Raw genomic sequence first — 57,671 nt, 5'->3', positions numbered from 1 at the left:
GGCCTCAAAGGCCTTACAACTGTGCTTATGATGCGGCGGTCATGCAGGTGCGGGCGTCTCATGATTATCCTGACAGGAAAGGATCATATTTTTCAGAGTTCAGATTTTCAGCCCCTGGGGGAGCACCATGTCTTTTGATAAGAAGAGCATAGCCGCAGCAGGCGCTGCCGCAGCAGCACTTGTAGTTATTGCCGGCGGTCCGGCCGTAAGTATTGCCAGTTATTCCACCGTTCTTGAGAAAGCCCGTGTAGGCATTGAGCAGTACATTGTTCACAGCGGCGGTCTGGAGCCAGGCAGCATTTCTGTTGCCTTCCATGAGCCTGGCTGGGGGCTGTTCAGCCACGATGTCACCATGGTTATTACCGATGGTGAAGACAGCGTTGCTGTTCCAATGAAGATTAATGCGGGCTACGCCAGATACAATATCGAGTTCGATCTCATCAACGCCCGCATTAACAGAGAGAATGCTCTTAAGTTTTACGAGCTCGATGACATGACTGCTCTTGAGGCTTACGGTACTGTAAACCTCCTCAATGACAAGCTGACCTTTACCTCCAACGGCAGCTTTCTCAACGATGACAAGGCTTTAAGAGCTCTGGCTGACAGCCGTGCTTTTGACCGTTTCCAGAAGTTACAGGCCCAAAAGGCTCTGGAGAAGTCCAAAGCTGAGGCTCAGGCCCGCGCTGCAGCAGCCAGGGCTGCCGGTATTGTAGAGCCTGCTCCTGCCCAGGCAGCTGCTCCAGTTGCTGTTGCCCGTCCATCCACTCCAGCCGCTCCAGGCCCGGCTCCAAAAGTTTCTCCATATGCTCAGGCTCAGGCCAATGCTCAGAAGCTCAGCCAGGACGCCGCAGCTGCTGAGGCTGCAGCTACAGCTGCCCAGACTCCAGCTGATCAGAGCTCCGAGGGTACTGTAAGCATTGCTCTTGGCGGTAATGATAATGTTAAGGCTACTGTAACTGTTGACGGCCAGACCCGTGAACTGATGACCAGGACTAATGTCAAGGGCGACGTAATCGAAGTCATCATTTCTGATGACAAGAACGCCAAGGCTCAGGCTGATGCCCAGAATACCGCTGGTGCTCAGGCCGAAAGTGCTCAGACCGCTCAGGCTCAGCAGGCAGTATCTGCACCTGAAGGTGCCACTCAGAATGCTCCAGTAGCTGAGGCTGCTCAGGCCACCGATGCCACCGCTGACAATGCCCAGACTGCCCAGACCACCGATGCCGCCGCTGACAATGCCCAGACTGCCCAGACCACCGATGCCACCGCTGACAATGCTCAGACTGCACAGGCTGCTCCTGCCGCTGCTGCTGAGGCGCTTCCAGTTCACACCGGTCCTGTTATTGACTTCCAGATGGATCCTTCCTTAAGCATTGAGGAAAATGCTGCAGCCTTTGTAAGCCTGCAGAACAAGGCTCTGATGGATGAGGACAAGAAGAACCACGAACTGTTAAATGCCATGGCTGCTGAAGAGTATGCCAAGCTGGTCAAGGAAACTGGTTTTAAGAACTCCGGTTCTTTCACCTTAAGCCTCAATGCTGATACTGCAGAGAATATTCACACCAATATTTCCGTAGACAGCTTCCACCGTGACGGCTCCGGCTTTACCAACCTCAATCTTATTGGTGAGAACACCGGTATCGTCAGCGTAAGATCTCTTGGTCGTGGCGAAGCCGCCATTGGTCAGATCTACCAGGTAGAGTTCGACAAGATTTCCCGTGCCTCTGATGTAGTACTCAAGGCCAGCGGCAACCGTCCAGATGCCAAGGGCATGTTCGACCTGAACTACCTGTTCAAGACCGGCACTTACAATGAGTTCCGTGACATCAATGTCAGCGGCAAGGTAAAGGGTCTGAACCTTGATCTGTTCAACAACAAGGAAGGCAGCATCTATGCTCTGGGTGATCTCATTGAGCGCAGCGGTATGGGCATTACCTTTGACAAGGGCTCAAGCTATGTTCAGCAGATTCATTCCCGTGCCAGCAAGTGGACTCCAGTTGAGGTTCGTGATGTAACCGTTAACTTCGACGGTGAGCTCAACCTGCCAAAGGACAGCTCCAGCTTCCTCATGCCAGCACCATCCGGCAAGATCAACATCGATATGGACGTTGATGTAACCACTGTTGCTGATCCGGCCTTTATCTCTGATCCTGATGTTATCAAGAGCTACAACGTAGAGAACGGCCGTTCAACCGGTGTGCTCGAGTTCACCAAGGACGAAGAAGGCATGCTGTGGATCAAGCTCAACGGTAATCCTGTTTTCTAAAGCAAGGCAATATAAGGCAAAGCACCATGGCCCAGGGCTGACCTGAAATCAGGGGCAGCCTGTGACCAGGCGTTGCAGCCAGCTGCGCTGCAAAACAGGCGCAGCTGCCATGAAGACTGCGTAATTGCCATTACTGTCGCATCTGCCTGGCCTGCATCAAAGCATGACTAAAGTCATTGCAGGCAGGCTGGCAGTCCCTGTGAGAGCAAGAAGCAACAGCAAGGGAGTAAAGCCCGAGAGGGCCTGACTCTGACGGCCGCTGAACTCATGTTCAGCGGCTGTTTAGCAATATGAAAGTGCATTTTCTGCTGCATTGATGCAAATGATTTTCGTCACTGGCTGCAGCAATTGAGAATGCCCCGGCCTGGGCATACAATGGTGCCCGGACTGGCCCCTGAAATTTCCTGAACTGACTGCCAACGGCTTAAAAGCAACAAAAATGCACAGCCGCCAGGCACAACTGCACCGGTGCCCCATGTCGCCACAGCGCGCGATGCCGCGCAGCAATGCTACGCATCCCCTCATCGCCAGGTACTGACGCGAAAGACGCCACAGCGCACGATGCCGCGCAGCAATGCTACGCATCCCCTCATCGCCAGGCACTGACGCGAACGACGCCACAGTGCACGCTGCCGCGCAACAATGCAACGTATAACCTCATCGCCAGGCACTGACGCGAACAACGCAACAGTGCACGCTGCCGCGCAGCAATGATACCTGTAGCCTGGAGCGATGCCTGGCATCGCACAAAGCTTTCAGTCAGCGTAGAGCGCTGCATGGCCTCATTCTGCTGAACAGGCATACAGTCCATTGAGCAAGCGAACAGTACCCTGAGCAGGCGTAGCGTTCACTGACATTAAGTCAGGCCATTGTCTGGCACAGTTGCACAGTGCATTGAGAGATTTCAGGAAGTGTAGTTAAAAATTTTTTAAAGGAGCTGCCCCGTCCGTCTAATCAGCGGACAGGTTACTGTCGTTCCCAGTGCGGGAGCGGCAGCGACCGGGTCAGCTCCTTTTGACTGTATGGCCCTTATCAGCACAGTGCGCTCTGGTTCAAGCCCTGGCGCCGCCGGCAGCGCCGCAGCTGCAGTCTTACCCGGCTACATTTGCAAGGCTCAGGGCAGCCACAGTCATGCCATGGCAAATGCCAGAGCAGATTATGCCTGTCAACAGCCGGTGCTGCGGCTCAGGGCTTCAGCCTGCAGGTTTAGTAGAATGAGCCTGAAACTCAGGCCAGATAATGTTGTTCATTCCAGGAGTAAACATGTCCGAATATCAGCAGTTAGCTAATGCGATCCGTGCTCTGAGCATGGACGGTGTTCAAAAGGCCAAATCTGGCCACCCAGGTGCTCCACTTGGCATGGCTGATATGGCAGAAGCCTTATGGCGTGGTTTCTTACACCACAATCCAAAGAACCCTCATTGGGCTAACCGTGACCGTTTTGTGTTATCCAACGGCCACGCCTCAATGCTTATCTACTCTTTATTACACCTCACCGGTTATGACTTAAGCATTGACGATATCAAGAACTTCCGTCAGCTCGACTCCAAGACCCCTGGTCACCCTGAATATGGTGATGTTCCAGGTGTTGAGACCACCACCGGTCCTTTAGGTCAGGGTCTTGCCAATGCCGTCGGCTTTGCCATGGCTGAGCAGATGCTGGCCGCCGAGTTCAACCGCGACGGCATGAACATCGTTGATCACTACACCTATGTGTTCATGGGCGACGGTTGCTTAATGGAGGGCATCTCCCATGAGGCCTGCTCCTTTGCCGGTACTCTGGGTCTGGGCAAATTAATCGCCCTGTATGACTCCAATGGTATTTCCATTGATGGTGAGGTTAAGAACTGGTTTGCTGACGACACTGCAAAGCGCTTTGAGTCCTACCACTGGCATGTTCAGGAAGTAGACGGCCACGATGGTGAGGCTATCCGCAAGGCTATTGAGGCTGCCAAGGCCGAGACTGCCCGTCCATCACTGATTATCTGCAATACCACCATTGGTAAGGGTTCACCTAACAAGCAGGGCAAGGAGTCTTCCCACGGTGCACCACTGGGTGATGATGAAATCGCTCTGACCCGTAAGGCTATTGGCTGGGATCACCCACCATTTGTTATTCCTGAGGACATCTACGCCAAGTGGTCTGCCGTTGAGAGCGGTGCCCGCCTCGAGCAGGAGTGGAATGACCTCTTTGCCCGTTACAAGGCTGCCTATCCTGAGATGGCCAGTGAGTTTGAGCGCCGCATGAGCGGTGAGCTGCCTTGCGATCTCAAGGAGAAGGCCATGGCATGGGCTAAGGATCTTCAGGCTAACCCGGCCTCTATCGCTACCCGTAAGGCCGGTCAGAATGCCCTCGATTTCTTCGGTGCCCTTCTTCCTGAGCTGGCTGGCGGCTCTGCTGACCTGGCTCCATCCAACCTGACCATGAATAAGGCTTCCAGGTCCTTATTACCTCACGCTATTCAGGGCAACTATGTTCACTGGGGTGTGCGTGAGTTCCTCATGTGCGCAGCCATGAACGGCATGATGCTCCACGGCGGCTTCCGTCCATATGGCGGTACCTTCCTTATCTTCTCCGAGTATGCCCGCAATGCTATCCGCATGTCCGCTCTGATGAAGATCCCAACACTGTTCGTATTCACCCACGACTCTATCGGTGTTGGTGAGGACGGCCCAACCCACGAGCCTATCGAGCAGACCGCTACCTTACGTCTGGTTCCAAATCTCGACACCTGGCGCCCATGTGACCAGGTTGAGACCGCTGTTGCCTGGACTGTTATGGTTGAGCGCCGCTGCGGTCCATCCAATGTTATCCTGTCACGTCAGAACCTCGAGCAGCTGCCACGTACTGACGCTCAGATTGCTGACATTGCAAAGGGTGGTTACATTCTTAAGGACTGCGATGGCACTCCAGACCTTATCTACATTGCTACCGGTTCTGAAGTTTCTCTGGCTTTCCACGCTGCTGAGGAACTGGCCAGGGAAGGCAAGAAGGTACGCGTAGTCTCCATGCCTTGCTGCGAGGTCTTTGACCGTCAGTCCCCTGAGTACCGTGAGCAGGTTCTGCCATCTGCCGTACGCAACCGTGTTGCTGTCGAAGCCGGCTCTACCACCACCTGGTACAAGTACGTTGGTATGGACGGCAAGGTACTGGGTATTGACCACTACGGCGCCTCCGCTCCAGCTGCTGAGCTCTTCAAGCGCTACGGCTTTACCGTTGAGAACACTGTTGCCTTCGGCAAGAGCCTCCTGAACAAGTAAAATCTCGCAGAGACCGGCCATACAGTGGCCGCCTCTGCACGCGCAGCGCTTGCGCTGCATGCCCCAAAGGCCCCGGACCTGCTGACGCTGGACTGGGGCCTTTGTCATTATGCCCCGAAAAAGATCAGCAAAATTCAAACACCAGAATAATACCAGAACCGCTCCTGCCACCCTGTTCACAAAAACAACCGCCGCTCAAGCAGCCGCAGGCAGCCTGCACAAACAGTTGCGCAAAATAAGAAAAATAAAACTAAAAGGCAATGACAACACACAACCATGCCATAGTAAAAAATGACAGTTTTCAGGCTGTTCGGAGTGATTTAAGACCGTTGTAGGGAGGATTTGAAAGGATTATCAGCAAAAATGGCAATTCAAAGGAAAATTGAAAGCCATCATGAAAGAATGAAATCGCGGATTTTAGAAAGCATTAATATAAATCCAATAAAAAAGGCGGGTTGCAGCCCGCCTTAAATTAAAGAAAGAGAGAATAATGGAAATCTAATTAGCCCTGACCTAAGAGGTTAATGGCAATAGTAGGGCGCTGGTTGGCCTGTGCCAGAACGGTCTGGGAAGCCTGCTGAATAATGTTATTCTGGGTCAGCGCTGCAGTCTCAGCTGCGAAGTCTGTGTCACGAATTCTTGAGCGGGCATCAGCCTCATTTTCAGAAATGGAAGCCTGGTTACGAATAGTGCTCTCCATTCTATTTTGTAAAGCGCCAAGTCCGGCGCGCTTTGAATCAACGGCCTGAATTACCTTATCAATATTAGCCAGAGTGTTGGTGGCTAAAGAGGCTGTGGAAATGGTCCAGCGAACTTCAGATTTAGCAGTTCCATCGATAACAATACCAGCTCCACCTGCGTTTTGAGTTCCAGCTGCTTTTGCTTCACCAAGTCCAGCCATTTTTGCCAATCCAGACATAGTAAATGGATCTTTCCAGTCAAGTTGCAGAGTGTCATAGGCATTAGCTCCTACCTGGAAAGTAATGGTACCGCCTTTGTTTGCAGCGACACTTGGAATAAGGCTGTTAGAGTTTTTAAGCCAGGCATTAGCATTTGTAGTGTCTTTTGGGCCATTGAGAACAGTGGCACCTGCAAAGGTGGTCTGACGGGCAATACGGTTAATTTCCTGAGAGAGCTGAGTAACTTCTTCCTGGAGAGCTTTGCGGTCAGCAGTAGAGTTGGTGCCGTTTGCGGCCTGAACTGCCAGCACGCGGATGCGCTGCAGCATGTTAGTGGTTTCGTCCAGGGCACCTTCGATGGTCTGGGCCAGAGCGATACCGTCATTGGTGTTGCGGTTACCCTGGTTAAGGCCATTAATCTGGGAAGTCAGTCGATCGGAGATTTGCAGACCGGCAGCATCGTCTTTGGCAGAATTGATTCTAAGACCTGAGCTCAGTCTCTGGTATGAGGTATTTAAGGCGAGAGTGCTGTTTGCCAGTTTGCGCTGCGCATTGATCGAACTGACATTGGTATTTACGTAAAGTGCCATAGTGATTCTCTCTTCGTTTTATAACGCAGGTTCTGGTGAACCTGCGGAAGACAGTTTAGTTTCAGTCTTAATAAGGTGATACCTGCAATAGAGCATGGGACGTGCCAGGTAGAGCCGGGAATCAGCTAAAAGGGCTTATAAATAAGCCCTGTGCAGATAAATAAAGCATTATGCCGGGAAGGACTCCATTACATTTTGTGATTTAGCTAACTAAAACACCCTGGGAAGTGTCAAATTTACTTGAACCAGGGGAAGGCAAAAATGGAGAAACTGCCAAAAGTTAAACAAAAATGACAGAAAACAGCTGAAAACCATCAGAAAATGCAAAATTGAGCCATATTTCTCCAGATTTTGGGCACTCACATAGCTGATTACCTGGACATAAAAATACTCGCTAAGAGGACAGATCTGCCATTAACCAAGTAAAGGCAATATACAAAACAAAAAAAGGCGGGTTGCAGCCCGCCTTGAATGAAAGAAAGAGAGAATAAAGGAAATCTAATTAGCCCTGACCTAAGAGGTTAATGGCAATAGTAGGGCGCTGGTTGGCCTGTGCCAGAACGGTCTGGGAAGCCTGCTGAATGATGTTATTCTGGGTCAGCGCTGCAGTCTCTGCTGCGAAATCTGTGTCACGAATTCTTGAGCGGGCATCAGCCTCATTTTCAGAAATGGAAGCCTGGTTACGAATAGTGCTCTCCATTCTATTTTGTAAAGCGCCAAGTCCGGCACGCTTTGAATCAACGGCCTGAATTACCTTATCAATATTAGCCAGAGTGTTGGTGGCTAAAGAGGCTGTGGAAATGGTCCAGCGAACCATGGATTTCGCAGTTGCGGCAGAAATAACAAGGCCATTAGCTCCAGCGCCTTGTTGTCCTATTTGTTCAGCTTTACCGATGCCTGCCATTTTAGCCAATCCTGACATTGTGAAAGGATCTTTCCAGTCGAGCTGTAAGGTATCATAGGCATTAGCGCCTACCTGGAACGTAATAGTGCCGCCTTTATTATTTGCTACGCTTGGGATAAGGCTGTTAGAGTTCTTAAGCCAGGCATCGTTACCTGTAGTAAGTTTAGGACCATTGAGTACTGTAGCACCTGCAAAGGTGGTCTGACGGGCGATACGGTTAATTTCCTGAGAGAGCTGGGTAACTTCTTCCTGGAGAGCTTTGCGGTCGGATTCAGAGTTGGTGCCGTTTGCGGCCTGAACTGCGAGCACACGGATGCGCTGCAGCATGTTGGTAGTTTCGTCCAGGGCACCTTCGATGGTCTGGGCCAGGGCAATACCGTCATTGGTGTTGCGGTTACCCTGGTTGAGGCCGTTAATCTGGGAAGTCAGTCGATCGGAGATCTGGAGACCGGCTGCGTCGTCTTTTGCAGAATTGATTCTAAGACCTGAGCTCAGTCTCTGGTATGAGGTATTTAAGGCGAGAGTGCTGTTTGCCAGTTTGCGCTGCGCATTGATCGAACTGACATTGGTATTTACGTAAAGTGCCATAGTGATTCTCTCTTCGTTTTATAACGCAGGTTCTGGTGAACCTGCGGAAGACAGTTTAGTTTCAGTCTTAATAAGGTGATACCTGTAATAGAGCATGGGACGTGCCAGGTGGCGCCGGGGATTAGCTAAAATGGCTTATAAATAGGCCCTGTGCAGATAATTAAAGCATTATGCCATGAAGCACAGCATTACATTTTGTGATTTAGCTAACTAAAACCACCAGGGAAGTGTCAAATTTACTTGTACCTGGGGATGGCAAAAATGGATAAACTGTCCAAAAATAAACGAAAACGACAGAAAACAGCCGAAAATCATCAGAAAACGCAAAAATGAGCCGAATTTCTCCAGATTTTGGGAACTCACATAGCTGATCAGCTGGCCATAGAAAATACTCGCTAAGAGGACAGATCTGCCATTAACCCAGGTAAAGGCAATGTACAAAACAAAAAAGGCGGGTTGCAGCCCGCCTTGAATTAAAGAAAGAGAGAATAAAGGAAATCGATATTAGCCTTGACCTAAGAGGTTAATGGCAATAGTAGGGCGCTGGTTGGCCTGTGCCAGAACGGTCTGGGAAGCCTGCTGAATGATGTTATTCTGGGTCAGCGCTGCAGTCTCAGCTGCGAAATCTGTGTCACGAATTCTTGAGCGGGCATCAGCCTCATTTTCAGAAATGGAGGCCTGATTACGGATAGTACTCTCCATTCTGTTCTGTAAAGCGCCAAGTGCAGCACGTTTGGAATCGACGGCCTGAATGACCTTATCAATGTTAGCCAGAGTATTGGTGGCTAACGATGCTGTTGAAATGGTCCAGCGAATCTGTGACTTGTTGGTGTTGTCATAAACAATGCCTTGTTTGCCTGCATTCTGAGTTCCGGTTTTGTCTGCAGCATTAAGTCCAGCCATCTTGGCAAGGCCTGACAGGGTAAAAGGATCTTTCCAGTCAAGTTTCAGAGTGTCGTAAGCATTAGCGCCTACCTGGAATGTGATAGTTCCACCAACATTATTTGCTACGCTTGGGATAAGGCTGTTTGTGTTCTTAAGCCATGGACTGTTGTTTGTTGTGTCTTTTGGACCGTTAAGAACAGTAGCGCCGGCGAAAGTAGTCTGACGGGCAATACGGTTAATTTCTTCGGAGAGCTGAGTTACCTCTTCCTGGAGAGCCTTGCGGTCTGCAGTGGAGTTGGTGCCGTTTGCTGCCTGGACTGCCAGCACACGGATGCGCTGCAGCATGTTAGTGGTTTCGTCCAGGGCACCTTCGATGGTCTGGGCAAGAGCAATACCGTCGTTGGTGTTACGGTTACCCTGGTTAAGACCGTTAATCTGAGAGGTCAGACGGTCGGAGATCTGAAGACCGGCTGCGTCATCTTTGGCAGAGTTAATTCTAAGACCAGAGCTCAGGCGCTGATAGGAAGTATTCAGGGCAAGAGTGCTGTTGGCCAGTTTGCGTTGCGCATTAATCGAACTGACATTTGTATTTACATAAAGTGCCATGACGATTCTCTCTTTGTTTTATAACGCAGGTCCTTTCGAGCCTGCGAAAACATTTAGTTTCAGTTTAATAATGTTATAGCGGATATAGAGCATGTGGTGTGCCAGGTCGTGCCAGGAACAATATAAAACGTCTTGTAAATAGGCTGCACTAAGATAAATATCAGAGGACTACCAAACCATGACTCGTAACTGGTCGTGATTTGTCTAACTAAAACAATCAGTGAAGTGTCAAATTTCCATGAGGAAATAAAAACAGCCTGGAAAGAAATTCCCCAAAATGGCAGAAATTTGCAGAAAAATCCCAAATATGGCTGAATATTTCAAATTTTTGGCATTTACGGACAGTTTTTGCCTGACAGGTGCAAAGTAACAGACAATAGCTTCATAAATGTTTAGAAAGCGTAATTAATTTGCAGGGGAGCTCTACTGTTATGAGCAGGGGACAGCCGGGCATCATGGCGCGGTAGCATGGCAGAAAGGGACAAAATCCGTAAGGAGTCCACATGGCAGGGGTGAATGCTGGGCACAAACAAAAAAGGCGGGTAAAGCCCGCCAGATAATAATTAAGAGAGAAGAATATGTAGCTGGTAAGTCTATTACTGTCCTAAAAGGCTCAGAGCGATAGTAGGACGCTGATTTGCCTGGGCCAGAATAGTCTGAGAAGCCTGCTGAATAATATTGTTCTGGGTAAGAGCTGCAGTCTCTGAGGCGAAGTCCGTGTCACGAATTCTGCTGCGGGCATCTGCCTCATTTTCAGAAATGGAAGCCTGGTTACGAATAGTACTTTCCATTCTGTTCTGTAAAGCGCCAAGCTCGGCACGCTTAGAGTCAACCTGCTGGATGATCTTGTCGATGTTGCCAAGGGTGTACTGAGCAAGAGAAGCCTTGGAAATAGTCCAGCGAACTTCTGCCTTGGCAGCATTTGTGGCGCCATCAACCACCAGTCCTTGTGTAGCATTTTTGTCCTGCTGAATATTTTTTGCTGCAGCGAAACCTGCCATATCAGCAAGACCTGAGAGGGTGAAAGGCTTATCCCACTGCATTGACAGTGTGTCGCCTGCATTTGCTCCTACCTGGAATACAATATTGCCTGAGGCACTGGGAATAAGGCTGTTTTCAACCTTTAAATGGTCCTGACCATTCTTGTTATTCTTACCATTCAGAACGGTAGCACCTGCAAAAGTGGTCTGGCGGGCAATACGGTTGATTTCCTGGGAGAGCTGGGTAACTTCTTCCTGAAGGGCTTTACGATCAGACTCGGAGTTGGTGCCGTTGGCTGACTGTACGGCCAGTACGCGGATGCGCTGGAGCATGCTGGTGGTTTCATCAAGGGCACCTTCGATGGTCTGGGCAAGGGCAATACCGTCATTGGTGTTACGGTTACCCTGGTTCAGGCCATTAATCTGAGATGTCAGTCGGTCGGAGATCTGCAGGCCGGCGGCATCGTCCTTGGCAGAGTTGATTCTCAGGCCTGAGCTTAATCTCTGGTAGGAGGTATTCAGGGCCAGAGTGCTGTTAGCAAGTTTGCGCTGGGCATTGATCGAACTGACATTGGTGTTAACGTACAGAGCCATAGCAATTCCCTCTTAAAGCAGGTATGCGGGACAGCATAATGGTCCCATGGATAAACATTGTGGAAGCCTGTTGATGAGCTTCATAAAACATTACTGAAGCTTTTAGTTATTGCTTTAGCACCATGTATGCCATATTACGCTTTGCCTGGTCCTGGACCATAGTTGTCGTGTGATCGTCAGATTTATTTAACTTGATATTTATGCCTTTTGACAGAAGTGCCCGGCGGGACAAGATTATTTAAAAATTTGTTGATGTGTCGAAGTGGCATTTTTTGCATCGACATAAATATGACTATTTCTGCCACCGGCGGCCCCTGCCTGGCGGTTGTATGGCCATGGTGGTGTCGTATCGATATGTGTTGTGTTGTGGTGTGGGGCTGGAATAAAAGTGATCAGCATTAGCTTGCCGGAGATCCAAAAGTTTGATTGAGCTCTAAATTTTGCACTTTTCCCATATTGGACTTCATGGGGCTGGCCAGATGGCGGTCTATGGCTGGTGCTTCATTAATGGCACCCGGCAGAGCCGTTATTTAGCCCTCAAAGTGGTAAAGATGCTATATCTAGTCAAATGGTGCAGGGCGGAAAAAACGGGCTTTCGGAACGCTTTTCCCTATGTTATGGAAAGTTGCAGGGGCGGGGTAACTTTGCTATTTTCCATGATATTTCTTATTTCTTACTGCCATGGCTTCCTTTTGCCTGGGAGCCATGCTGTTTTTCTAAGCGGCAGCACCATCTTTATAACCCGGTTCTCCCTTTTGCTCTGTGTCAGGGAGTGGGAAGCTATGATGGTGTATGGACTGAGATACGGCTGCTGCCGTCAGCTGCTTGCAGCTGCGTTAATGTTAAAGGCTGATGCTGACTCTTTGCTTTGCTGTTACCCCGGCAAGATCTGCTGGTCTTTATACAGGGCGGGCTGTTATTGCTGTACAAGATGATATGAGGTTGCTATGGGAGCTGGTTCGGATTTGCTGAACAACATCGAGTGTGAGTACAAGTTTGGACTTAATGGCAAGTATGCCGGTTCATTTTTTGAAGATCTGTGTGCCAAATTCAATGAGGTCATTGCTGTACGCTATGAGGAGCTCAGCGATGATTTCAAAAAGGCCCATGCTCTTGATGAGTTTAAGGCTGATGTCTCCATGGTTCGCACTGAAAAACTGTCCAATGAGTACTTTGATACCAGCTTTGACCATCTGTTCAAAGAGTTTCAGATGGGCCTGCGCATGCGTCGTTCCGATGCCGTTGCCGGCGTTGAGCAGACTGTAAAATTCAAGTCCAAAGTTGAGATGGGCGGTGCCTCACATACTCACGTTGAGTACAACGTGCGCTGTGAGCAGGACATGCAGTCTCCTGATCTGAGCCTGTTTGGCCCTGGTCAGCTTCCTGAAGGCCTCAACGACATTCTGGCTGAAAACCCACTTACCCTGCGCTACCGCAGCAACTTCCAGCGCTCTTCCATGGTTTTTACCGTACCTTACTTCATGTCCTTTGAGGTAGCTGTAGACCAGGGTGAAATCAATGCCGGCATCTGCTCCAGCCCGGTATCTGAAGTTGAGTTTGAGCTCAAGTCTATCGATCAGGCATGGCTTGACGCCAGCCGCGACAAGACCATTGTCGATCTTGATGACGTACGTTTTGAGTTCAGCTCCTTTATCAACGAGCTGCTGCTGATGATCTCCGGCTCTCCAACCGTCTATGTAGACAAGTATCCTGTTAACTACCGCAGCGTAGTCTTAAATCAAAGCGGCAAGTATGTAGCAGCCCCTGACCTTGACAATGCCGGCTTTGAGAGCGGTGCAGGCCACGCTGTCCATGAGATGCCTGTTACCATGCAAAAGGAGCAGTCCATTGCCAGCCTGCCTTTAAAAGAGGGTGGTCTGATTGGCATGGAGCCTTTATCCAAGCTGCGCCGTGCTGTGGTTCTGAGCGTCTTTGATCATGACAATCCAGGACGAGGCCTTGACTGTCCAGCTGATACTCCAGCTGTACTGTCCGTATCCCGTGGCACCCGTGTGGACTTTGAGACTTTCCGCGCAGCCTTGAACAGCTACAAGCGCGCTGCCAACCCAACTATCGAGCTTTACAACCATACCTCCTATGCCATTACTGAGGCTTTTACTCTGGCTGTAGGTCTGGCCAACCTCATGGGTACCCGTCAGCACTTCGAAGACGTGGCCATGATTATGAGGGAGGCCATGGACTTCTCCTGCAACCACAAGAAGTTGCGTATTTCTGATGAAATTCGTCAGAGCCATCGTGACCTGTGTCAGGATGCTGAACTGAGCGATCTGAGTATGCTTATCGTCAGTGAGTGCTCCAACATGTACCTTGAGTTCAACGTTAAGATGTGGTTTGAGCCTCTCTACCGTCACTTTGCTGAGGCTCTTGAGAACAAGGACTTCAACGTTGAGGACTTCAAGACCCTGATGCGCACTTCTGTCAAGAACAGCCAGGGAATCAAGATGGCCGAGTACATCGAGCGTGCCGGTTATATTCTCAGAAGAAAGTCCATGCTGCTAAACGACGACAACTTCAAGGGCAACAAGGGTCTGGCACTGGCAACCCAGTACCACATGCGTCGCGCCTGGGAAACCATCAACCTCGGCAGCTGATGTCGTCATCTGCTGATGACCCATTAGATACCAGCCCTGCATTAGCCCATCTGTCCAGCCTCTGGCTGACGGCATAGAGAAGTCGGCATGGGGGATCCAGCATGTGGATGCCATCCGTCGGAGCTGGCAAGAGAGGCTGTGCCTCCCCGTAGAATCAGTGACCATGCATGCATGCATGCATGTATGCTGCAGCTGTGCTGACTTTATATGAGCGCATGAGCAGTCGTCTGGCATGCATATGGGGCGTTTACCTGGACTTTGCCTTATGTTCTTCCTGGAAAGGTAATGTCCATGGTACTTTCCACTTTGGTGCTGCTTCATTGAGACCAGCATGGCCTGTCCGGGATATGGCTTAGGTGTTTACGCTGTTGTGCTGCGGCAGTCATCTGATATGAGAAATGATTAACGAATCACGATTAAAGCGCCTTTGCAGGGCGCTTTTTTATTAGCTGTATGTCTGAGGCGGGGGTTAACTTACGTGCAGGGTTGTAATGGCAGGGACTTTTTATGCAGTCAGTGAGTGGATTGAGAGGCTCTGACTGTTTATCTAGGATGACTGATGCAGCTAACTTTTTTAAATGCCTGGATTTGCCCTCAAAGGGCACGCATCCGGGCTTTTTCAATTGCTGCAATGGTGCTTTTACTATATAATATTTCTCACTTGAGGCAGATATTATCTGCCGGTAAACTCCGGAAGTATGCGGTTTTTTTGTATAAACTGGAAAGCGGCATAGAGCCGGTGCCTGGAGTTCGCGTGTGTGGATCCTGGCAAAGTTCTCATCCGTCATCATCCGGTGCTTTTTGCAACACCGGGCAGACCACAAACCTTAAAACAGGCAAAGGTCCTGAGATGATGGTTAAAAGTCTGAAATGACAATCAAATTTGAGGAATTATCGTTATGGCAGCAGTCAAGAAGATGGCCGACCTCGACCTGAAGGGCAAGCGTGTATTCATCCGTGCTGATTTAAATGTACCAGTAAAGGATGGCAAGGTTACCTCAGACGTACGTATCGTAAGCTCTTTACCAACCATCAAGTTAGCTCTTGAGAAGGGCGCTAAGGTCATGGTTACTTCCCACCTTGGCCGTCCAGAAGAGGGTGTATACGCTGAGGAGTTCTCCTTAAAGCCAGTTGTTGACCACATGGCTACCCTTTTAGACTGCCCAGTACGCCTCGTTAAGGACTACCTCGACGGTGTTGAAGTGAACGAGGGTGAGGTTGTGGTTCTTGAGAACTGCCGCTTCAACAAGGGCGAAAAGAAGAACGCCGAAGACCTCTCCAAGAAGTATGCAGCTCTGTGCGACGTTTTCGTAATGGACGCTTTCGGTACTGCTCACCGTGCTCAGGCCACCACCTATGGTGTTGCTCAGTTCGCTCCTGTTGCCTGTGTAGGTCTGCTGCTTGACGCTGAGCTCACCGCTCTGGGCAAGGCCTTTGAGAGCCCAGCCCGTCCAATGCTGGCTATCGTAGGCGGTTCCAAGGTTTCCACCAAGTTACCAGTTCTCGAGTCCCTGCTGGGCGTTGCTGACCACCTCGTAGTAGGCGGCGGTATCTCCAACACCTTTATCGCTTCCCAGGGCAACAATGTTGGCAAGTCCCTCTATGAGCCAGAGCTCATGGAGAAGGCAAAGGAAATTGCCGGCAAGACCAATATTCCTGCTTTCGTTGACGTAGTAACCGGCAAGGAGTTCGACGCTGCTACTCCTGCTACTGTTAAGAAGATCTCTGAGATCGCCGATGACGACATGATCTTCGACCTAGGCCCAGAGTCCATCAAGAACGTATGCGAAGCCATCAAGGGCGCCAAGACCATTATCTGGAACGGTCCTGTTGGTGTATTCGAGTTTGATCAGTTCTCCAAGGGTACCGAAGCCATGGCCCGTGCCATTGCTGACTCTGATGCCTTCTCCGTAGCCGGTGGTGGTGACACCATTGCTGCTATCCAGAAGTTTGACATTGAGGATAAGATTTCCTACATCTCCACCGGTGGTGGCGCTTTCCTTGAGTTCCTCGAGGGCAAGAAGTTACCTGCCGTTGAGATTCTTGAGAAGCGTGCTGCTGAGTAATTCAGCCGTATGCTGAGCCGATTCCCGGACTGTGAACCGGGCATCATGCCTGAGCCTGCGCAGTGGTAAAATGGATACCGACGGTGTCTGTGCCTCTTCGTGGGCCCCGGCCCAAATTGTCTCCGTAATGACCTACCGTGAGTGTGTGCCCGCTGAGATCAGTAAGAGACAAAACAATTAAGCATTTAAGTGCGCAACCAAGCGCCTTACTTTAGGAATTGACTTCAATGACCAAGATTTTAGATGTTGTTAAGCCTGGTGTGTTATTTGGCGAAGATCTCCACAAGTTATTTGCTGTTGCCAAGGAGAATGGCTACGCTTTCCCAGCTGTAAACTGCATCGGTACCGATTCTGTTAACGCCGTTTTAGAGGCCGCCAAGAAGGCTAACTCTGCTGTTATCGTTCAGTTCTCCAACGGTGGTGCTTCTTTCGTAGCCGGTAAGGGCATCAAGCTCGAAGGCCAGCAGGGTGCCGTTCTGGGCTCCATCTCCGGCGCCTTGCACGTTCACAACGTAGCTGAGTCCTATGGTGTCCCAGTTGTTCTGCACACCGACCACTGCGCCAAGAAGTTACTCCCATGGATCGACGGTCTGCTCGACGCTGGTGAGGCCTACTTCAAGGAGCACGGCAAGCCATTATTCTCCTCCCACATGATTGACCTCTCCGAGGAGTCACTTAAGGATAATGTAGACCTCTGCTGCAAGTACCTTGAGCGTATGTCCAAGCTTGGCATGACCCTCGAGCTCGAGCTCGGCTGCACCGGTGGTGAGGAAGACGGCGTTGACAACTCTGACAAGGACGAGTCCGCTTTATACACCCAGCCAGAGGACGTAGCTTACGCCTATGAGCGCTTAATCAAGATTTCTCCAAACTTCACCATCGCTGCCTCTTTCGGTAACGTACACGGTGTTTACAAGCCAGGTAACGTCAAGCTCAAGCCAACCATTTTACGTGATTCCCAGAAGTACGTAGCTGAGAAGTTTGGTCTGTCCGAGGCTAAGCCATTAAACCTCGTATTCCACGGTGGTTCCGGTTCTACCAAGGAAGAAATCGCTGAGTCCGTATCCTACGGCGTAATCAAGATGAACATCGACACCGACACCCAGTGGGCTTGCTGGAAGGGTGTAAAGGATTACTACGAGAGCAACAAGGACTACTTACAGGGTCAGCTGGGCAACCCAACCGGTCCAGACGCTCCTAACAAGAAGTACTACGACCCACGCGTATGGTTACGTAAGGGCCAGGAGACCATGACCGAGCGTGTACTCGCCGCCATGCAGGAATTAGGCTGCGTAGACTCCCTGTAATTCCTCATCTCTGCACAGTCCAGCTGCGTTCAGCACCGCTGTACTGACAGGGCAGCAGGCCTGCTTTGCAGGCTGCTGCCACCAGACAATAAAGCCCGAGGCTCGCGCCCCGGGCTTTTTGCGTCTTTATAATTTGAAACCGGACACCATTCAAATTTGAACCGCATTCGCCACTTAACAGTCCTGCGACCCGATCAATCTCGACACCATACGTAAGGATCAGGCAGCAGACAGAGCAAGTGCAGTGCCTTGCGCTGCTGACTCCTGCAACTGAAGTCAAATTACCATGGGCCATAACAGAGGCTGTCACTGGCTAAATGTGGCAGTCAATGAGCATGCTTGTGCATCGTAGGCGGACCATTGACTGGTCATTACTCAGTGTTGAGCCAGAGTAAAGGCCAGGCAAGTAGCGGCCATTTGACCAACACTGCATAGCCGGCAAGTTGTACTGCAGCCGGCATGGCAGAGTACTGGGTATGCCAGTGTCAGCCATTGGACCACCTCGGGATAGCCGCCAAGTTGTACTGCAGCCAGCATGGCAGAGTACTGGATAGGCCAATGTCGTCAATTGGAACAACACGGCATAGGCGGCAAGTTGTCCTTTAAGCAGCAGGGCTTATTATTGCCTGTGACGCAGCTCCTCTTTTGTAATGGGGCCAGTAAAAGGGCTTTTACATCCGGCATTCCTGTTTTGAGGCGACCTCATTAAATGCACAGATAATTGGGCCTCAAATACAGAAAAGCCCCAAAGCCTGTTACGGCTCTGGGGCAGAGTAGTAGTGCGAATCAGGTGCGAGGTTGAAAGCCCTGATTTAAAGGCTTTCAGCCTTTATTGCATTAACCTAATGCGGACATTAAGTAATTCAGGGAAGTGTTATAGCCTGCGATAGTGGTATCGAGACGGGCATAACGCTGACGTAAGTTGGCCTCATACTCTTCCAGGTAAGTGGCGTTCTCAGCTTCTTCCTTCTGGTAGTCCTTGAGCTTCATGTTCAGGGACTCTTCACGGTTGGACAGCAGACCGTTGCTCTTGGTGTAGTCGTCAACAATCTTGTTGAGCTCGGTCATAACACCTGGGTTCTTGTCATCCTTGCTGGCAAAGATGTTAACAACGGCGTTGAAGTTGTCCTTGATGCCCTCTTTGAACTTGGTGGAGTCGAGGGACATGGTGCCGTCCTTGTCGATCTTGATACCTACAGAGTAGATGTCCAGACCTGAGGAGTTGCCCTTAACCTTGGTCATGATGTTCTGGACCTGGGTCTTGAGGCCACGGAGCATGGAGTCACCGGCAAGCTCACCACCGTCGTAGTTGTTCTGACCGTCGGTGTAGGTGTTGTGCTCGTAGAGGGTGTCCATGGTGGAGATTAAGGTGTTGTAGGCGTTTACGAAGCCGTTCATCTTCTCTGTAACCTTATCAATGTCAGCAGATACGGTTACGTTGTTGGAGATGTAGCCACCCTTGTCGTCCTTCTCAGACTCGCGCTGTACGTTAATGGTCAGACCGGAAACGTTCTTGAACTCGTTAGTAGAGGAGGTCAGTTCCTGACCATCGAGATCGATGATGGCGTCACGGCCCTGAACAACGTCCCAATTGCCAACCTTATTGCCAGTCTGGCCTTTAGTGCTAACGTTTAACTTGGAGGTTTCAGCATTTGCTTGGGCACCGTTTTTGGCCTCGAACTTCATCTCGAATTCGGCATCCTTACCGGATAAGCCAGTGTCGATTACAAGCTTGTCGCCGTCCTTGGTGGAAACGGTAGTAGCGGTTACACCGAAGTCATTGTCGTTGATCTTCTTACGCAGAGAAGCAACGGTGTCGTCAGCAGCAACCTGAATCTTGATCTCACGCTTCTTAACGCTGCCATCGTCGTTCTTTACGTCCGGCAGAGTGATGGTGAGGGTACCTTCCTGGCCAAACTTGGTGCCGTCTTTGAAGGTCTGGGAGATCTTTTCGTTGGAAGCGGTCTGCTTAACAGCGATATCGTAAGAACCGTCAGCAGCGTCGTCCTTGGTGGAAACGGTGAAGAATGGGTTCTCGGTAGGCTGGTTGGTGGTTACCTTACGGGTGTTGAAGCCGTTGTCTTCGGTAAGGGCCTTCAGAGCCTTCTGGAAGTCGGTTAAAGCACTCTTTAACTTGCCAACACCTGAGATGGCGATGTTGGTCTCTTCCTTGCGGTAGATGACGTTCTTGTTGATCTGGTTTTTCTTGGCAGCAACCGATGCAGCAATAATGGACTCAAAGTCCATGCCGGAAGCGGAACCAGCGGAAGTAATATTAGATGGCATTTTGCACTCCTGAAAATTCGCACGCGTCCAGTCATAGCTACTGGAACTGTTGAGTACCAGGTCAAAGTCTTTTTCTCTGACCGCTTAGTTATTTTAACGGTTATGCCTTTTACGACTTTAGGGATTTTGCGCCGTGTTTTTCAGCTGCAATCCTTTGCCGTAAGCGGCAAACAAATCAGCTCCGGCAAGCTGTCAAACTACTATAAAACGTATGGCTGTGACGGCTCTTTTAAGGCACGCCATGACAGCTAATGCTGCAGAAATTAAGCAGCTTTATCCATCAGTAGTGAGGACTCTGTTCTGCTGTTTTCTGGCCTGTTTATCGTATTAGTCAGGCTCCCGCTACAGGGTGAAGCTTGGTGCTCCCTATAACTTATAGCCTGATTGATTCAAGAATCAAGCCAGAACTTCTGCCTGGGATCGGTGCGCAGGTACGTTACATGGATCCTGATCACAAAGACCGCAAATATGGGTATCAGTGAACAGTTCACCTTTTAACGGACCGCAGCCAACAATCTGAATACTGATGACACTCAAAGTTTGACCTTTTTATGGGAACCGGCAAAAATTTCCGTGTATCTATCTGAGGCTTGTAAACGGTTTTAAATAGATACACAAAGGCCATATTTTGCCCCGTTAAAGCGCCGTAATTTGTGAGAAATATATGCACCACAACGGTGATGCAACACAGCAAATACCTGGGATGCCATACCAAAACGTTGCACAACGCTCTGCTGAGGCTTCACCATGCCTTTGAGTCACCTTGAGTGCTGCCATGATAAGGGCTTGCAAGATCATTTTCATGACTCGCCCAATGACGAGCCCATGTTTGCAGGCGGGCCCATGAACACTTTTACACTTTCTCCTGGGTGACGCCGGGAACAGCTGGGAAAGGTATCACAGAATATTTTGTTGCTCTTGTTGGACAACTGCTTGTTCTCAAAGCCATCCTATAAGGAAAATACGCATTTATTTCACCTCCTGACGTGCTTTCTTTAAGTACGCCACTAGATGCACTGCAGGGTGATTTGCTGAGCGGTGTGTAAACGTAACCACATCACAGCAGAAAAGCAGCTATGTATGTCTATGAAATTGATAAATTCGGAGCATTGCCTGGACAATATTAACAGCATATGACATTGAAAAGCCTGTACTTGTCAACAAGTGTTTTAAGTGATCATGCTAAAGCAGCATATTGCTGAGCTGCTTCTTGGTGATGCATTACAAAATCATTGTACTTACAAGATGCTAAGGGGGCAGTGGCGGAGGTTGTGGCCATGAAATTTTGGAGCCTGGAGTGCTTTTGCCTGATTTGCAAGGTTTGCTGGGTTTGTCTAGGTTGGAAGAGGTTTTTCAGGTTTCAGGTCAAGCAGCAGGGTAAGGCAGTGATATTGGCAAGGATATGTAGCCGGTTTTGATTGCAGATGTATGTCATCAGAAACAAGCTCCAGTCAGATATTATCAGCTGGTAAGGCTGGGGCTGTTATCCAGCTAATGCAGAGGCTCATCAGGCAATACTATATTGTTTTGGAGATTATTAATCTAAATGGAGCGCACGCATTCGGTTCTGGCTGCTTCACAATGAGTGTGCTGTCCTGAAAGTTCGCACAGCATGGCTTGGATTGCATAAGGCTCTTATTAATCATGGAGACAGGTATTACAGTGATCACCTTGCTCGGTAGGCCTTTGCCGGTGCAGGACCTGGTTTTGCTGTACTGACAGGAGCGAAAGCATGCAGCAGGGCGGCTCAAGTCGGGGGCAGGGGTAGTGGTCGGGCTGTACAGTGACTGGATATGAAAAGGCCCACATTAAAGTGGGCCTTGGGCTGGCACGACAGCTGGCAGCAGAGCTGTCTTATCCTGTGACAGTTGCTGCTGCCTGTATAGCTCCGCAGATGCCTGGTGGGCGGCGGTGCCCTGAGATGGAGTTTTATCCTGTGCCGGTGTAACTGCAGAATTGAGCTGTTTGCAGACCGGTGCAATTTTCAGACTGGAGTAGATTGCAGGCCTGGTTAGAGCCAGCCCTTCTTGCGGAAGAACAGGTAGGTAAGTGCAGCTGACAGACCCATCAGTCCTATGGACAGAGGGTAGCCGTACTCCCAGTGCAGTTCAGGCATGAACTCGAAGTTCATACCGTACAGGGATGCAATCCAGGTAGGAGGCATGAACACTACTGCAGCCACAGAGAAGATCTTGATGATCTTGTTCTGCTTATGGTTGGTATAACCCATGGAGGCCTCAAGCTGGAAGTTGATCTTGTTGGCCAGGAACTGAGTGTGCGGAAGAATGGATTCGATATCGTTAAGCACTTCGTCGATACTGCGTTCCTGCTTGTCATCAAGGGTAGTCTCAAAGGACTTCTTGATAAAGCGCAGGGCGCGACGGGTATCGTACAGGGCCTGCAGAATCTGACCGTTGAGTTCTTCCTGGCGTACCAGCTCACGCAGGGTATCCTCCACGCTGTCATCACACAGGATCTGATCGGCGGTTTCATCCAGTACGCCGTAAGCATCTTCGATAAGGTCAGAGAGCTGATCTACCTTGAGGTCCTGCAGCTGCAGCAGAATATCCAGGGCAGAGCGGATATCAGCTTTGCCGTAGCGGATGTGATAGCGCAACAGACGCACGATGGACACTTCATCTTCACGGAAGGAGATGAGCAGATTCTTGCGGATGATAAAGGACATGTTTACGCCACGGGTATCATTGGCAAGACGCTGAGGGAAGAGGGAGAGAATATGCACACCGTCGGCGCCGATTTTAAAACGGGACGATGATTCCAGATCGTCCATGTCGTCTTCATCAGGCACGTCTTCAACGAAGAGCTTCTCCAGCCAGTCGCTTTCTTCCTCAGTGGGTTGATGCACATCGAGCCAGATTACATCTGAGGGTAAGGCGTCACCTGCAGTTACCCTTACCAGGGAGAGGCTGTTGTCATCATAGAGCTGGCAGGCTGTAATCATAGAAAAATCTCCTGTACTAAACAGCACAAAGGCTGTTGTGCACAGTGCCGTGCATACGTAAAAGAACAGGTTGGGCTGTGACCTGAGGCCGTCCCGGCCTGGTGTATTGTCCACCCGCAATCATGTCAGGACGCAAAGCCAGTGATGTATGGCAGCTTCAGCAACATACATGCTCAAGTGGGCAGATATGGCCCGCCCGCCAGCGCAGCAGCCTGGCGGCTGTATAAGACTGCTGTATAAAGCTGCATATATCGCATGCAAGCATGCATGCTTTGCATTCTCTGCATGGACCGGCCTGTCTGGCAATTTTGATCATGCAGACTGCATACTTTCACAGATTCATACGCCATATACTGTTGGCTGTTGTCAGCCGTGTCGTTGCGTCAGATGTGCCGGTGTGCATTGGTTAATGCCGCGACAGCAGGGGGTGATGACCCAACGTACCGCAGCTGCAGACACAGAGGAGAGCAGCCGACTTGGGCCATACAGATCCTTTCAGGTGCCGAACATGCCTCCTGAGCTCAGTCAGGAGCTGGTAACAGTTTCATCACAGGACCATGGTGCCTCGAGCACTGCTGTGCTCTGCCAGTATTGAAGGCAGGATCCTGCAATACATATAAGATAAAGAGCAGCACTTAAGGCTGGATATCATTACAACATCAGCAGGGGCATGTCCTCAATGGCATGTTCTCCTGACTGTATGGCAGCTAATATCCATGCAGATCTCAATGACATGTCAGAACAGGAATTTGACAGCGCAGTCAGGCTGTTACTCAGGTTCAGCCTGTGATGATCTGCTCATCATGCTCATCTTGAATGAAGTGATGAAAATACCGGGCTAAAGTTGTGGTCGGCAAAACATTGATTAATAAGCTTCAGAATATGGTTAGCAGTGCTGATACCGGACTGATACGAAGCTGTTGTCAAACGCCCCAGGTCAGTATTGGAACTGGCCAGAGTAACAGGCGCAACAGAAATCAGCATATTTCAGTCCTGAATTGTCTCATCAGATTTTGCAGTCTCTTTACCAAGGTCTTAGAGCAGGCTTCAGCGATAAGAAAGCATTCTGCCGCCTTGCTAAAGCGAGACTATGAGTCTTGCTAATGCACGACCATGAATTTTGCTAAAGCGAGACTATGAGCCTTGCTAATGCACGACCATGAATTTTGCTAAAGCAAGACTATGAAACCTGCTCAGGCATGGCTGGAGGCAGCTTAATCGCACAGTAGCAGGGTTAAGGGCAGAGATAAGATGAAATCAGTACAGTAGACAGTAGTCTGAGTCAGTAATCACAGGGTGGATTTGCTCTGGCAGAGAGTGCCAGTAAGTGAGCTGAGTAAGCAAAGCAGACATTAGAGCAGATCACTGTCAGGACAGTGTATGTTCTGCGTTAAGAAAACTTTAAGATGACAGGTTCAACTGACTTTTAGTTGCCTTAATGGTATGAGTGGATTCCAGGTTCAGGCGGATGCAGTACAGGCCTGAAGACGGAAGTCGGCCAGTCAGTTATCAGGAGAGAGATACTCCCTAAGGCAGGTAAAAGACAGCTGTCTTATCCTCAGCTGTGACCTGGAGTTTTGCCGATAAATGGCGCATAAATAAGCCATTTGCACCGGGTATGACATCAAGGCCTGCTATACTTTAGACAAAAGCCCCCCAAGTGTCAAACAAAAATTCCCCGCATTACAGCCTTTGTCAGCATGGCCTGTCCATGCCAGCAGACAAATGCACTTCCTGTTACAAACAATATTTTTCATATCGATTTTCCTGCATTATGACAGCACGTTTGACAGCAAGATTCTGCCCTGCAGGGGAGCTGCAAATAATGCCTTTTTCCTTGCATCTCCAGTCTGAAAAGGCGCCGGGATGGCCATGCCCTCATTATCTTATGCCATAAGCCTGACCAGTTATCTTAATCTGGCATCCATGGTTGCTCTTGCGCGGGCTACTCAGGATGCCCAGGCCCCTGACCATGACCCTTACCCATGGGCAATGGACCGTACACTTACTTTCACCTTATATGAGCAGCAACCGATATGACCAGACCTCTGGAGCAGCCAGTGTGCAGCAAAAAACAGCGGCCAGTTCCGACAGTCAAAACGGCAGCAAGTCAAGCAGTCATAAAGAAAGGAAAACATGACATGCCTCATTACGGCCAGCCCAATGGGCAGCTTATGACAGTGCCATTAGTATCTTATGCAGAGGTGGTACGTAGCACCTGTATGCAGTAGAACTATGCATCAGCATTGAACTATGGGAGGCTTCCGGATGCAGTACCCAGCTATGGTCATGCCGTGCCATGCCAGGCTGTGCCATGCCTTGCCAGGCTGTGCCATGCCATGCCATGCCATGCCGTGCCTGGCTGTGCAGTGCATTGCCGTGCCCTCGTCAGACCATGCCCGGGTAATGTTCCGTAATGCCTGCCAGGGATTTTGCCAGTCATTTTATGACTTGCTATCAGGATCATGACGTAACGGGCTATGATGCCCGTCGAGCTCTGTCCGGTCACATAAAGCGAAGTCACTACATGATCCGTTATGTTCCAGTTTATGTCTGAGTATGACTTTTCTGCTCTTTGTTATGGATGATAAAACTGGCAACAATTAGCATGTGGACCAATGATGCAGGGCAGAGATGGTCAACTTCCATATCAGCTTAAGATGAGGTCAGGCAAAGAACGACAAACATCAGGCAGTCAGCCACAATGTCTGCCAGCCAGCCTGTAAGTCAGCAATGGATCGGTTGAGTTGCTGTCAAAGGTATTTGTTACAAGTCCAGCATACAGATGCTGTAAGTAATCACCTGAAGGAAAAGCTTTTATAGGGGATTACTGCAGTTGCACGGGGATGACCATTGCAGTCGGCTGCAATATATAACTCCTTCCAGGTATGCCGTCGTCTTTTGTCAGCATGGAAATACTATGTCAGCGGCACAAAAGCCAGCTATGGCGGGCTTAGCGCTTACGCTTTGATGTTACTTGCACTTGTACAACTGTAAGCTTGAAGCATGCTGCATAAGCTAATCAGTAGTACATACTTCCTGTAATCATACATACATCAGTGAAAATGAACGCAAGCTTCAAGGAAAAAGGGCATGAATAGCATGAGCCTGTCAGGACATGGCGTAGCGAGCGGCTTATGCAGTTGATAATGATTTCCTCAAGGATAAAGAGCATCGTTTTGGGAGTGCTGCATGACTGAGTGGACTTATCTCTGCATGAATGACAGGTATTGCTGATTCCTGCATGCCGGCAGGGGCACTTTATATCTTCCTTTGCTCTGCATTTGTCAGCTGACCGCATAGCCGACTTGTGCTCAGCATATGGCAGCTGCCTGCATGGCCTACCTGTGCTCAGCATATGGCAGCTGCCTGTGTGTTTTATGGATGAGGGCTCGATGTATGAGTGTTATTGAGGGATGTTGGCCAATACTCGTGCTTCGACTCATGCCAGGATTCATGATTTTTGGGGGCGTGTTTCCAGTATTGATGGTCTGACGGATTGAGGGCTGTGGGGTCTGGCTGGCTCTGTGGCTTAAAGGGCAGGCTGAGGGATGGGCTGGTTTTATTGAAGCTGTCTGGCAGGGATTTTTGCTGGTAATTTCAATGATCCGGTCGTCTGCTGTTGTGACACTGCAGGACAATTAAGGCGTCATAACTGTTACTGGACGGCCAATATAAAGGCTGATCGGGGTTAAGACTGGATGGGTTGCCATGGCCTGTTTGAGGGACTTTTATAGAGTTTTGGGGATCAGCCATGACGGGGAAACAGGTTAATATGGTGTAGTTAACACGGTTTTACTGTCACTTTTGTAAAATTCGTATGTATAACTGTGAAACAGCTATGGTTCTGGGGCTTTATCCTGCATTTGTCCGATTAAATGGCTTTGTGATATTTTCTTGTGTGTAAAATGTGCAGGTATATAGTATAAATATGTGTAAAAGTATCTTGTAGCCAGGTGCAACGCTGGAGCTGTATAAGTTTTGCTAATACTAAGCATTCTGAGAAAGTGAAACTGGTATGTAGGCAGGTCTGCACTCCCGGCCCCGACTTCCGGGGGGTTGACGCATGATGACTTGGAAACCAGGTGGGATCCTGAACAGTAGAAAGGTCCGTTTTTATGACCGGCTTGATACACCATCAAAGGCTCTTTGCTTTAAATCGGAACATAGTGGATGGTACTTTTGGTCGAGATATTGACCTTTGCAGTGGCTGGCTTGGAAAGTTATGGTCTTATATTATTAAATATGCCTGACCTGCATGTACCTGCCGATATTTCTAGCTATGGTAAAGCATGAGCCTGACTTTTCTCTGTACTGAAACTGTCAGTCAGGGGGGCAGCAAAGGACCCCTGTATTGCCTGTTAAAACTGTGATAACAGGAGGTACTGGATAATGAAATGGTACAATTTGAGGGTGATACAGCTTAACAAAAACTTAACAATGCCCTGTTAGTCTTGCGGCAACTTTTGAGCCCTGTGGTATATTTTTTCATGCGGTCTCCCAAGGGGTAGCCGTATGATGTCCTGGCCGTCACAAGCAGGTTTTCAGGGCGTCAGAGTTAACGATTGAGCTTCTAGAGAATGCCTCTTAATGCCCGTCAGAAACAGTACTGACCGGCAGATAACAGCATCTTTTATTCTGTCCATGCTTTGAAAAGGCACAGCGCCTTTCTTCCTGACATCACAGCCTTGCAGACATAAGCCCGGAGTATATGACAGCAACATAAGACAATGTAGTTGTCTGGCAGCCATGGCACATGCCATGGCTGCCCTCCGGACTTTTTCATGTGTGCAATCTGCATAAGATGCCCTCAATATTAATGAGGGTATCTTGAAACTGCAGCAGGGCTGTCAGTGATCTGCCAGATCTGGCCGCTGATAAACTGTCTCTGAACCAGGTGTTCAACCTGCATGCTGTGGCATCTGATGACACTCAAGTCAGTCAGAGGCCGCAGCGGCAAGACTGGAACAGAGCGGCCCTGTCTCAGGCTGATAACACTCAGGAGTGCTGAGTAGCATGATGCAGGCAGGATGGAGTGGGACCTTACTGATTATGTCAGTTAAGCGCAGGGTAAAAGATACTGGATCTGCAGCCTGGCTTCAGGCCGGCTTAAGAGCGCCCCCAAAAAAGTGATAATACTTATGCTTGAATCAATTTTTGTTGTGCTGGTTGGCTTTTTGCTGCTGCTGGCGGTTATTGACCTTTTTGTCGGTGTTGCCAACGACGCCGTAAACTTCCTTAACTCAGCTGTAGGCAGCCGCATTGCTCCCCTGCAGGTAGTTCTGATCGTAGCCTCTATTGGTGTACTTATCGGTTCTACTTTCTCGTCGGGCATGATGGAAATTGCGCGCAGCGGTATGTTCAGACCTGAGCTGTTTACCTTCTACGACGTAATGATGATTTTCTGCGCCGTAATGATGGCTGACGTGTTACTGCTCAATACCTTTAACTCTCTTGGTCTGCCAACTTCTACTACCGTATCCATTATCTTTGAGCTGCTCGGTGCAGCCGTAATTGCTACGGCTTACAAGCTCAGCACCATGGGCATGTCTTACTCGGAGATCTTTGAGTACATCAAGACCGACCGTGCAGCAACCATTGTTTCTGCCATTCTTGTGTCTGTAGTAGTCGCTTTCTTCTCAGGCGCCATCGTTCAGTTCGTTCTGCGTATTCTCTTTACTTTCAGATTCCAGAATACCTACAAGTACCTTGGTGGTCTGTTCTTCGGTTTCTCCATTTCCTCCATTTTCTACTTCCTGGTAATGAAAGGTGCCAAAGGTGCCTCATTCATGAAGCCTGAGTACATTCAGTTCATCAATGACAACACCTCAGCCATTCTCACCTATATGTTTATCGGCCTTACCATTCTTGGTCAGGTGCTGGTATTAATCAGATTCAACGTCTTCAAGATTATTATTCTGGCTGGTACCTTTGCTCTGGCTTTCTCCTTTGCCGGTAACGACCTTGTAAACTTCATTGGTGTGCCTCTGGCTGCTCTGGATGCTTTCATGTTCTGGCTGAGTGCCGGTTCTCCTGATCCTCATCAGATAACCATGGGCATTCTCAATAATAATGCTCCAGCTTCCACCATTTATCTCATTATTGCCGGTCTGGTCATGGTGTTCACTCTCTGGACTTCCAAAAAGGCTCACCGTGTAATTCAGACTTCCATTAACCTCTCAAGCTCCACCCACGGTGAGCACGAGCAGTTTGGTGCCTCCACCCCAGGTCGTGTTATTACCCGTTTTGGTCTGGGTGTTTCCCGTGCCTGCCGCAACATTCTGCCTGGCTTCGTTCTGGCATTTATCGGCAGTCGCTATATCAAGCCGGATGTAGTCAAGGGCGAAGCTCCACTTCCTTTTGATTATGTCCGCGCCTCTGTAAACCTGGTTCTGGCTTCCATTCTGATTGCCTCGGCAACCACCTTAAAGCTGCCTCTGTCCACCACCTATGTAACCTTCATGGTCGCCATGGGCACCTCCTTTGCTGACGGCGCCTGGAGCCGTGAGTCAGCCGTATACCGTATCTCCGGTGTAATCACCGTTATTGCCGGCTGGTTTATTACCGCTATCTCTGCTTTTGCAGCAGCCTCCATTGTCTGCCTGTTCTTCTTTGGCGTCGGTGAAATTGCAATTATCATTACCATGCTCATCACATCGGCAGTGATTATCCGCAGCAACTTTGCCCGTGAGAAGACCTCTGATACCACATCTCTGGTACTTGAGGCCAAGGATGACAATGAGAAGGTTCTGGGCTCTATTGCCAAGGCCGTTCCTGTCTACTTTGATGCTCAGGTTGAGGTTGTTGACCGCGTACTTGAGAACTTCTTTGGCGACAACGAGCTCAAGTTAAGAAAAGACTTCAACAAGGCCTCCAATATCGAATACGATATTTCCAAGGTGCGCTCTGAGTACTACACCCTGGCAAATACCAGCTCCAACATGGGTGAGAGCAAGGTTACCAGTGATGCCAAGCACTTCTTCTACCTGACCTTCTCCAATATGCGTGAAGCCTCCAAGGCTATCCGCTACATGGTAGAGCGTGCCGTAAACCACATTGCCAACCGTCACACCATTTTCCAGGGCGAAATGCAGACCTCTTTGATGGACATCAATGCCCGTCTGCACATGCTTTCCCGTGATCTGCACCGTATGGCCGCTGAGCCTACAGCTGGCAATGTAGAGGCCATGGTAAAGCACGCCAAGAAGTTAAACCGTGATATCGACCGCTCCCAGGTTGAGCTGGTAAACATCATCAGCAGCCAGCATGTGTCCATTCACTCCGCTGAAATGTACTTAAGCTTCCTGCAGGGTATCCGTGATCTTGCCAACCGCTACGTAGCCGTAGCCATGCAGGAGCGCGCTCTTGCTCAGATCGTTGGTGGTTCAGTAGTAGATCGCAACCTCAACAACTCACAGATGCGTTCTCAGGTATTTGGCACCACTACCCGCACCGGCTCTGAGGCCATTGTTACCTCCTCAGTAGAGGAAGATGAGCGCAATGCTCCTCATATTTCCGAGGCTGCTGATGCTGACACAGTACCTGTTGCCAACAGTGCCGCTGCAGCCGCCGTAGCCGCTCAAACCGACGTAGCCACAGCAGGTGCCGTTGCTGCAGCTGCTGCTGCCTCAGACAGCGCCCAGGCAGAGCCTGCTCCAGCTGACGCCGCTGCTGCAGCAGCCGGGCAGGCTCAGGCCCAGACCGAGCCAGCCGCAGTCCCAGCTGCATCCGAGGCCACCAGCGAAGCTGCCCAGGTAGTCGTAGAGGGCACTGAGGGCAAAAAGGCTGACTAAGCCCCAGCACCGCTGGCTTTAGCCAACTGTGCACAGAGCGGTACCGTGCATGTGTACTGTACCGCCATAGTAAAAAGGCTCCAGGGTATGATGACCCCGGAGCCTTTTTGCTATTTGACACTCGAAGTTTGCTTAAGCACAGCCAGACCTTATGCTCCATACTGTCGGCCGAACTTCTTGCAGCCACATGCCTGAGAGCCCAAAAATGTTAACCTGACCGCATCCAGGGTACTGCAGCAGCCTGTGCATACCGTTCATCAGAGCGGGCCCGCAATCAGTACCAGCTTCAGGCCCGCAGACCTTCCCATTTACCGCCAGCCTGAACCGGTTCAACCGCAAAAGCCTGGCCGATTGTGTAACGTATTAGCTCCTGCGTTTCATTGTGGCGTGCAATCTACCTTTACACTTGCTTTAGCAAACTTTTTTCCTATAATAGAACGCACGGAAAGATGGCAGAGTGGCTGAATGCACCGCACTCGAAATGCGGCATACCCTCAAAGGTATCGGGGGTTCAAATCCCCCTCTTTCCGCCATCCCTTTCAGGCCGTCCTGGCCACATCAACAAACTCTCCAAAAAACTCCCCAACAAACTCCCCAACAAACTCATCCCCAAACCTTATCATCAAAACTTATCCAGCGGCCTCAAGGCATGCTGCGCTTTGTCACGTCCATACAAATCCTCTCCCGCAGCCGCAAGAGAATCTCCAGCAGGCAGCAAGTCCGTCTCCTGCAGGCAGCAAGCTGCAAAAAGCAAGCTGCAAACCAAAATGCTTTCTGCCCAGAACTACGGACCATCTCGCAGCAACAGACCACTCATTCATTCTCATCACCAGTCCTGGTCATGGCTCTCAGTGAGTAGCGAGTCTCGCTGAAAGCCTTATAGCCTGCGCGTTGCAGTGTTTGTTTAAGATGCACACAAATTACTTTGCCTGCCGGACTGCATACTGTGCTCAGACGTTAAAGTTTCGCTGAGTGTACAACCTGCAGGGCACGTCGGACATCAGCCCCTCTGCAGAAATCAAAAAGGCGGATAAACCCGCCTTTAATGATAATGAGACATATCTGGTTGCTTATCTGCTCATCAGATTCAGCGCAATGGTAGGACGCTGGTTTGCCTGGGCAAGTACAGACTGTGATGCCTGCTGAATAATGTTGTTCTGGGTAAGGGCAGCGGTCTCAGAGGCAAAATCTGTCCCTGATTCTGCTGCGGGCGTCAGACTGATCAGAAATCTTTTGTTAGTGGCGCGTTTTACATAACTGCAAAAAAGAAAAGCCCGGCAGGGCACATTTCCTTACCGGGCTTCAGGGCTGCAGATGTAACTGCAGCTCAGAAGCGCCGCCTTAGCGGCGTTTAATATATTTCAGTCAGCCTACTTTCTGCTGCGTGCAGCTGGCTTGGCAGCCTTGGCAGCTGGCTTAGCTGCTGCCTTGGCCTTGCTGGCGGCAGGCTTTGCTGGGGTCCTGGCTGTTGCCTTGGCAGCTGCTTTGGCTGGGGCCTTAGCAGGTGCTTTGGCTGGTGCCTTGGCCCTGGCGGCTGGTTTAGTTTCAGTCTTTACTGTCTTCCTTGTGGCAGCTGTAGCCTTAGCCTTGCTGGCAGCTGGCTTGGCAGCGGCAGTCTCAGCCTTGGCAGATGAGGCACGAACTGATGGCCTGGTCTTTGGACGGGCGGAAGCAGCTGGTGCCTTGTCAGCTTCAGCGGCGGCCTTGCGAGTACTGCGTACTGGCTTTGCGGCCTCAGCTTTGGCTGCGCTGGTCTTGGATGCTACAGGCTTTTTGGCAGCTGTCTTTGCCTTTGCAGGCTGCTCTGCTGCCTTGGTGGCTTTAGCGGTGCTGCGTGCAGCTGTTTTGGCGGCTGCAGCTTTAGTTTCAGTCTTTGCAGTATTTGCAGAGGTTGTCTTTGCAGAGGCTGTTTTGGCACTCTTGCTGGTGCTTGCCTTGGCAGCTGCAGTCCTGGTTGCGGCGGCTTTGGCAGGAGCGGCCTTGGCAGACTTGGAAGTGCTGGCCTTTGCAGCGGCTGTCTTTGAGACTGCACCTCTGGTAATTCGGGCTGAAGGCCTGGCTGCAGCTGTCTTTTCAGCACTGGCTGCGCCACGGGCGCTCTTTGCAGCGGTTGATTTGGACTTTGAGGATGCAGTGGCTCTGGTGGCCTTTGCCTTTGATGAAGCGGCTCTGCCTCTGGTTACAGGGGCTTCGTCCTCTTCCTCGTAATACTCATCCTCGTCCTCATAATCATACTCGTCCTCATACTCATCTGCTGTATTAGCCTTGAGTTCATCAGCGAGCATGCGCCACTGGCTGTTCTTGCCCTGTACGCTCTCATCAGTCTCGCCGGATACGAAGTGGCGGCGGGTGACCATATCCTGGTCCTGCTGCTGCAGTCTGAGCCAGCGGTTGTGGTACATAATGGCAGCTTCAGGAGACTTAAGTCCCAGGTACTCCTGCAGGGCCATCATATCAAGGCCCATATCCATCAGGTGCATGGCACGGCTGTGACGGAGCATTACGCAGGTAATTTTCTCTGGAATGCTCTCATCACTTTCACGGGCCTTGTTGGCAAACTTGTGAAGGATACGGTTAATACCAGTCTTGTGGAACTTGCTGTCCGGAGTGCTGGTGATTAACAGTGACTGGGCATCGGCATCAGGAGAGTAGCGGCTCAGGAAGTAGTTGAGCAGCTCAGCAGTCTCGTCACTGAGCAGCAGTTGACGGCGTGAAAGATCGCCACCACCAATGAATACCCAGAGATTGTTGTCGGCGTCAAAGACGAAATCACCAACTTTGACGTCGCAAAGCTCCTGGGAGCGGCAGGCGGTCTCATAGAGAATTCTAAGCAGCAGGCTCTGACGGCAGGTTACCTTGTTATCAGGGCTGTAAGCTTCGAGGATTTCCTCGATGTGCTCGGCGCTTAAGAATTCAAACTCAGGACGGGTTGCAGCACACAGTTTGATTTCGGTAATTTCCAGCATTGTGTCAGCACGGCCCATCTTGGTACGCATCATCTCGCGGGCAAAAGAGCGCAGCACGGACATGCGGACATTAAGGGTGGACTGAACAATCTGGCGAACGTCGATAAACCACTCCAGAAGTCCCTGGACAAATTCGGCATTGAAGTTTTCAAAGGAAAAGCTGTCGCTGTCTTCTCCAAGGCCCTCCTCAATGTAGCGGGCCATCTGATTGCCAGTATCTACATAGCAGGTGTAGGTGCTTTGCGAATAGGAATCCATGGCAGAAAAATGCTCGGCGACGAATTGTCGGAAGACGCCGATCAGACTGACGTTGGCAGCTTTTGTTTTGCTTTTGCTGCCGACTGTGGCTTTTCTCATGTAACCCTCCATAGGATGCCGCCTGCAGCGGCCTTAAGCAACTGTGTCAAATTCTGTAAAAATCTGCAGAGCGCGAACATTCAGTCATGCATCCGCAGGCAATATGCCTGTTAAGTCCCGTTACGCGGGCTGATTCGTCACGGAGCATGACATCGTTAACGACAGCGCAGTAGGCGCTGCCTGAATATCCGGCTGCAGATGCAACCGGTGAGGTAAAACTGGACTGTTGCGCAGGCTGCTCATAAAAGCCTGTGCGGACAGCTGGAGGTGCCCTGGATATTTGAAGCACCATTGGCCAGGCCTGTCTGGCTGTGGCCGGAAAATCTTTTGCACTGACTTCATGGAAATGCTTTCCATAGCGGATGTCAGTGCTGTGAAGTACTTTACATATGCAAAACTGTGTCTACCTGCATCAGTTAGCACCTGCTGGACTTATCACAGGCTTTAAGTTGTGGCTGCATAGCCTGTTGCATGAACAGCGCCATATTTGTACTTTTGTGGCCTGTCTTTGCGCGGCGTCACATTCTGGTTGCAGTGCCTTTACAGTCACTGCAGCTCTGCTGTTTTCCAGGCTGTATGTCTGGCCTATCACATGACAAGATGAAGCTGAAGAGCCGTCTGTAATAACAGCTGATCTGCCTGATACTATGGACTGAGTACCGTACTGTTAAGTCGTTTAAAAGCACTGTTTTATGCCGCAAACATGTTGCTGCTGTGCCGTATGTACTGATTTATTCAGAGCGCATCATAATCTGCATCTGAATCAGACACAGATCCTGAGCACATACTGTCATGACATGTCTGTGCATGTATTCAGCCAGTATCAGAAAGCCATATGGTTAAGGAATCTGCACGCTGATACCTGACTGTACTGTTTACTTTCAGCTATGTTATTGGCTGTAAAAAGCTCACTGGTATCTTTGCTCGACTGCAGCAATATCGTTGCCTGTATTAAGGACTTTGTGACATGCCGCAAGCGGCAGTTTCACTGTATCAGTGCTTGCCGTTGTACATGTCTGGACCTGCATTACAAAAGAGCATAAGTCACAACTGCATTATTTTTGCCAGTCGTGCATTCAAAACAAAGATACAGCTTGAATAAATTAACAAACAGCCTGTTTATGCGCTTTAATAGAGCTCTTTTAAATGCACAAACTGTCATAGTTGTCGTCTCCTTGACCTGATTACATAGTGATAACGCTGATCCTGACAGTCGGGCATTATGTGCCGCATAGTGCAGAAAGTGGCCACATTTATTCGTAAATCACCGTAAATGGCAGTTCAATATTGCCAGTCAGTTTATAAAACGGATTATCTGTGCTTATCGTTACACTAAACAGCATGATTTTCATAGTGTAAAACACGCTAAATCCCGCATGTATATCATCTTTTGCTCGTAATTAATGGTTGCGGCAAACAATGCGGCAAAATGCGCTCTAAAATAAGAAACAGCATCAATACCATGCAATAGTCACAACTTCCCGGCAGCCGCCTCGTAAGTCCCACCACCTGAAGCACAGCCACCACCATGGCTATATCCAGGCCATACAGCAAACGAGCATACGCACGCCCTCCACACATGCAATGTAAACCAGCAAAACCGGCTACCACATGCTCTGTCTATCAGGCCAGATGCAGGCTAAAAGTAAAAGTAAAAGTAAAAGCAGGGTTGCTCGTTATCAGCAAGCTGTTAAGTGATTAACACCAGGCGTACAGGTCATATAAAACCCTTACAGCGGCTGCTGCATATATTTGAACTGGATTACATGTTTGCACATTGGTCTTGCCACTGGCGCGCCATGAAAGAGGCGTGGTCTTGCTGCAGGCGCGGCCATGAAAGAGGCGTGGTCTTGCCACAGGCGCGGCCATGAAAGAGGCGTGGTCTTGCCACAGGCGCGGCCATGAAAGAGGCGTGGCCGTGGCCTGTAAAGCGGCACCGGATACTGCCTTGCCGCAGTCGAAGATGTAAAGGGCCGAAAAAGCGCCCTGGCCTGCACAGCAAATGGGGCAACCATACGCTGCGTCCGTATGTAACCTGGTAATACCTGGAGATGCCGGGAATTTATGTTGCCGATAGTCCGTGCCTGTTGTGAGCTGCAGTGATGAATGAAAGGCATGTATTAGGGAAATTAAGGCAGTTTACGGAAGAGTCTTATAGTCATTGGACTATCTAAGACCATGGCTTTAAACGTGCTGGCATCAAGGCAGGAGGTAAATAGAAGGAGAATCTCCCGTTAAGCGAAGCTGTGGTAGAAACTGCGCTCATGAAGGGGCAAAACTGTCATCTGTCATCTGCTTTCTGCCATTTAGCAAGGGACCGGTATCAGGACATGGATGGTGCTGCATGCAAAGTATAATGGCCCCATGGTGCAGGGCAGGGAGGTGTTAATTAGAAGGGACAGGGATTAAATCAGCATCCAAACCGCATCATAGACTCTCGGCATAAACAGGTAAAACAAAGCGGTCATGTGCCTGTGTTTGTATATATCGTGACGGCTGTAATAAAGCGACAGTTGAGCAAGTTGGGGCTGGAAAGGTTGCTCAGAGGCTGTCTGCCCAGAAGATGGCTCATGTCTTATGCCTTATGCCTGAGCAAAGGGCATGTGCTTTCGGCGTGAGATCGCAATCTCAAAGGTGTGAACACCTTTGTTTCAATTATCCATGACAGGAAACACCGGGATTAAGAAGGATATACAAGTGGAAGTACAGGTTATGGCACAGATATCAGACAGCCATGCAGTCTGGTCATGTATGACTGACATTCAGAAAAGCTGCCAGGGATTACAGCTCTTGCATGATTTATCAGGTATTTCCAGGGGTATAAGGTACCAGGTAAAGCTGGAGCGGAGCCCCATCTTCCGGAATTATGTTTCCTGAATGCCATAATTTTTAAAAATGCTCATTCTATAAGATTTAGAAAGCATTTATACAGTGATTGATGACTGTAATGTCAGCACTGGTAGTGATCAGAGAAAGTATGGGCTGGTGTATTTACATGGCCAGGTGCTATGACCATAACTGAAATCATCTGGCATGGCGCTGACTGTTTTGCCGCCCAAATTGAATGGGCAAAAGCTGGGAGTTTTGGTTTGCACAGCGGAGCAGAGCAGGGCAGGGCATAACTGGATATGACATGACAGGACAGGACATGGCGCGGCTGATCCTTAGCTGAGCTAAAAGCTTCAACAGTATCTGCATCGCTATGAGTGCTGCAGCCTCATGCCTGGCTGGCAATGCTGCTGGTGCGGCAGGGAGGTTAAAGCTGATAAGGCTTTTTACCTTCACCTGGATTATTGTCACATGATGGCCAGGCGATACTCTGAGCACAGCTAATGTCTGTAGCTGGAGGTCATGTTAGAAAGATTTGCCGTATGCCATTAAAGATAAGGATATGCCCCGCTGGCTGCAGTATGTTGATCTATTAGCATTCAGTGGGGTAGCACTGCCTCCGCCTCTGGTTGCCAGGCTCCATGGATCATTCTAAGTACTTTTAGCCACAGGCCCATGTATGCACGCATTCTTTCATGCACGAATGCATTCATGAGCGCATTCTTTCATGTGTAAGGCCTCCGGGGCTGGGCGCAAGTATGCTTACATTAAGAGTGGACTATGCAGATGTATATCTGTCAGTTGCGTAAGCAACTGCTTGGAATACGGCCCTGCGTCCGTGCAGGGCGCTATTGCAGTTGCCATGCTGAGGTGGGCCTGCCATATGGCAGTGTGTATGCAGGACGGCCGCAGGATGCCGCTGGTAAGGCACATAGTGCTGTTACTACCAGGACTGTGAAATGAAACGGCCCCGGTCTGGGGTGCAGATCGGGGCCGGGAGATTATTTGTTTTTGCGGGAGCGTGAGGACTTGCCTGACTTCTCTGACTTGGCTTTCTCAGCTTTTTCCTGCTTCTTCTGGGCTTTCTGGCTGGCCTTGAGCTCCTTTTTCAGCTCAGACTGGCGCTTTTCCATCAGCTTTTTCTGCTTGTACGGACTGTAGGTCTTGGCTACATGCTCAAGGCTGAAGGAGTGTGGGCCACTTACCAGAGATCGCATGGAGTTGCTGTCATTGTCAGCTACGTTATCAGCAGCACTTATGTCCGCACTGGCTCCTGAGGTAATGTTCAGCGCAACGGCTGCAGGGCGTGCGGCACTGGTAGCGTCCTGCCTGTCGGCTGTGCTGCCTGACTTGCTGCCTTTTTCAGCCTTGTCTGACTTAGCTGGCATGCCCTCAACATTAAGCTGAGGCTCTTTTACTGCGCAGCCGCCTTCACGACGGCCCAGAGAGCATGATTCATTCTCTTCAGGTCCTGGGCAGGTGCGGCAGCTGCCGCGACCTGTAACCGGCTTATCGCTCTGCTCAGAGCTGCCGTCTGCTCCGGCAGACGAGTCAGTGCTGCTTACTTCATCAGTACAGCTGCACTCATCGAGAATAGATTCAGCACGGGCGGCTACAATGGCCGCCTGAGCCAGAGCCTGGGCAGCATTGAGGGCTGCCTGACGTTCAGCCGGGCTTAAGGAAGCAGCGAGCTCCTCAGAGGCTGAAGTGCTGTCTGAACTCTGTAAGGCCTCATCATCAGCTGATCCGCTGCCAGTATTCATGCTGTCAGAAAAGTCTGCGGCAGAGATAAGACTGTCAGTGACATCAAAGTCATCTGAGCTCTCCATGGCAGCAAGGGCTGCAATGGCAGAGGCTGCAGCTGCGGCACGCTCGGCGCTGGCGCCTGAAGCTGCCAGTGCGGCTGCCAGAGCAGGGTCAATATCTCCATTTAAGGCTGTAACTGTAGCCAGAGCATCATCACTGACATTTTCTGCTCCAATGCTGGAGGTCAGAGCTGAAATGTCGGCCTCAGTAAGGGCTGACAGCGCTGAGTCATTCAGAGCGTTGAGCTGAGAATCGGTAAGGGAGTTGAGATCGTTATCGCTAAGCGGGGTGATATCAGGATCCAGAGCTGAGGTACCTGGTACGGTCTGCAGGCTGTCGCTGCCGGTTTCAGCTTTCTTTTTGCCTTTCTTTCCCTTGCTGCCTTTGGCGCTCTGGATGTCCCTGTTCTTCTGATTTTCTGCAAGCTGAGCCTGGCGGCCTACTTCCTCAAGAACAGCTGCAGCCAGTTTGCAGGCACAACCTGAGGTAGAGCCATGCTCACAGACATGTTCATCTTCAAAGGTAATGTCGGTGTCAGGCAGTGCACCAGTGTCAATGAGGGGATCGTCGAAGGCGGCACTTACCGGATCTACAGTATTGTCGAGCATGCCAAAGGATGAGAGATCCTCTGAGCCTTCTTCAAGGGAATTGAAGCCCAGGTCCATAGAACCTGAGGCAGGGGTGATCTGGCAGCTGGAGTCAAAGAGGTGCTTGTCAATGGAGCTGTTGAGCTGATTGGCTACCTCATCATCAAGGGGATCGGCTACGGAGTTACGGATAGGGTCGACAAGATCATCATCGGCAGCAAGTTTGGCAGCCTGATCGTCTTCAATGGACTGGAAAATGTCTTTTACACCAAAGCTGTCATCATCAGCAGAGATCACAGGATCATTGGCGTCATTATTGAGTTCCTGAATGTTCTGGATTTCGTTCATTTCGTAGAACTTGGAATACAGGGACTCAAGAATGTCGGCTGGCACACAGTAAAAAGCCGGCTTGTCATTGATTATTACGGCAATAGGCTCGCTCTTAACCGCCTTAATTACCGTTTTGGGATTCTTCTTGAATTCTGAAACACTGATACTCAGGTTTGCCAGAATCTGTCTGATATGTGCCATAAATTGCTCCTGCCTTAATCCGTACCGTTAGCCCCCATCCCTCAACAGGAAATTACAGGACATGATACCTGTAATGCAGGACTTGTACCCAATTGCCAATCCGTTACACATAAAAACAGCCGCAACCCGTCATTATGCGACTGGTACGGCATCATATGGCTGTGAACGGAAGGCATGCTGACCTGCAGCTGCGTACTGAGAAAATAAGGAAAACGTATCTGCTAACTATATACGAAAACCGATGTCTGTGACCATAATAATTAATCCATTTTGCAACAGTGCACGCTACAGAGCACGCTGCACGTGCATAAGCTATGCTGCCACCCCTACAGTGACTCCAGTTCCATTTTTGCCACAGTGTCACAAGTCCCACCCTTAATATGGCAAGCCATATAGCAAAGCCAAAAACCATAAGGCCCCGTGCCATTACCCGCAATGACATGCCAGAGCCCTGTCCGTTCTAAAGATACTGGCCTACTCATTCAGTTCCCCGTCATTCCAGGATCAGACAGCGGTCTAACCTCTCCAGTAATACCACGGTATAAAGCACTTATCCGACCGCTGACGCGCTAAGTCACGTAACCAGCCTGAGTATGGATATATCTCGCAATGACATGCCACTCCACACCTTTCCACTACACTCCATTCAATGACCAGCCCCAGCCTGAGGTTTACATCATGATTGCCAGCATCAATACAATATCTAAAACATTCAGTAGTGAATGTTTTGCAGTGCTAATCATATTCACGATATAAAAGAGAGCATGAAGCGGACAGGCACAAACATCAGCGCTCAATTAATACGAAATTGTGGCTTGATGCCAGCAACGGCCTGAGAATCAGGCAGGAGCAGCTCAGGTAAAGATGAGGACAGTTCCCACATTGACAGGCCGTATAAAAGATTTAATGACTGCTCTGAGTGCGTCATGCATTCTCATGCCTCAGTTAAAGTATCAACTATATGTTCCGGCAACAGCTGGACAGTCTGAGAGGCTCACCAGAGCATGCGCACAGCAGGGAATCATGGAATGTTAAAACCAGTCTTAAAGCATGGCGTCACCTTGAGTGTATTGGCGTGCCTGACAAATATAAGTGTCAGTCTACTAACAGCAACATGGCAGGCCTGCTCATGCAATGTCAGGTCAGAATCATACAGGGCAGGTCATGGCAGGCACAGGTATGGGAGGATCATGAAGGTCAAGCCAGGCACAGGCATGGGCATGGGAGGCTCATGCAGGGCAGGCCAGGTACGGGATGGTCAAGCCCGCCTCAGAGTCGGTATGGAGGAAAATGTAGGTGATGCCGTAGTTCAGATCCTGGGAACAGGTAGTGGCTTTTGCTTTGGACCAGATTTAAAGAATTCAGGGAAAGAAAAGGGGCAGGTATCAGAAAAATGACAGGGAATGGATGGGGAGAGCAGAACTGGGCTGCTGTAAGGGAGAACCTGCCAGAAAGGAATATTCGGGGAGGGATTGCAGAGGTTGCCGCCCATCTGGGCGGCGGTCCGGGACCGGCCTGCTGGCCGGTCGGGGGATTTTTGCTGTTATTCCTGCTCGTAAACAAAGAGCTCTGTTGAGAGGTAGCGCTCACCAGTATCTGGCAGAACTACGACAATGTTCTTGCCCTTGTTTTCAGGCTGAGCGGCAAGAGTAAGAGCTGCATGCATGGCAGCACCTGATGAGATGCCTACCAGTACGCCCTCTTTGGTGGACAGGTCGCGGGCTGTAGCAAAGGCGTCTTCATTGGCTACCTGGATAACCTCATCGACTACATTCTTATCGTAATTTGCAGGGACAAAACCGGCACCAATACCCTGAATCTTGTGAGGACCTGGATTACCGCCGCTTAAGACTGGAGAGGCTGCAGGCTCTACGGCAACAATCTTTACACCTGGAATCTTTTCCTTAAGCACACGGCCTACGCCGCTTACGGTACCGCCAGTACCGACACCTGATACCAGAATATCTACCTTGCCATCGGTATCTTCAAAGATTTCAACGGCAGTGGTGCTGGTATGAGCCAGAGGATTGGCAGGGTTTTCAAACTGCTGGAGGATAATGCTGCCCGGAGTCTGGTCACGCAGCTCCTCTGCTTTGGCGATGGCGCCTTTCATGCCCTGAGCGCCAGGGGTAAGTACCAGTTTGGCACCACGGGCCTGCAGCAGACGGCGACGCTCCTGACTCATGGTGTCAGGCATGGTCAGAATCAGCTTGTAGCCTTTTACAGCAGCCACCATGGCAAGGCCTACACCGGTATTGCCTGAGGTTGGCTCAATAATGGTTGCACCTGGCTGCAGCTTGCCGGCCTTTTCGGCCTCTTCAATCATGTAAAGAGCGGCACGGTCTTTAACGGAGCCAGCTGGATTGAAATACTCAAGTTTGGCAATTACCTGAGCCTGAGCGTTGCGCTCGGCAGCAAGGCGGTTAATGGCAAGCAGTGGGGTACGACCAATTAAAGCGGTAAGGCTCTGAGCGATTCGGGACATTGTTTTGATTCCTTAATTGTTTAAATTCTCTGAGCTGCTCCCAACTGCTTTTAATGCTGCCTGACTGATAACAGAGCGCAAATGTCCCTGGATTAAGTCATTCGGGCGGTAACCGCCACATTGAGCCGGGCTCTACATCCTGTTTTGGTAATTACAGGTGAGCAAGGGCAAGCAGGTTGAGGAGCAGCTGCGCTGTCAGTCATGCTGCAACAGCTACAGTCTGATTCCATAAAAATTGTCCTGATCTGACCACATAACAGTGGACCGTTTCGGGAATATGTACTACCAGAGAGGCTGCCCTGCCCGGTGCACTCTGATTTAGAGGACTGCGGGAGCATCTGGAAGTGGTTTTATCCTAGCACGGCCACCAGGCTTACTTTTTATCAGCTGCAAAATCGTTGTCATCAGGGCCTTTTATGTCATTTTTTGATGCAAATCACAACCTGCGCTGGATTTTCCTTATAAATGCGGTTCAGAGCGCAAAACAGCCGCAAAATTGCCTTTTTTCTCACCAAAACAGCGTTTTTTCATGCAAATTAATGGTGCATAAGCAGTCATAATCTCTCCAACAGAACCCCTGCAGATGCAAAGCCGACAGCCTCATACATACACCTGCAGCACGTTCTCTAACTTCACACCCGAAGTATGTATACAGAATATCCATATTCCAAAGGGCATACAGCTCTTGTAGGGCATGAGCCAGACCTTAGCAATGTCTTCCCATGTATAGACATGCCTTGCCTTGGAGACAACGCACACTGGCAAATGTCGCATAACGCCCCGTTGGCTGGAGATAATCAAGGCTAATCAAGGCTAAACAGGGAAAGTCAGGGCCAATCATGGCAAGCTGCTGTATGCAATGGTGTGGAAGGCAGGGCAAAGCAGAGCAGTGCAAGTAGAAAATTCAGCGCAAGCAGGAAACGCCAGTAAGGCAAGGACACGCCGGGTTTGACCAGAAAAAGCTGCGCAAGCAGGAAACAGCAGTCAGGCAAGGATACGCCGGGGGTGACCAGAAAAAAGCTGCGAAGCGGAAACAGCAAGGCTGGCCGAGGCATGCTCTCCCAAATGAAGTTAAATTGACCTGATCTTGCGTGGAACATGGGTGGTGGCTGGGCCATACTGTTGCTGGTACAGCTACTTGCTTGTAACTTTGGAGTTGATATCTCTGTAACTGGCGTGTTTAACCGTATGGCAGATTGCTATCTGTCGCTGTCTGCTATCTGCAGGTCTGACATGGAACAAGCAGGCAAGGGCAGGAAGTAGCAGACTGATGTAAGGCCCTGGCAGCTGCAATTGTGGTGCACTGCCACAGGTATGAGCACTTGGAGGCAAAATCGGTTATGTTATAGGGGCTGTACCCATGCGCTCCACAAGGTAAGTCCCGGTCCCCTTATTGAGGGCGATGTCACCCATGGACCTTTGCTGGAGTGCTGTCTTACTGGGACAAATGCGGTACATCCCAAAGATTATTTCTGTCAGATACCGGGCTGGCGCTGTCTAAGCAAAAACTGGATGAAGCAGCCCTGTACTCTGGCATATGGTGAGGATTGACTCTTGGTAGATTACTCAAAACAGCTAAGTCACATTATTGGTGAGCTTTCAGCTGAAGATTCATTACGTGGACTGTTTCAGCAGCATCTTGAGGGCAATCCTCTGCCTTCGGCCCGTGCTGTCAATGAAATAGTAAAGCTCTCCCGGGCTATTATCTTTCCGGGCTACTTTGGCAAGTCCAAGATCAACCGCCATACTGTGTCCTATCACATAGGCCTGCAGGTAGAGCAGCTTTTTGAGCTCCTGACAGATCAGATTGCCGCAGCGCTGTGTTTCCAGAGTGCTGATAATGAGCACCATGCCCGTACCACAGTCAGTACCCAGCATAACCGTACCCTCAAGCTCAAAGGATCTCCTGCGACAGCTGCTGCCGCCGCAACCGGTACCGAATCTGGCAGTACAGCAGCTTCAGTGAACTCAGACTGTGGCTGCAATGATCCTGACTGTGAGTGCTCTGAATCTCAGGTTGGTGAGCAGGGCAAGCAGTGCCTGAGCTGCGATGATGAGGTCAAAGAGCTGGCCCGCTCTCTTGCGATACAGTACATTGAGTCACTTGGGGAACTGCGCGCCAGCCTGGCTCTTGATGTGCGTGCCGCCTTTAACGGTGACCCGGCTGCCACTTCCTTTGGTGAGGTTATCTGCTGCTATCCTGGCCTGAGAGCTGTAAGCAACTACCGTATGGCCCACAGACTTCTTACTCTTGGCGTTCCTTTAATCCCAAGAGCTATTACTGAGCTGGCTCACTCCGAAACCGGTATCGACATTCACCCTGGTGCCCGCATTGGAGAAAGCTTTGCCATTGACCATGGCACCGGCGTAGTTATAGGTGAAACCTGTATCATTGGCAACAACGTAAAGATTTATCAGGGCGTAACTCTCGGAGCCAAGAGCATACCTGTTGACAATGAAGGCATGCCTCTTAACATTCCACGTCACCCGATTCTTGAGGATGATGTGGTTGTGTACTCAAACGCCTCTATCCTGGGACGCATCACCATAGGCAAGGGTGCCATCATTGGCGGTAACGTCTGGGTAATCGAGGATGTTCCGGCTGGTGGCCGCGTTGTCCAGCAGCGCGCCGACCGGTAATCCATGGCATAACCGGGTTCCATAAGTTCATTGTCAACTGACAGACAAAAAGAAAGGCGGATCAAATGATCCGCCTTTCTTTTGGCTACAGCAAAAGCTGTCAGTCGCAGGTCTCTATTACTGACCGAGCAGGCTCAGAGCAATAGTAGGACGCTGGTTGGCCTGAGCCAGAACTGTCTGGGAGGCCTGCTGAATAATGTTGTTCTGAGTCAGAGCAGCGGTCTCAGAGGCGAAGTCTGTGTCACGAATTCTGCTGCGAGCATCAGCCTCATTTTCAGAGATGGAAGCCTGGTTACGAATAGTGCTTTCCATGCGATTTTGTAAAGCACCAAGCTCAGCACGGCGTGAGTCTACAGCCTGAATCAACTTATCGATAGTGCCCAGGGTATAAGTAGCTAAAGATGCTGCAGAAATAGTCCATCTTACTTGTGATTTTGCGTTCTGACCATCAATTACCAGACCATTTTTGGCATCCTTACCAGCACCAGTAATATCGTTGGCAGCGCCAACTGCAGCCATCTTGGCAAGACCTGATAAGGTGAAAGCATCAGCCCAGTTGAGGGTAAGAGTGTCGTTAGCATTGGCGCCAACCTGGAAAACCAGCTTACCATCATTTGGAATAAGGCTGTTGCTTACCTTAAGGTGAGCAGTAGCATTATTTGGGTCATTCTTACCATTGATAACAGTTGCACCGGCAAAAGTGGTCTGACGGGCAATACGGTTGATTTCCTGGGACAGCTGGGTAACTTCTTCCTGGAGAGCCTTGCGGTCTGCTGTGGAGTTTGTGCCGTTGGCGGACTGAACTGCCAGCACACGGATACGCTGCAGCATGTTGGTGGTCTCGTCCAGAGCACCTTCAATGGTCTGGGCAAGGGCAATACCGTCATTGGTGTTACGGTTGCCCTGGTTGAGGCCATTGATCTGGGAGGTCAGACGGTCGGAAATCTGGAGGCCGGCTGCGTCGTCCTTGGCAGAGTTGATTCTCAGGCCTGAAGAGAGGCGCTGATAGCTGGTATTAAGGCTCAGAGTAGCATTGCTAAGCTTGCGCTGAGCATTAATGCTAGATACATTGGTATTGACATACAAGGCCATAAAAGTTCTCTCTTTATCGTTCGATTAAGTCGGTCAGAACTGGCTTATGAAGCTTCTGATCAGACTGAATTCAGATACTGACGTTCGCTTGAATCATGCGACTGAAAGTACTTTTAGCACTAAGCATGCCAGGGTGCGGTTATGCTTTCCAAAAGACCATAAAATCAATGAGCCATAAGAGGAATGCCTGTGCTTTTACCCTTAAAGCAAGACCTCAGAAAACTGCAAAAAGCTCATAAAATGAAAGTCGCTTGCCATCAGTGGCAAGTTTATCATCCTCTCATCACGCCTGCTTTTCAGCTCCTGTCCCCATCATTAAGCCCAGGATCCCCTCCGCTCATAATGCTGCAACTGCCATGTCATTAAACGACATTCAAATACCATTTCAGGCGGCAGTCACAGTGGTGGTAGCTTGCCAAAGTACGATATCAGCTTTTTGCATTATCAATGAGAGGGCATGGTGCTTTATAAAAGTAATATGGCAGCAAATGCTGCAAATCATGCTTCTTGCTCCTGTTGCCTGCAAAAGAAACTAAAACGCAAAAGTGATGCTACGAGCTGCAGACGGCCAGTGTTCATGAGTAAAAAGCAAAGTGACTGGGATATTTGTACAGGAAGGATGATTTGCTGTCAGAGCTACTGCAGAATGTGTGTAGAGGTGCTGTTGGCCTGGATTTGGTGGGAAATGACTGTTCTGCTGTAAGTCAGTGTGGTAGTCAGGATGGCAGGGTGGCGGGAATGGCCAGGAATTGCGAGGTAAATTTGCTGCCTGCATAAGCAGGCAGCCTTGTGGTGCCGGGACTGAATATGGTTGAGGAAGGGATCGGTCCGGCAGCTTTGATTGAGGAGTATCAGGAGGTGCTCCGCTTATTGGACTGTAGCGGGCTTTTGCCCGTGTATGGTCTCAGCCCTGATGACGGCCTACAGCGCAGCCGCCTTCAACGTGGTCGCAGCTGGCAGTGCCATTGTACTCAGGATGACGCTTGAGCCAGGTTACGGCATAGGAGCAGGTAGCAAGGCACTTGAGGTTGTTATCACGGGCATAATCATAGGCTGCCCTGGTAAGTTTGCCAGCAATGCCCTGACCTCCCAGAGGCTCTGGTACCAGAGTCTTTCTGATATCAAGGCCGCCATCATAAATCTCATAAGTCAGAAAGGCACGGTGACCATCGATAACAGTTTCAAAGGTCTCAGCTTCAGGTAAGTGAGTAATAGTGATATCCACTTGGTATTTCTCCTTGAACAATAAATGGGGCACCGGCCCATTGGCCAGCAGAGTAAATCTTGCCTGCAACCGAAAGCTCCATCACAGAGCAGCTGCAGGAATAGAGTAGAGCTATCCTGGCACAGCCATGGTCCAATAGCTAAGATATCTTTTCTCATATGGGCAAGCAGATCAGCTGGCCCTGGTTTCCGGGTTTCTCATCAGGCTAATGTTGCAGCAACTTATAAACGGGCTGACTGCAGATATCGCAAGGCAGCATGAAATCAAATACGGCTCTGGTTCAGGTGCCGGGGCATGGGTACAGACAGGGCTTAAGTGCAGGTGCCGGGGCATGGGTACAGACAGGGCTCAAGTGCGGGGGCCGGGGCATGGGTACAGACAGGGCTCAAGTGCAGGTGCCGGGGCATGGGTACAGACAGGGCTCAAGTGCAGGTGCCAGGGCAGGGGCACAGACAGGGCTCAAGTGCAGGTGCCGGGGCATGGGTACAGACAGGGCTCAAGTGCATGTGCCGGGGCATGGGTACAGACAGTGATCTGGTTCGGGGGCCCGGGCTGAAAAGGGTACAGACAGTGGGCATGGACGGTCTGTGGCGCGTCTGCAGTTGTTGTCAGCATGGCACTTTTTGATGCTTATTTTGATTTTTAGTCTTTCGGCATTTAAGTGAGCAGTCAGTGCCTGATTGATTATTATTCGGGCGTTCTGATTACTGTGCTGCAGGGATGGCACTATCGCAAAAGCACAAAAGCACGTGCTTTTGTGTGCAGGTTTTACAGGAGTCGAGGGGTAATCAGGTTAAAAATTTCTTCAACCGCAGTAATAAATTGTGCTAATTTGGTGCACGATAGGCTATGATTGTCTGAAACAATGTCTGCAATCGTTTACGATTATGGCTTTTTACCAGAGATTATCGTGCCTGTGCCTTTTGGCACAATGACATATTGGAGGCTTCTGGGGACAGCTGTAAGAGGCAGGGAAACTCCATGGTTAAGGTCCTGACCTGAAAGAATATCAGGCGGCCTCAACTGGCATTATTAAGGGGTTTCCCTTTTGATATGCGGTGAGCAAGTCGCAATACGTCATACATCAAAAGGTATTTAATGGCAGTTTCTGTTACGAGCAGTATGCAGTCTGGGCACTCACACAGCAGGTGCTCATGCTGCAGGTTTAATGTGTTACCGGCATCTTTATCCTGGTAACAGCGGTCCTGTGCACTGTGGTCTGTAAACAGATTACAGAGCTGTCTGGATCCTTTATCACGCATAAAATGAATACTGAACAAAGCAGGCATGAGTGCATCCTGCTGCCTGCAGCGAAAAGCGGCTCAGGAAATATGCAGTGGCCAGCTGTCACTGCTGTATGACCATTGCCACAACAGGCATGCTTTATTGCGACATATTTACCTGAGCTCTGTTGTCTGGACAGAAATTATTGAGCTCCCAGCGGGCAAGGAACTAGGATGACTGTTACCTTAAAAGACTTATCGCAAGCCATTGGATTATCTGTTGGAACTGTATCCCGTGCTCTAAACGACAAAAGCGAAGTCAGCCCTGAGACGGCTGCCCGTGTAAGACAGCTGGCTGAAGATATGGGCTATGTCCCAAACCGTGCCGGCCGTGCACTGTCCGCTCACCGTAACCACAACACCATTGGTGTGCTGTTGCCGTCAATTAATGCTCCTTTCTTTGATGACATCAGACAGGGCGTCAGGGATGCAGAGAATGAATTTGGCGACCTTGGCATCGATATCACCATGCGTGAGGTGGAGGGCTGGGACGTAAGCGTTCATCTTAAGGCCATAGAAGAGCTGCGTGATCTTGGCTGTAAAGCTCTTGCTCTGTGTACAGTTGATGATCAAAGGATACGAGACTATCTCAAGGAAATTGAGGCATCTGGTATTCCTGTCCTGCTTATGAACAATGAAATCGACAAGGTGCCTTACCTTTGCTATGTAGGTCCTGACTACTACATGTCGGGTGTCATTGCCGGATCTCTGGTTGATAAATGCCTTGAGGGTCGTGATGTTAATGCTCTTGTCGTAATAGGCATGGAAGGACACCGTGGCCATGCTCAGCGTCTGAAAGGATTCAAAAAGGCTCTGGAACACCGCAAGAACTGTAAGATTACAGGTGTGTTAGAGGGGCAGGACAACGATATCATCACCCAGCAGGTCACCATGGAGGCTCTTCGTCAGCATCCTGAAATCAACTGCATTTATATGGCATCCGGTTCAGGTGTCAGTGGCCTTGGTGCGGCTGTTATTGCCAACACTGCAAGAAAATTCTTTGTCGTTGCCTGCGATGAGATCTACTCAGCCCGTGAGCTGGTCAAGTCAGACATTATCGACTTTGTAATCTGCCAGGAGCCTCATGTTCAGGGCTACCAGGCAATAAAGATTCTTCATGAATATCTGTCCATGCCTCGCATTTCACGTCCAGCAAACTATATTGTGGAGAATGTCATCAAGCTCAAGAGCCACTTTATGACAACCCCGCTCAGATAATCATCCCTTGATGTCCATGCAGCTTCGAAGCATCATCAGGTATGCCATTTATTCATGCCATGGGCATCAGCTGTCAATGGTGACCAGGGGCAGACATGCTGCTGCTTTGCAGCTGCAGTGCAGACAAAATAAAAGCCAGCAGTGACGTGAGCCACTGCTGGCTTATTCGCGCTGACAGTATGGGGGTCAGGCACAGACACAAAATAAAACATAATATAAAGCATATTGATGCCTGTGGCTCAATAGCAAGAGCCTCGAGCAGGCATTACTGCTTTTTTACAAAGATATGACCCTGTCGCTATGCGCAGGGTCTTATTTTTTGGTTGTTAGATACTTTTGGTGTCATCACTGGTGACAGGTAACGAAAAGAGATTCCAGGCACTGAGAGTGTGAGGAATGATATTCAATTACCTGATTTTAAGCCGTACTGATAAGCTTAATATCATGGTGTTTTTCGTTTGAACTGTCGCAATGCAACGGTGACTACTGTGCCTGATGTCTTTGGCAGGAGCTGTATGGCAGGGCCATATGAGCTAATGCAGTGACATCATTCATTCTGCTGCATGGATGAGCAGAACAGGCACTGCGATCTGTCTTTGATCAGGCAGATCAACAGTGTGCTGTCATTTCAGCCGTGACTTATTGCTGTCCAGAATCTCATTTTTACCCTGTCGTCACTTCAATATGTTTCACTATATCTTTGGGAGATGACTGCATGGCTGGCGTGGCCATTGTGAGTATTCAGGTCGGCTGCATGGTCTGGATGCAGGATGATGCTGCCTCCACCTGCATAATGCCGATAAGTCATGGCCGGCTGCAGACAACCTGAAAAGAGTGTGATTACAGGTTATCTGCAGCAGGGCAGCTGCGCTGTATAGCAATGCCCTGCACAACTGATCCGCACGGCAGTCCTTAGCACAATGTGCCGTAGCGGAAAATTCAGCTAAATTATTGTACTCCTGTTAAAGATCATATTTTCAGAAATCTCTCAAGTTGTGGACCATATCTAAAAATAAGCCTGAATAAAGGCCTCTTTAAAAAATTATGTGCATTTTGACAGGTATTTCATGTCGATCTTTTTAAATGAACGAATGCGTTAAAAGACAGAATTTCAATACATCCAGAACTGCTTTCAGCACAGCTTTTCCGCCTCATAAAAGCCCACTTGCTGCGCCAGGCCCGGCAAGCCATGCAACGGCTGTCACCTCACCATCGGTCACGCTCATAATGCAGCAGTCCACTCCTATCGGGCAACGATCAGTCAGCAGCAGTCCAGCCTCATTGAGCAATGCTCAGACATCTGCAGCCCATCCCAATCTGGCAATGCTCGGAGTGCTGCAGTCCAGCCTCATTGAGCAACGCTAAGAACGAAACAGGCCCGGCACTGTAAGGTGCCGGGCCTGAGTGTTATTAGAGTCGGTGTTTGCCCTGAGAGCGACTTTCACGACCAGAGACAATGTTCTCGTTGACGAAGTTGGCCTGAGTATCGATGGTAAAGCCGCCACCTTCATTACGGAAGGTTCCGGTATTGATCATCACGGCCATCTGCTCGGTTTTGACATTGCCGGTCTTTTTCACGGCAAAAGCACCATCATTGAGTACGCGGGCACTGTGAGTAAACAGAGCTGATCCTGAGATCTCAAAGGTATGGTTGTTAAGCAGCTGGGCATTGTCAGAGATTATGAGCTCACCTTTTTCTTTCTGTCGGAAAGCAGCTCTGTTTTCAAAGACGGCATTGCGGCTGATGGTAACCAGTCCCTCAGGTGTGAGGATACGGCGGTTATCAAAGCGGCTGTGACCGCCAATACTCATTTCTGCTCCCTGACCAAGAAGCAGCCTGCCAGCGTTTCTGACCTTGCTCTTATCCATGATATACAGGGAGGCGCCGCTGTTTAACTCAATGGTGCCGACATTCTCAAGTTTGCCCTTATTACGCAGATGAGCTGATGCCTGATGCAAAATGAGCTGACCGCTGTTGCGTATTTCGGCTTCATCACTGAAGGTCAGCTGGGCCTTTGGCTCGAGGATTATACGTCCAATATTCTTAAATGTGGTGTTGCCACGGGTATTAAGCCAGCTTCCCTGTGCCATGTGCAGAAGTCCACTGCAGTTAAAGCTGCTGCCATGGTCAATATTCAGAGCTGATCCCGGTTCCATATCAAGCTCGCCGCGAAGTTCAATAAGACCACCATTGCGGGCAGTGATACTGCGGCCTTGAGTAAGCTGAGCCTTGCGTCCGGCTTTAATAAACAGGCGACCCTGTACTACCGTGTCCTGAGCAATGAAATTACCGCCCTGCAGCTCAAAGCACTGACGTGGTCTGATTTGCTCCGGCAGTGGACTGCCAGCTGGCAGCTCGATACAGGGCAGAGGTCCTTCATCAGCCACCTGGGCATGTGTCGGTGCGGCATCTGGCGGTGCGGCAGCTGCATCAGGTGCTGGCGCAGCAGCTGCTGTTGCATCCTGGACTGCTGGAGCAGGGGCAGCCACATTGGCAGTGCTTACTGCCGGAGCGCTGCCATTCATGGCAACAACTGGGGCGGCTGCAACAGCTGCGACTGTTGCAGCGGTTGCACTCTGTCCTGCATCAGTAATACTGTTGCTCAGTGACCAGGCATTGCCGGCACTGGCAACCTGCTGTGATGGCGCAAGGGCTGCTGGCGATGACGGGGCAGCAGGATCGCTGCTGGCCTCGGCATAGGCAGAGCTGTACCTTGGGGTCATGGCATTGTTATCAATCAGATTACTGGCACTCTGAGCAAATGAATCTGATGGTATCACCATGTCTGAAACTGAGCTGGCGTGATAGGAGACTTCAGCTGGCAGTGTATTGCCACTGTCATTTGAAGCTGCCGGGACTGCAGGTACTGCAGAGCCCTGCAGGCCATTGCTGGCTGCGCTCTGTGGTACAGGTGCCGAGGTACTGGAGTCTGGGCTGGTAAAGGCTTGCTGGACATTAACGGCAGCCTGCTGGTCATTACCGTCAGTTTGCCGGGTCGGTATGCATTCTTGCTTATATGATGACCATACCTGAGCTGACTTGTCGTATACAGCTGAAAGTACCGGTAAAGTTACATCAAATACGGCGCTGAGCTCACTGGAGCTGATGCTCTCCATACCGTCGGATCCGACCATGCTCTTAAGATTCTCGATATGAGAGGCGGCAGGATTATCAGATCCGTAGCCATAGCTGTAGGCACCCTCAGAGCTTGCTACTGTGTGAAATACCGGCCCCATGGAGCTGGCAGCGGCTCTTCTTACTGCCATAAAGGCTGCTTCAGAAGAATGGAGCATAATCTCTGCTACTGGCAGCTCATAGTGAGCCAGAGCTACGAGCGGAGCGTCACTGAAGACAGGCAGTACCCTGTGATGCCATCCTCTTGAGTTTTCCAGTGACAGGGAAATGCTGGCCGGATCAAAGGCCGAGGAGCCCATGGCATGTACCTGATCTGAGTCGTTGCCCGATGATGGATGACAGACTTCATCGTTCTGATGACGATAGCGCGACAGCATATTGCCTGAGCCCGATCCGGATACTGTGTCTGAAGTAATGTCAGTGCCTGAAGCCGGCATTACAGCAAAGTCAGTTTCAAAATCAGTGGATGCTGAGGCAGAGCGCTCAATTACCTTGCTGGAGTCGCCATTTGCTTTCCTCTCAGTTGTGGAGCCTGTTACCTTGCTTTGTGTACGGGCAGCATCTGCCTTGCGGTCAGCTGATCTTCTGTCCTGAACTGACTTGTCTGAAGCATCAGACTTATGGCCATCAGCTTGTGAAACATCTGCTGAAGGGGCAGGGGATGAACCCGAATCGGCAGATGCTGCATCATTGGCAGGCCTGTTGTCTGCATCATTATTCTTGTGAGCCTCAGCATAAGCAGAAAGAGCGTGAGGCTGCAGACGGTTGCCTTTATAGCCTGGCAGTGGTGCAGGAGCGTTTTTCAGGGAGTAGTCATAGCCCTGATAAGGCAGAGGCTGCACATCAGGATAGCGCTGCAGAATAAAAGGTGAGTTCTGCTCGTGGTTATTACCGGTAATTAAAGGGTAAAGCGGCTCAATATGCTGCTCAGCAGGCAGGGTCAGACCGCCCTGAACAGCATTACCAGCCTGGTCATGAGCTGTGGATGCTCCCCTGAGGGCCTCTGGATTGTGCTTGAAGCCCAGTGGCATATCCTGACTGACAGCATCAGCAGAATATGAAGCATATGCAGAGTCTGCAGAATATGCAGTGCCATCGGCTGCTGCCGGCATGGCAGCCAGTACAGCCGCTGCAGCAAGAGCAAGAGCGCTGCGACGCAGGACCTGACCAGGGCGATTGTGCCTGCACTCACAACGGCCAGAACGGCTGCGTGACTTTGACTGTAAATGTAACTGTGCCTGTACCGGTGACAAATCCTGATTAACTGGCTGAGGCTGTTGCTTTGGCTGTGCCTGTGTATGGTTCATGGCCAACTCCTGAACATTGTCATATGCTGACTGCTCAGACATTAAGCGTGATAACGCAGTGCGTCTGGCTGCAGTGCAGTTATCTGCAATGCAGTTACCTGCAATGTTATCTGTCTGAATATGAGAGTTGTTATGTGCCATGGCCTGAATCTTAATCTGTGGTGAAATCTGAGTCTGATGCTGTTTGTGAGCACAGTCCTGAGCATTAACCTCAAAGGTCCTGCTGTCGTGCCCCCTGGTACTGGTCAGACTGTGCGCCTGCACGACTGAAGGGCTGTTGCAGCGGCTGTTGTCCTGTCTGTTCAGGGATGCGCGACAGGGCGGCTCAGTCTTTACCATAGCGCCAGGCATTTCATTGCTTTGAGTTCCATATTGACCGGCTGTTGCGGTCACCTGAACAGTTGCAGGCATAAAGCCGGGCGCTGCTCCTGATGCCCAGGAAGAGAGTGGGGCTGGGGCGGTATGATCTGAGAGTGAAAGTGAAGCAGGAGTGGTCGTGACTGAATTGCCTGGTATTACTGCGGTTATGGCACAGCCTGTATTGCCGGCCTGGGAGGCAGGAGATGTGAAGCTGGCAATGTAAGCAGGGGAAGACTCAGATAGAGAAAAAGGGAGAGAAAAGCTTTGCCTGAGCAGAGACTTGCTCATTGTGGCAGGGCATATTGCAGGGCATTTTGCCGGGAAAGGGGCTGATGATGAGCTGTCAGTACGCTCTGAGCTGTGTGCAGCTGTGCTGCATGCAACAGAGCTGGATGAAACAGAGATTGATGCATCAGAGCTGGATGAGTCAGAGCGGGATGCGCCAGAGCAGGATGCATCATGGCGGGATGCAACAGCACGGGATGCACCAGAAAGTGGTGTAACAGCTGCGCATGATTGCTGGTGTAAGTCAGCAGGACTTATGGTTGTAAGCCGGCTCAAGTCATGGAAATTATGGCTGCCGTCAGAAATGGGGGCATCAGAGGTATATGTAGAGTGGGCGCCTGTATGGTCGAACTGGTTAAAGTTGTCTTTCCAGGTTACATGATGGCTTATTAATGACCAGATAACCGACGGGCAGCATCCACAGGACGCTGAGCCACCGGCACCAGTCGCCGCTGCAACTCCATTAGCAGCAGTATTTTCCTTGCCATCAAAAGCCATAACCACAAATACACCTGATTTATGAACCAACAACACAGCCGTCAGAGCGGCATGAAAATATGAGTAGTTTATCAGTACTTCAAACCCCATGCATCCTGCAAAAACACTAACTTTGCATTTTCGCAGGCCCATAGCCACGTGGCCGGACAAAATTATGGTCACCAGGGCGATAAAATGCGACTTACTGGCGCTTATCTAAGGGGGTTAAAACAAGACATTTTAAAGGACATTTATGAGCATTTCAGCTCCTGAAGTCTGAACAGCAGACCAAAGCAGCTGGAGCCCATATGTCACAACGCTTCGCTCATGCCAGATGGCGCTTTGCCCTGTGCTCGTGGATGGGGCGTGCCTTGCTGTTAATGGCTGTTTTGCGTTGTGCATACCTTTATAACAGGTATTAAGACCTGCGTAGCGGTGGAAAGTTCATGATTTTGTTAGCTGCTTATGCAGCATGAGAATAGATTTTTGCTGATCTGTACTGCGATCTTTATCGTTGGAACTGGGGGCTGTAAGGGCCTTTGCTTATATTTGGGGCAAGGTACAGGTCTTATACCCTGGGCTTACTCGGGAGTGATTCCCGGATGTGATGTAAGCTGAGTGTACATCAATGTAAGCGTTTACAGATAATATAGTAAATGAAGTTTACAAAGACATGGTGCCAGATATGGCTTTATTGCCTTACAGTGCGGGGTAAAAATTAACCTGGTTAACAAATTTCCAGTGCTGCTGGCGCAGAGATTTGTTGCATTAAAAAATGCAAAAAATGAAACAAAACTTTTCATTTCTGCAAAAGTTGCATCAGTTAGTTATGGGTAAGTAAATCTGTTTTGTCAAATCATTGCACCAAAAGTGAGTTTGACAGTGTTAAGTAACATAAAGACAGAGATAAACATGTGGATAAAAGGCTGATATATGCGGATAACAGCGGGGCTCCCAACTTCTGACACCATGTGTTGTTACTGGTAACACAGTGAAATAAAGCTAAAAAATTTTTTGTAAAAAGCTTGATCCATATCTCAATTTTGAATATCATGTACCCAACAAAACGAACAGAGCAAAGTGGTCGTTTTGCACTAACTAAACTCGTAGTTAAACTCCTTTTTATAGACAATCCTCCTATTTAAAAAAAGGTCTGGCGCGAAACCAGGCCTTTTTTATTTGGTTTTTACCAGCTTCCCTGCCCCTCCATCCCACACATCATCCCCGGCAAACACCCTCTGTCAGCAGCCACGATCTCCTTTTATTCGTATCGCTACTGCTCGGGGTATCACACTCACTCTTTTGCATTACTTTATGCAACAAATCCTGCAACAAAAGTCACGTCCACTGTTTCATTGCAGCGCTGTCTCACAATGAGAGCTTAGCTGAATACTTGTCTCCTGCCCTCAGAGCACCTGGCAGGGCTGTCACAGCCTCATGTATATGTGAAATGCCATAAACAGGCTTTAGGAACACTGTTCGTAAACTGTTCCCGACCATACGCACTTGCGGCGCATTCTCTAATACGGACAGTAACGGCCAACTGTCCTTTGCTGCGGACAGCGGCAGCCATGTATCCCATGCATTAACGTGCATGTTCTTGCGCAGTCATGCCTGCCTGCCTGCCTGCTTGCTTGCATCCATTTCATGCGGAGCAGGCTCGGCTGTTTTGTCCCGACCAGCAGGGCTTTACTGACTCTTCATACTTAACAGCACAATATCGGAACAGGGAATGCCGGAAAATCAGGCGGATACAGTAGATGCAGGGCAGGGCTCAGATGGACAGTAAATGGCGGGACTGCTGGATGCAGATTTGAGAACGGGCGGCTGAGCTGCACTGTGGATGGCGGGACTGCTGGATACAGATTTGAGGACGGGCGGCTGAGCTGCACTGTGGATGGCGGGACTGCTGGATGCAGATTTGAGGACGGGCGGCTGTGCTGCACTGTAGATGGCTGGAAGTACACGGTGGGGCAGGGATGATATGCAATAAATATTAGTACTAAATTTCAAAAGTTTTGACCCACCCCCCTGACATAGCCGGATACAGAGGGATATCAAAATCCAAGCATACGGGTAAGCTTATCCTTGTATTCCTTGACAGCTTTAGGGCTGGGAGCCTTTTCAGATGTAAGCCTGAACAGGTACAGTCCAATTGTATAGAAGTAGCAGAAGCCTGAATTGTTCAGACGCAGACCAGCTTTGCATCGCTCAACAATATGCTCAAACCGCTTCTTCATTTGCTCCAGAATTCTTCTCCTTGAACTCAGGTGATTTTCAAGGTTGAACTGGATGTTGAAAGGAATAGGTTTTTTTTCATATTCCTGGTACCACTTCAAAGAGGCAGATTCAAGTTCATCAACGCTATTCCATGATGCTCCTTTGAGCACTGCATTGGAGTAAATGCTGAAGTGTGCTTCAACCGGGTTGCACCATGATGAGGTAGTAGGAGTGAAAATAAACTCAAACTCAGGGTGTGCGTTGTGCC

The 57,671-nt window shown here is 49.9% G+C and carries 22 protein-coding genes, 1 tRNA gene and 2 pseudogenes; 9 read left to right on the top strand and 16 right to left on the bottom strand.

Annotation, left to right across the window (positions count from 1 at the left end; translation table 11 throughout):
* Nucleotides 1-127 precede the first annotated feature (127 nt).
* Entirely contained in the window at nt 128-2,266 is a 2,139-nt protein-coding gene (locus MXE39_RS08190; RefSeq protein ID WP_246978013.1) for a hypothetical protein, read from the top strand.
* A 1,263-nt stretch (nt 2,267-3,529) separates the two neighbouring features.
* Nucleotides 3,530-5,527, top strand: coding sequence for a transketolase (tkt, locus tag MXE39_RS08185; protein WP_246978014.1), 1,998 nt, complete (start codon nt 3,530-3,532; stop codon nt 5,525-5,527).
* Nucleotides 5,528-6,029: 502 nt separating this feature from the next.
* Here the strand turns inward: tkt and MXE39_RS08180 are convergent.
* The 4 genes from MXE39_RS08180 to MXE39_RS08165 form a co-directional block, all read right to left on the bottom strand.
* Nucleotides 6,030-7,016, bottom strand: coding sequence for a flagellin (locus tag MXE39_RS08180; protein ID WP_246978015.1), 987 nt, complete (start codon nt 7,014-7,016; stop codon nt 6,030-6,032).
* Between the two features lie 502 nt (nt 7,017-7,518).
* Entirely contained in the window at nt 7,519-8,508 is a 990-nt protein-coding gene (locus tag MXE39_RS08175) for a flagellin (protein ID WP_246978016.1), read from the bottom strand.
* A 504-nt stretch (nt 8,509-9,012) separates the two neighbouring features.
* A complete protein-coding gene (locus tag MXE39_RS08170; RefSeq protein ID WP_246978017.1) occupies nt 9,013-9,999 on the bottom strand; it encodes a flagellin in 987 nt (328 codons plus the stop codon).
* 596 nt (nt 10,000-10,595) lie between these two features.
* A complete protein-coding gene (locus MXE39_RS08165) occupies nt 10,596-11,573 on the bottom strand; it encodes a flagellin (RefSeq protein WP_246978018.1) in 978 nt (325 codons plus the stop codon).
* Nucleotides 11,574-12,520: 947 nt separating this feature from the next.
* Between MXE39_RS08165 and MXE39_RS08160 the strand changes: the two genes are divergently transcribed.
* From MXE39_RS08160 to fbaA, 3 genes are all read left to right on the top strand, one after another.
* Nucleotides 12,521-14,185, top strand: coding sequence for a CYTH domain-containing protein (locus MXE39_RS08160; RefSeq protein WP_246978019.1), 1,665 nt, complete (start codon nt 12,521-12,523; stop codon nt 14,183-14,185).
* An 899-nt stretch (nt 14,186-15,084) separates the two neighbouring features.
* A complete protein-coding gene (locus MXE39_RS08155) occupies nt 15,085-16,251 on the top strand; it encodes a phosphoglycerate kinase (protein ID WP_246978020.1) in 1,167 nt (388 codons plus the stop codon).
* Between the two features lie 227 nt (nt 16,252-16,478).
* On the top strand, nt 16,479-17,558 hold the full coding sequence (gene fbaA, locus MXE39_RS08150) for a class II fructose-bisphosphate aldolase (protein WP_246978021.1): 1,080 nt from the start codon (nt 16,479-16,481) through the stop codon (nt 17,556-17,558).
* Between the two features lie 837 nt (nt 17,559-18,395).
* On the opposite strand, the gene fliD is transcribed toward fbaA, so the two are convergent.
* The 3 genes from fliD to MXE39_RS08135 form a co-directional block, all read right to left on the bottom strand.
* A complete protein-coding gene (fliD, locus tag MXE39_RS08145; protein ID WP_246978022.1) occupies nt 18,396-19,844 on the bottom strand; it encodes a flagellar filament capping protein FliD in 1,449 nt (482 codons plus the stop codon).
* 2,011 nt (nt 19,845-21,855) lie between these two features.
* Nucleotides 21,856-22,806 (bottom strand): magnesium/cobalt transporter CorA, encoded by a 951-nt coding sequence (gene corA / locus MXE39_RS08140; protein ID WP_246978023.1) that lies wholly within the window; start codon nt 22,804-22,806, stop codon nt 21,856-21,858.
* Between the two features lie 807 nt (nt 22,807-23,613).
* Entirely contained in the window at nt 23,614-23,790 is a 177-nt protein-coding gene (locus MXE39_RS08135) for a hypothetical protein (RefSeq protein WP_247073933.1), read from the bottom strand.
* A 4,157-nt stretch (nt 23,791-27,947) separates the two neighbouring features.
* Between MXE39_RS08135 and MXE39_RS08130 the strand changes: the two genes are divergently transcribed.
* Together MXE39_RS08130 and MXE39_RS08125 are read left to right on the top strand one after the other, a co-directional pair.
* Nucleotides 27,948-30,599, top strand: coding sequence for an inorganic phosphate transporter (locus MXE39_RS08130; RefSeq protein WP_246978024.1), 2,652 nt, complete (start codon nt 27,948-27,950; stop codon nt 30,597-30,599).
* 443 nt (nt 30,600-31,042) lie between these two features.
* Nucleotides 31,043-31,132 (top strand) — tRNA-Ser (locus MXE39_RS08125).
* Between the two features lie 537 nt (nt 31,133-31,669).
* Here MXE39_RS08125 and MXE39_RS08120 read toward each other — a convergent pair.
* The 5 genes and pseudogenes from MXE39_RS08120 to MXE39_RS08100 form a co-directional block, all read right to left on the bottom strand.
* Nucleotides 31,670-31,792 (bottom strand): annotated as a pseudogene (locus MXE39_RS08120) (flagellin); the annotation flags it as partial.
* 177 nt (nt 31,793-31,969) lie between these two features.
* The gene (locus MXE39_RS08115; protein WP_246978025.1) at nt 31,970-33,922 is read right to left on the bottom strand and encodes a tyrosine-type recombinase/integrase; all 1,953 of its coding nucleotides are present in this window, start codon (nt 33,920-33,922) and stop codon (nt 31,970-31,972) included.
* Nucleotides 33,923-37,752: 3,830 nt separating this feature from the next.
* Entirely contained in the window at nt 37,753-39,675 is a 1,923-nt protein-coding gene (locus MXE39_RS08110; RefSeq protein WP_246978026.1) for a hypothetical protein, read from the bottom strand.
* Between the two features lie 1,543 nt (nt 39,676-41,218).
* A complete protein-coding gene (cysK, locus tag MXE39_RS08105; protein WP_246978027.1) occupies nt 41,219-42,160 on the bottom strand; it encodes a cysteine synthase A in 942 nt (313 codons plus the stop codon).
* 827 nt (nt 42,161-42,987) lie between these two features.
* Nucleotides 42,988-43,260, bottom strand: a complete 273-nt coding sequence (locus MXE39_RS08100; protein WP_247073931.1) for a hypothetical protein — start codon at nt 43,258-43,260, stop codon at nt 42,988-42,990.
* A gap of 454 nt (nt 43,261-43,714) precedes the next feature.
* On the opposite strand from MXE39_RS08100, the gene MXE39_RS08095 reads away from it, so the two are divergent.
* Nucleotides 43,715-44,800, top strand: a complete 1,086-nt coding sequence (locus MXE39_RS08095) for a hypothetical protein (RefSeq protein ID WP_246978029.1) — start codon at nt 43,715-43,717, stop codon at nt 44,798-44,800.
* Between the two features lie 117 nt (nt 44,801-44,917).
* Here MXE39_RS08095 and MXE39_RS08090 read toward each other — a convergent pair whose 3' ends face one another.
* Nucleotides 44,918-45,892: a flagellin gene (locus MXE39_RS08090; protein ID WP_246978030.1), complete on the bottom strand. Its 975-nt coding sequence runs from the start codon at nt 45,890-45,892 to the stop codon at nt 44,918-44,920.
* 904 nt (nt 45,893-46,796) lie between these two features.
* Nucleotides 46,797-47,117: a GNAT family N-acetyltransferase gene (locus MXE39_RS08085; protein ID WP_246978031.1), complete on the bottom strand. Its 321-nt coding sequence runs from the start codon at nt 47,115-47,117 to the stop codon at nt 46,797-46,799.
* Nucleotides 47,118-48,574: 1,457 nt separating this feature from the next.
* Here MXE39_RS08085 and MXE39_RS08080 point away from each other — a divergent pair.
* Nucleotides 48,575-49,618: a LacI family DNA-binding transcriptional regulator gene (locus MXE39_RS08080; protein WP_246978032.1), complete on the top strand. Its 1,044-nt coding sequence runs from the start codon at nt 48,575-48,577 to the stop codon at nt 49,616-49,618.
* Nucleotides 49,619-51,028: 1,410 nt separating this feature from the next.
* Here MXE39_RS08080 and MXE39_RS08075 read toward each other — a convergent pair.
* A complete protein-coding gene (locus MXE39_RS08075) occupies nt 51,029-54,061 on the bottom strand; it encodes a hypothetical protein (protein ID WP_246978033.1) in 3,033 nt (1,010 codons plus the stop codon).
* Nucleotides 54,062-57,240: 3,179 nt separating this feature from the next.
* Nucleotides 57,241-57,671, bottom strand: a pseudogene (locus tag MXE39_RS08070) (hypothetical protein); the annotation flags it as partial.

It is taken from the genome of Anaerobiospirillum sp. NML120511, from assembly GCF_023050955.1.
In the GTDB taxonomy this organism is placed as follows: domain Bacteria; phylum Pseudomonadota; class Gammaproteobacteria; order Enterobacterales; family Succinivibrionaceae; genus Anaerobiospirillum.
This window is presented reverse-complemented; position numbering and strand designations above follow the sequence as displayed.

Coding starts and splice junctions, on each gene's coding strand:
- MXE39_RS08080 (WP_246978032.1), top strand. CDS start 48,575: ATGACTGTTACCTTAAAAGACTTATCGCAAGCCATTGGATTATCTGTT.
- fbaA (WP_246978021.1), top strand. CDS start 16,479: ATGACCAAGATTTTAGATGTTGTTAAGCCTGGTGTGTTATTTGGCGAA.
- fliD (WP_246978022.1), bottom strand. CDS start 19,844: ATGCCATCTAATATTACTTCCGCTGGTTCCGCTTCCGGCATGGACTTT.
- MXE39_RS08100 (WP_247073931.1), bottom strand. CDS start 43,260: ATGTTCCACGCAAGATCAGGTCAATTTAACTTCATTTGGGAGAGCATG.
- MXE39_RS08160 (WP_246978019.1), top strand. CDS start 12,521: ATGGGAGCTGGTTCGGATTTGCTGAACAACATCGAGTGTGAGTACAAG.
- MXE39_RS08110 (WP_246978026.1), bottom strand. CDS start 39,675: ATGGCACATATCAGACAGATTCTGGCAAACCTGAGTATCAGTGTTTCA.
- cysK (WP_246978027.1), bottom strand. CDS start 42,160: ATGTCCCGAATCGCTCAGAGCCTTACCGCTTTAATTGGTCGTACCCCA.
- MXE39_RS08180 (WP_246978015.1), bottom strand. CDS start 7,016: ATGGCACTTTACGTAAATACCAATGTCAGTTCGATCAATGCGCAGCGC.
- MXE39_RS08175 (WP_246978016.1), bottom strand. CDS start 8,508: ATGGCACTTTACGTAAATACCAATGTCAGTTCGATCAATGCGCAGCGC.
- MXE39_RS08190 (WP_246978013.1), top strand. CDS start 128: ATGTCTTTTGATAAGAAGAGCATAGCCGCAGCAGGCGCTGCCGCAGCA.
- MXE39_RS08115 (WP_246978025.1), bottom strand. CDS start 33,922: ATGAGAAAAGCCACAGTCGGCAGCAAAAGCAAAACAAAAGCTGCCAAC.
- MXE39_RS08075 (WP_246978033.1), bottom strand. CDS start 54,061: ATGAACCATACACAGGCACAGCCAAAGCAACAGCCTCAGCCAGTTAAT.
- MXE39_RS08090 (WP_246978030.1), bottom strand. CDS start 45,892: ATGGCCTTGTATGTCAATACCAATGTATCTAGCATTAATGCTCAGCGC.
- tkt (WP_246978014.1), top strand. CDS start 3,530: ATGTCCGAATATCAGCAGTTAGCTAATGCGATCCGTGCTCTGAGCATG.
- MXE39_RS08155 (WP_246978020.1), top strand. CDS start 15,085: ATGGCAGCAGTCAAGAAGATGGCCGACCTCGACCTGAAGGGCAAGCGT.
- corA (WP_246978023.1), bottom strand. CDS start 22,806: ATGATTACAGCCTGCCAGCTCTATGATGACAACAGCCTCTCCCTGGTA.
- MXE39_RS08135 (WP_247073933.1), bottom strand. CDS start 23,790: ATGCTGATTTCTGTTGCGCCTGTTACTCTGGCCAGTTCCAATACTGAC.
- MXE39_RS08130 (WP_246978024.1), top strand. CDS start 27,948: ATGCTTGAATCAATTTTTGTTGTGCTGGTTGGCTTTTTGCTGCTGCTG.
- MXE39_RS08170 (WP_246978017.1), bottom strand. CDS start 9,999: ATGGCACTTTATGTAAATACAAATGTCAGTTCGATTAATGCGCAACGC.
- MXE39_RS08165 (WP_246978018.1), bottom strand. CDS start 11,573: ATGGCTCTGTACGTTAACACCAATGTCAGTTCGATCAATGCCCAGCGC.